Consider the following 55,887-nt stretch of genomic DNA (forward strand, 5'->3'; position numbering starts at 1 on the left):
ACGGTGCTGTTGGTCGTGGACAGGCCCGTGGACAACGAGTTGACGCCGCTCTGCGCGGTGCTGATGCCGGACGACGTGGAGGTCGACAGCGAGGTCAGCGAGCTGTTGGTGGTGCTGAGGCCGCTGGAAAGCGAAGCGACGTTGCTGTTGGTGGTCGAGAGGCCGGTGGACAACGAACCGATGCCGGTCGAAGTCGACGTGGACAGCGACGTGACAGTGCTGTTGGTCGTGGACAGGCCCGTGGACAACGAGTTGACGCCTGTCGACGCCGACGTCGACAGGCTCGCGATGCTGCTCGCCGTCGTGCTCATGCCAGTGCTCAACTGGGAGACCGTCACTGCGTCCTGCGGTGCGGAGCCATCGGCGACGTTCGTGATGCGGCGAAGGGCGGTCGAGCTGCCGACCGACACTTCGGACAGCGGCGCCGCACTGCCCGTCAGGTAGCCGGTGCCGGTGGGCGCAGCCGTGCCGGTCACGCTGCCGGCGCCGATTGCGACGCTGTTCGCGTACGCAGCCGAGCTGTTGTTGCCGATCGCGACCGAGCCGGTGCCGGCCGCCGTCGCGCCGGCGCCCGCCGCGACCGAGTTGCTGCCCGTCGCGACCGCCTGCGTGCCGAGCGCCGAGGCTGCCGAGCCGCTCGCAAGCGCGCCGTTGCCGAGCGCCGATGCATTGGTGTTCGTGGCCGACGCCAGATTGCCGATCGCGAGCGCCGGATTCGACGTCGTGTTGGTCGCGAGCGCGCCGTTACCGATCGCGATGCCGTTGATCGTCGAAACCGTCGAGCTCGTGCCCATCGCGATGCCGCCCGTCGCCGCCGCCGTCGTGTTCGCGAATCGGCCGATCGCAATCGAGTTGTTTCCGAGTGCCGCCGAGCCACCCGTGCCGCTGCTGTTGCCGCCGCCGATCGCGATGGCGCTCGTGCCGGACGCCGTCGCGTCGTTGCCGACCGCGGTCGCGCCGGTGTTGAGCGCCTTCGAGCCCGAGCCGATGCCGATCGCGCTGCTGCCGCTCGCGGTCGACGCCTGGCCGAATGCCTGCGAGTAATTGCCCGACGCTGTCGCATTCGCGCCGATCGCGATCGCGGTCGAGCCCGATGCGGTGGTCGTGCTGCCAGCGCCCCCGCCGATCGCGATCGACTGGGTGCCTGTCGCGCAGACTGCCCCGCTGCAACTGAACGTCGACGATCCGCCCACTGCGTATTGCGCCTGCGCGACGTCGATGCTGCCGCCGGTAAGCAGTGCGGCGGCGACGACCGCTTTCGCGACGGCCGACTTGTTCGGCTTGCCGCGGGCAGACGAGATTTCCGAAGCGGCGACCCACGCGCCAAGGGCTTCATTCCAGATTGAGCGGTACGAGCGGTTCATACGAAAAAGGCCTCCGGGGACTGGCGCAACACGGCAGAGTTATTTGTCTGACCAGGGAGTCCGTGCTCGCGCTTTTAAATTTGGTGTGCGGAGTCTATTTGATTGATGTTTTTTTTAACTTAAAAGAATTGCAAAATAAGAATGCATAATGTTTAAAAAGAGTTTGATGAGGATGTTATGAGGTTGGTTAATTTATGTTAATTAGAAACGTAATACGAATGAATGGGTGAAAATTTGACGGGCGCTGGTAGCGCGCCGTGTGGCAAGGGGAGGGCGGAATTGGTGGCTTGGATGAAGTTGCCCGGGCAAGCATAAAGAGACGCTGATTCATCGGAAAACGTTTGCGCGTATATTTGCCTTTCTGTTTGTAATGAATCTGTCGATTGATATCCTGCTTGTTTGTTTTGCGATTGATTAACTGATTAATAAAATTTTTATTTCGATGAAATGCATTTGGTTTTAATCAGGCTTTGTGTCCGGAAAGTCGATGGCGCATGTCTCTTCGCCAATGCGCCGGATCGTGCGGTGCCGCGCCCGGCGGACGCCGGTGGTTTATCAGGCGACACGCGATCAATTGCTCGCGTCATGTGCAAAATGTGGAACAAATTTGGAGAGACTTCCAAATCTCTTTCGCGCATTTACGCATTGCTGGTGGATGGCAGGGAATCGTTACCGGTCAGGAACGCTTTGTCATACGCTTTCAAATGTCTATCAGGTTGACGGATTGGCGATCCGCGCGCTGGGAATGCGGCCGAATCCTTCCAGACGCGCACGAAAATGTGCCCGACGTTGCACGACGGCGCAGACGTGCAGAGTCAGAGCGGCTGGCACGAAAGGTATTTTTTGCTGATCCAGGGTTGGGGGGCGCCTCTTTTTTAGCTAGGCGTCAGGCGGCCGTAATGCAGTGCTTTGCGACCATCGTCAACTGCGGCGTGCGACGGGCGCTCATACGGAAGTTCGATCATGCGCTGCGGCATGCGCGCGGTGTATCTCGAAGCAGTCGTAAAGGGATGGCGCATTGCATCGGACGGCGGCGGGCGGTTCGCCGCTGGCATCGTCGCGCGCTTGCCCGTCTTGATGCGGCGAGTCGCGACGACGCCCTGCGCCGAGGCGGACCGTCACTTCTTGATGAAGCGCAGCGCGAACCGCGCGAGCCGCGGCACGATCGTCGGTCGCAGCAGCCGTTTGTCGTAGCCGGCCATTCGACGATCGTTCTCGGAAAGGCAAAGCTCGATCAGATCGCGCGGATCGAGCGCATCGCCGACCGTCGCCGCGGTGTTGGCCGGAAAGTTCGCGTCGCGCGCGACGCCGTCGGTGTCGATCCCGCGCGCGATGCCGATTCGTTCCCAGATCAGAAACGCCCACACCGCCGCGACGCGCGCGAAGAACCACGGCCGTCGCCACCACGGCAGGTTGCGCCGGTACCAGGCGAACCAGTTCACGAAGAACAGGATGTGGCGGCCTTCTTCCTGGATCACCGGCTCGAACGTCTCGACGAGTTCCTCCGGAAAATAGCCGGAGCGCTGCGCGGAGCGGAACAGACCGAACGCGAAGAAGCTGTCGATGCATTCGCTGAAGCCCGTGACCATCCATGCCCATTCGGCGTCGCTCGGCGCCGGATAGGCGGGCTCCGGCGCGAGCCGGATTCCGTATGCGCCCACGAGCTTCGACAGCACGACCTTGTGGCGCGCCTCCTCGGCGGCGTCCATGTCGAGCGCTTCGCGCAGCAGCGGGTCGCGCACCGTCGATGCGAACGTTGCTACGCGGATCGATGCGCGACTTTCAGTCTGCACGGCGATGTCCCAGATGGGCAGCGACGTCAGGCGCCGAAGCGCTTCGGATTCGAGGGGAGGCCAGTCGATGACGGCCGGCTTGTATGGGTTGTGGGTGTCGAGCAGCATTCGGCAGAACATCTGCTTGTGCGTGTCGGAACCGATTTGCACTGGGCCGCGACTCTCATGGACCCAGTTGCGCATAGCGTGATCCGCCGCTTGCTCTCGTCGCAGCGTGTCAGACATGGCTTGATTGGTGTCGTGATGTCAGGAGCTGCCGATTTTCACATAGCTCGATGAATCACGTATTTTGGCGGCCGATGCCGGAAGCGCCGCTGGCGTGGGGCGGAGGCGACGGAAGCGCCGGCCGATGCCGGCGGCGCGCTCAACAGTGAGCGTCGACCCAGATGCGTCCCCAGCGGAACGCATACGCGAGCGCGTGCTCTTCGTCGAAAAAGAAATCGATTGCGTCGAACGAGTAGGCGTGGGCGGGCGCCGGGCCGGCCTTCTCGATCGTGAGGTTCGCGGCGAACAGGCCGTTCGGCAAGCGCGCCGCCGCGGGCGCGACCTCGTAGCCCTTGTAGCGGATCGAATGGTTCATGGCTATCGCGAAGAGATGGAACGAGCGTGCAGCGTAAGCAATCGACGCGTGCGCGTGAACCAATCTTTATGCGTAAGCAAATCATCCGGCGCACGCGAATGGTCATGACCGCGCATGTCGAGGCGATATGCGCGGCGGCGAGGGCCGTTGCGCGTCGCCGGACGCGTCAACGATCGACGTGGCGTCCGTCGATGCCGGGTGATGCGATGGCCGCGCGCTGCGACGAAGAGACGCGCCAGTCGAGCGAAGGGCGGCCGTCGTTCGCCGATCGGGCGGCTTGAAATGGGGGAGCGCGAGTGAATGATCTCGGTGATCGCGGGCAGGGCGACGGGGCGCCGATCGGAGCGAAGCGCGCGCCGCGCGTGTGCGTTCAGCTTGCCGCGACTTCCAGCACCGATGCGGGCGCGCCGCCGTTTGCGACGCGAGTCGCCGCGCGGTGCGACGCGAACGCGAGCGCAAACTCGGCGGCCTGCGCGCCGACAGTCTCGAGTTGCGCCGCGACCTTCGTGTCGGAACAACTGTCGATCGTTTCGAAGCGCGTTTCGAGCGTGTTGACCGCGGCGCCGAACGGTGTCGGCCAGCCGCGCAGCGCGTGGACGATCGCGCGCAGCGACGTCAGCACGGTGCCCGCTGCTTGCCAGCCGTATGCGGTGACGATGCAGCCGACCGCGCGTCCGTCGAGATAGGGCCGCTCGTCGGCGCGCAGCTCCTCGAGCGTGTCGAGCGCGTTTTTCACGAGGCCGGACACGCCGCCGTGGTAGCCGGGCGTTGCGATGATGATCGCGTCGGCCGCGCGCACCGCGTCGATCAGCTCGCGCTGCGCATCGGTGAGCGCGCGCCGCTCGGGTGCGTAGTGCGGCAGCGTATGCAGGAACGGGCCGTCGAACAAGCGCGTGCGGGCGCCCGCGGCTTGCGCGCCGCGCAGCGCGAAGCCGAGCGCGCGCTCGGTCGACGAAGCCGCGCGGGTCGTGCCGCCGATGCCGACGATGAACGGCCGGCGATGTTGATCGAATGCGGTCAAAGTGCGCTCCTTGAGGATGCGGAGCCTGATTTCAGCAGGCGGAAAGTTGCATGGTAGCGATCCAATCGGCGTCCGGGAAACGACTTTTCGTTCTATCGATATGCCCGGCGGACGGTTGAACGGCGTCGCGCGCGGCGCAATTGGATAGCAGAAATGCTTGGTTGGGATGCGGTGGGCGGGTCGATATGATCGCTTCCGTCTCCTCCATGAGAACTTCTCTGACATGGGTTGGCCCCGCCGGTTGGAATGTCGGCGGGGCTTTTTTTGTGGCTGCGCGAGCGCGCGGAATGAGCGGGGATCTCGGATTTCACGTGCTGGAACTCGACGGCTGGCTCGAATCGAAGCGTGCACACACGGTGGTCGATTTCGACAGACTCGACGATTTCGATCTGTATATCGCCAACGGCGAGATCATGGTGTCGTTCGACGTGCTGGAAACGCTGTTCAATCGCTACATCCTCGCGTATCCGGGGGCGCGTCTCGCCGACGTCAAAGTGAGCTACTACTCGTCGCGTCAGCTCAAGATCACCGGGCGCGCGAACTCCTTCGGCCTGCTGCCGCGGCCCAGCGTGCCGATCACGCCCGTGCCCGGCGCGACGGGCATCAAGCTCGAGTCGATCGTGCCGATTTACGCGAACGGCGTAAAACTCGACGGCAACCCCCTCTATGTCGACTATCAGGCGCTGTTTTCGCCGCCGAAAGTCGTCGGCAACGCGGTGGCCGCGCGAGTCGGCGCGCGCGGGCCGGGAGCGACGGCGCGGCGGCGTCGCGCGCTCGGTGCGCCGCACCATTGTTGCGGTGCGCCGAGCGTGTCGTATTTGCGCAAGCGTTTGTCGTAATTCGTCGGCTGCACGGGGTTTTTTCTAGCAACCATGTAGGCACGCTGTGACGGCGTATTTCCCCGCTACACGAGGAGACGTTGCAATGGATGCCCCGAAGGTCGTAGTCGAAGGTCTGTGCAAGGTGTTTGGAAGCAATCCGCGGCAAGCGCTGGACATGCTCGCCGCGGGCGCGACGAAGGACGACGTGTTCGCGCGCACGGGCCAGGTGGTCGGCGTGCACAACGTATCGTTCGACGTGCGGGAGGGCGAGATTTTCGTGCTGATGGGCCTGTCCGGCTCCGGCAAGTCGACGCTCATCCGGCTCGTCAACCGGCTCGTCGAGCCGAGCGCCGGCAAAGTGCTGATCGACGGGCGCGACGTCGCCGCGGTGCGCCGTTCCGAGCTGACCGCGCTGCGCCGCACGGACATGAGCATGGTGTTCCAGTCGTTCGCGCTGATGCCGCAGCGCTCGGTGCTGTCGAACGCCGCGTTCGGCCTCGAGGTCGGCGGCATGAGCCGCAAGGACCGCGAGCGGCGCGCGATGGGCGTGCTCGAGCAGGTCGGCCTCGCGCAGTTCGCGCACAAGCTGCCCGCCGAGCTGTCGGGCGGCATGCAGCAGCGCGTCGGCCTCGCGCGCGCGCTCGCCGTCAACCCGTCGCTGATGATCATGGACGAGGCGTTCTCCGCGCTCGATCCGCTGAAGCGCAAGGAAATGCAGAACGTGCTGCTGCAACTGCAGAAGGAGCAGCGCCGCACGATCATGTTCGTGTCGCACGATCTCGAAGAGGCGCTGCGCATCGGCAGCCGGATCGCGATCATGGAAGGCGGCCGGCTCGTGCAGGTCGGCACGCCGCAGGAGATCATCGCGAACCCCGCCGACGATTACGTGCGCGCGTTCTTCGAAGGCATCGACACGAGCCGCTATCTGACGGCGGGCGACCTGATGCTGACGGGCGCCGTGCCGCTCGTGTCGAAGCTCGACGCGACGAACGTCGCCGCGTCGCTGAACGGCAGCGCCGAGTACGCATTCGTGCTCGACGAGGCGCGCAAGATTCGCGGCTTCGTCACGCGCGACGCGCTGAACAGCGCGACGCCGAACGTCCGCCAGGTCGAGAGCATCCGGCGCGATGCGACGCTCGACCACGTCGTCGAGCGCGTCGTCGCGCATCCGCATGCGCTGCCCGTCGTCGACGACGACGGCTGTTATTGCGGCTCGGTCGATCGGGCCGTGCTTCTGAAAGCCATTACGCGTTCGCGAGGTTCCCATGTCTGAACTCATTCCGCTCGGTAGCTGGGTCGACCAGTCGGTTCACTATCTGCTCGACCACGATGCGAAGACGTTCGATGCGATCGGCCGCGCGATCGAAGGACTCGCCGCGCTCGTCGAGCACGGGCTGCAGGCCGTGCCGATGTGGGCGATGATGGCGCTCTTCATCGGCGTCGGGCTCTGGCGCGTCGGCTGGCGCTTCGCGATCTTCACCGCGCTTGCGCTGTTCCTGATCTTCGCGACGGGCTTCTGGGATCAGATGATCGTCACGCTCGGGCTCACGCTGTCGTCGACGATCGTGAGCCTCGTGCTCGGCATTCCGCTCGGCATCTGGGCCGCGAAGAGCAAGTGGGTCGCGGCGATCGTGCGTCCGGTCCTCGACCTGATGCAGACGATGCCCGCGTTCGTCTACCTGATTCCGGCCGCGATGCTGTTCGGCCTCGGCCGCGTGCCGGGCATCCTGTCGACGGTGATCTTCGCGATGCCGCCCGCGGTGCGCCTGACGAGCCTCGGCATCCGCCACGTGAACCGCGAGATCGTCGAAGCGGGCCAGGCGTTCGGCTGCACGCCGTGGCAGCTGCTCTACAAGGTGCAGTTTCCGAACGCGCTGCCGTCGATCATGCAGGGCGTGAACCAGACGATCATGATGGCGCTGTCGATGGTGATCATCGCGTCGATGGTCGGCGCGGGCGGCCTCGGCAACGACGTGCTCGCGAGCATCCAGCGTCTCGACATTGGCCTCGGCTTCGAAAGCGGCCTGTCGGTCGTGCTGCTCGCGATCATCCTCGACCGCATCACCGAAAGCTTCGGCCGCGCGCCGGGCGCCGTGAAAGCGCCGCTCTTCTCCGGCTTCAGGCAGTTGTTCGGTCCGCGCTCGCGCTCGTCGGTCGCGCAGGCCTGACGCTTTCCCTCTTCCTTCGTTTCGCCAATCGATCCATCGAGTCGTCTCCGGCGGGCGTTGCGCCGCCGGAGCGGCTTCGTGCCACCCGTTCGCCGGAGAACGATGTGACGTCCGCCGCCGCTGCCGCACCCGCCGCCTGCGCCGAGCCGGTTTCCCCGGTCGCGCATTTCGGGTTCCTGACGTTGCCGCATTTCTCGATGATCGCGTTCACGAGCGCGGTCGAGGTGCTGCGCATGGCGAACTACGTCGCGCGCGCCGAGCATTACCGCTGGTCGATCTTCTCGCTCGACGGCGCGCCCGTGCGCGCGAGCAACGGGATCGCGGTGCGGCCGACGCAGAGGCTCGACGTCGACGATCCGCCCGACGTGGTGATTGTCTGCGGCGGGATCCGGATTCGCGAGGCGGTCGACGCCCCGGTGCGCGACGCGCTCGCGGCGCTCGCCGCGCGCGACGTGCCGCTCGGTGGCATCTGCACGGGCGCATACGCGCTGATGGCGTGCGGCCTGCTCGACGGCTACCGGTGCGCGGTGCACTGGGAGAACCTGTCGGCGCTGCACGCGGAGTTTCCGCAAGTGCGCTTCGCCGACGAGCTGTTCGTCGTCGACCGCGACCGGCTGACCTGCACGGGCGGCACCGCGCCGCTCGACCTGATGCTGAACCTCGTCGGCGCGCGGCTCGGGCCGCCGCTCGCCGCGCAGGTATCCGAGCAGTTCATTCTCGAACGCATTCGCGGCGCGACCGATCCACAGCCGATTCCGGTCGACGCGCGCGTCGGCTTCTCGCGCGCGGAGCTGATCGAGGTCGTGCGGCTGATGGAGGCGAACATCGAAGAGCCGCTGTCGCTCGAGGAGCTCGCGCGGCTCGTGCGGCTGTCGCAGCGGCATCTGCAGCGCATGTTCAAGGTCTATCTGAACGTGTCGCCGACGCATTACTACCTGACGCTGCGCCTGAAACGCGCGCGCGATCTGCTGCGCACGACCGATGCGTCGATCGCGCGCGTGACGACGATCTGCGGCTTTCATTCGCCGTGCCATTTCAGCAAGGCGTACCGCGCGCAGTTCGGCCATGCGCCGAGCCACGAGCGGCGCGTGCCGGTGCGCTGAGCGCATCGAACGAAACGCGTGGCCGCCGGGATCGCGGCGCGCGTTCAAGCAACGAATCGATCCCATGTTGACGACATCTTTGTTGATGAGGAGAAGCACGATGAAGCGAAATCTGATCGCGGCGGCCTGCGGGCTCGCCATTGCGGCTGCGCCGCTCGCGAGCGCCTGGGCGGGCGATCCGTCGACCTGCAAGGCAGTGCGCTTCGCGGACGTCGGCTGGACCGACATCGCCGCGACGACGGGGCTCGCGTCCACGATGCTCGCCGGACTCGGCTACACGCCGACGAAGACGATCGCGTCGGTGCCGATCACGTTCGCCGGGATCAAGAGCAAGCAGATCGACGTGTTCCTCGGCTACTGGTCGCCGACGATGGATCCGATGATCGCGCCGTTCACGAAGGCGGGTACGATCAAGGTGCTGGCGGCGCCGAACCTGACGGGCGCGAAGTACACGCTCGCGGTGCCGGATTACGTGTACCAGGGCGGCCTGAAGTCGTTCGCCGACATCCAGAAGTTCGCGGACAAGCTGAACGGCAAGGTCTACGGGATCGAGCCCGGCAACGACGGCAACGCGCTCATCAAGAAGATGATCGACGGCAACCAGTTCGGCCTTGGCAAGTTCAAGCTCGTCGAGTCGAGCGAGGCGGGGATGCTGGTCGAGGTGAACCGCGCGATCCGCGACAAGCAGTGGATCGTGTTCCTCGGCTGGGAGCCGCATCCGATGAACGTGCAGATGAAGATCGATTACCTGAGCGGCGGCGACGACGTGTTCGGCCCGAACTACGGCGAAGCGAAGGTGCTGACCGCGACGCCGCCCGATTATGCGGCGCGCTGCCCGAACGTCGCGAAGTTCGTGTCGAACCTGCAGTTCACGACGTCGATCGAGAACCACGTGATGCTGCCGATCATGAACAAGGAAGATCCGAACAAGGCGGCGAGCGAGTGGCTGAAGGCGAATCCGCAGGCGCTCGACAAGTGGCTCGCCGGCGTGACGACGTTCGACGGCAAGCCGGGCCTGCCGGCCGTCAGGCATTATCTTGGCATTCAGTAAGCGCGGCAGGCGCTGCGCAGGCGTGCGGCCCGCGCGGCGCGCGCTCGTCGGCCGGGTTTTTCATCGAGCCGGCCGTCGAGCGGGCTGTCGTTCGTTTCGCCGGTCGATCCCTCCCGTCGGCGCCAATCGCGCGCCCGCTCCCTGTTCGCGGGGGGGAAAGCAGAAAACTGAACGTTTTTCTTGGATGCGCCCGCATGCGCCGGTATACGCGGTAACGGGGCGCTGCAAACCGATGCGTTGGGCGCCATTCCATTCATCTTCATCGCACGTGCGGTATGCGCGATATTTACGCATCGGCGCGGCAAGATGCGTCACGGGTGCTTCAGGCAGTTGTCCGGCGGGATTCTCGTTGCGATTCCGTAGCGGCGAACGGCGTGCATTCGACCCGGCGCGCGAGCGAGCTAGACCGGAATCGCGCCGCCGCGCAACCGGATCGCGACGCGCACGAGCCGGATCAGCGCGCCCGACAGCAGCGCGAGCGCGGGCGGCAGGTCGCGGCGGCGGATGTCGAGCAGCAGCACGATCCGCACTGCGTCGCTCTCGTTCCAGACCTCGTGCTCGAACGTGTCGTCCCATAGCAGGAACTGGCCGTCGTGGAGCCGGTAGTCACGGCCGTCGATCTTCAGGACGGCGGCGGGCGCGCCGTCCGCGCGTGTCGGCATCGACAGCACCAGATAGCCGCGCAGGATGCCGCGAAACGGACCGCGATGCGGCGGGATGTGCTTGCCCGGCGCGAGAAACGAAAACGATGCGGACAGCACGTCGGGCGACGCCGCGACAATCGACGCGAGCGTTGGGCAGCGCCCCAGGTTCTGCGGGAAGCGCACGCCGTATGCCTGCATGATGAACATCCGCCAGTCGCGCGCGTCGTTCGCGGAGATCGCCGCCTGCTCGCGCATGATTTCGTGGAAGCGCGGAATCCGGCTCAGGTCGCGCGCCGCCGCGAGCGCCTCGTCGCGGATCGCGTGCCACGCGGCCGTGAAGCGCGCGGCGTCCGGAAACAGCGCGGCCGTGTCCAGCACCGCGCCGCAGCGGAGCCGTCGATCGTAGAGGTCGCGCAGCTTGCGCGCGCTGAAATCGTAGATGGCAGCCATATCCTAGCGTTCGTCGAGCCGGCGCGTCGCGCGCGGCTCGTCCGGTCGTCCGGTGGCACACCGGCGCGAAATCAAGGACCGGATTCTTATAACGATAGTCCGAAACGCGGCTTGCTGCGCGGATGCTGGCGGTGTCGCAGGCGCGGGGCTTGACGCGGCGCGGCGGGTGGGCCGTGCGCCGCTGTCGCGTTGGCCTTCGAAGCGTAACGCCGGGCGCGTGCGCCGCGTGTGCGTTTGCCGCATGGAAGCGAGCGATGGGTGAAACGTAAGCTCGCGGGCGCGGGCGCGTCGTGGCGTGGCATGAAGTGACGTGACGCAGCGCAATGCAGCGCAGCGCGGTGCGGTGTAATTCAGCGTAGCGTAAAGACGGGGAGCGCCGAGCGTCGATCCCGGCCGGTTCGGTTCGGGATGAGTCGAACGGGCCGGATGTGAGCGCGGCGGTGAGGGACGGGCCGAGCAAGGTGTCGGCGGGCTGACCGCGAAAGCGCCGATGCCGGCGGGTCGTGCGCGACATGCGACATGGAAAGCGTCGTCGGCGAGCGTCATCGGCGCGCTGCGCGAGGATCGCCCGCCGCCGCATCGCTCATGCCGGACGAGGGCGCGCGATTGGAACCGATTCGATACGCCCGCCCGCGGCACGACTCGGACGGGCGGGCGCAGGACTCAACGCCGATCGTCGTCGATGTAGCCGCGGATCACGTCGACGAAACTCGCATCGCCCTTCAGGCCGAGCGCCTCGGCGCGCGACGTGTCCCACCGTCCCGGCCAGCTTCCGACGATCTTGACGACGCGCTCGTCCTCGGCGCGGCGGATCCGCTTCACCGCGTCGGCACCGGCGACTTCGCGCAGCGCGTCGATCATTTCGTCGACCGTCACCGAGATCCCCGGCAGATTGATCACGCGCCGGTTGCCGAGCTTCGCGCCGTCCAGCTCGCAGCCGGCGACGAGCGCCTCGATCGCGCGGCGCGGCGACAGCAGCCAGAGCCGCGTGTCGCCCGGCACCGGGCATACGGCTTCCTCGCCGTTCAGCGGCTCGCGGATGATCCCGCTCGCGAACGACGAAGCCGCCGCGTTCGGCCGGCCCGGCCGCACGCTGATCGTCGGCAGCCGCAGCACGCGGCCGTCGACGAAGCCGCGCCGCGCGTAGTCGGACAGCAGCAACTCGGCGATCGCCTTCTGCACGCCGTATGACGACTGCGGATCGAGCGCCGTGTCGTCCAGCACGACGTCGGGCAGCGCGCCGCCGTAGACCGCGACCGAGCTCGTGAACACGACGCGCGGCCGGTGTCCGCGCGCGCGGCACACGTCGAGCAGCAGGCGCGACGCATCGAGATTGATCCGCATCCCGAGATCGAAGTCGGCTTCCGCCTGGCCGCTGACGATCGCGGCGAGATGGAAGATCGCGTGCGTGTGCGCGTCGATCGCGCTGTCGAGCACGACGCGTTCGGCGATGTCGCCGACGATCGTCGTCACGCGCGGATCGCCGAAGTCGTTGCCCTTGACGACGTCGAGCAGCACGAGCGCGTCGATCCGTTCCGGCGCGCCGTTCGGGCCGGCCAGCTCGCCGCGCGCGAGCAGCTGTTTCGCGAGACGCTGGCCGAGGAAGCCGGCGCCGCCAGTGATCAGAACTTTCATCGAAGTGTGCCTCGTGAGAATGCGGGATTACAGGTAGGGCGCGAGCCAGCCGAGGCCCTCGGACGTGCCGGCCTTCGGCCGATACTCGCAGCCGATCCAGCCGTCGTAGCCGAGCGCGTCGATCAGCTCGAACAGATACGGATAGTTGATTTCGCCGATGTCCGGCTCGTGGCGCTCCGGCACGCCGGCGATCTGGATGTGGCCGATGCCCGCGATGTCGCGCTTGAGCTTCGTTGCGAGATCGCCTTCGACGATCTGGCAGTGATAGCAGTCGAACTGGACCTTCAGGTTCGGCGCGCCGACCTCGCGGCAGATCGCCTGCGCGTCGCCCTGGCGGTTCAGGAAGAAGCCCGGCATGTCGCGCGGATTGATCGGCTCGATGACGATCGTGACGTTTTCCGCGCGCGCCGCGTCGGCTGCGTGCGCGAGGTTGCGCAGATATGTGTCGCGATGCTTCGCGCGATCCTGCGTCGGCGCGATCAGGCCTGCCATCACGTGGATCTTGTCGTTGCCGATCACGCGCGCGTAGTCGAGCGCGGTGTCGATCGCGCGCCTGAACGCGTCCTCGCGGCCCGGCAGCGACGCGGTTCCGCGCTCGCCCGCCGCCCAGTCGCCGGGCGGCGCGTTGAAGAGCGCCTGCACGAGGCCGTGCGCGTCGAGGCGCGCTTTCAGCTCGGCGGCGGGGAAATCGTACGGGAACAGGTACTCGACCGCCTTGAAGCCGTCGCGTGCCGCGGCGGCGAAGCGATCGAGGAACGCGTGCTCGTTATACATCATCGTGAGGTTGGCGGCGAAGCGTGGCATGGCGTCGGTTCCAGGTCCGGAGGTTGAGTGGGCGGCGGGGCGGCGTATCGCAACGCGTGCGCCGCCCCGCCGACGATCGATTATCGGTTGACGAGCTTCGCCGGCGTGAGCCACACGGCGATCGAGCCGATCACGAGCATCGCGGCGAGCACGTACATGCCCGATGCGGTGCTGCTCGTCGCGTCCTTCAGATAGCCGATCAGATAGGGGCTCGCGAAGCCGGCGAGGTTGCCGATCGAATTGATGATCGCGATGCCGGCCGCGGCGCCGCTGCCCGCGAGGAACGCAGTCGGCAGCGACCAGAAGAGCGGGGCGCAGGTCAGCACGCCGCCGGCGGCGATCGACAGGAACAGGATCGACACGGCGGTATTGTGCGAGTACGACGCGGCGACCGCGAAGCCGACGGTGCCCATCAGCGCGGGCACGATCAGGTGCCAGCGGCGCTCGCGGCGCTTGTCGGCGCTGTGGCCGAACAGGTTCATCACGACGATGGCCACCGCGAACGGGATCGCGCTCAGGAGGCCGATCTGCAGCGTGTCGGTGATGCCCGTCGACTTGACGAGCGTCGGCATCCAGAACGTGAGTCCGTACTGGCCGGTGACGAACGTGAAGTAGATCAGCGACATCCACCACATCCGCGGATCGCGCAGCACCGTCGAAAGCGAGTGCGCGTGCTTGTTGCGCTCGTGCGGCTGCGCTTCGATCTCGTCGATCAGCAGCTTCTTCTCGCGCTCGGTCAGCCACTTCGCGCCGCGGATGCTGTTGTCGAGATAGAGGATCGTCGCGATGCCGATCGCGATCGCGGGCACCGCCTCGATCACGAACATCCATTGCCAGCCGTGGAAGCCGACGCCGCCGTGAAACCGTTCCATGATCCAGCCGGACAGCGGATTGCCGAAGATGCCCGACACCGGAATCGCCGACATGAACACCGCGATGATCTTCGCGCGGCGGTGCGTCGGGAACCAGTACGTGAGATACAGGATCACGCCCGGATAGAAGCCCGCTTCCGCGAGGCCGAGCAAAAAGCGCAGCGCGTAGAACTGCGTCGGCGTCTTCACGAACGCGAAGAGCGCGGACAGCAGGCCCCACGTGATCATGATCCGCGCGATCCAGATGCGTGCGCCGATCCGGTGCATCAGCATGTTGCTCGGCAGCTCGAACAGGAAGTAGCCGAGGAAGAAGATCCCCGCGCCGAGGCCGAACACGGTTTCGCTGAACGCGAGATCCTGCGACATCTGCAGCTTCGCGAACCCGACGTTGACGCGGTCGAGATACGCGACCACGTAGCAGAGCATCAGGAACGGCACGATGCGCCAGAACACTTTCTTGTAGGTCAGGTCGAGCTCGGCCTGTCCGGCCGTGTCGAGCGGCCGTGCCGCGGCTGCTGGGCTGGGAATCATTTCCGGTGTCTCCATGAGTTATCGACGCCGGCCGCGCGCGCGGCCGGTGCGTTTCGTTGTGTGCTGGCGGGTTGGCCCGCGCACACGGCGGGCGGGACTGCGTTACCAGCGCGCGCCGAACGCATCGCGCAGCTCGTTCAGCGCGGCGTCGTCGAGCGGCTCGGGTTTGGGATTCGTCATCAGCCACAGGCGCGCGGTCTCCTCGAGCTCTTCGAGCGCGTACGACGCGTGCGCGACCGACGGGCCCCAGACGACCGGGCCGAGCCGTTCGAGCAGCACGCCGCGCACGCGATCGGCGAGCGCCGCGACCTCGGCGGCGACGGCGGGATCGCCCGGACGGCGATAGCGAATGAGCGGAACGTGGCCGACCTTCATCACGTAGTACGGCGTGATCGGCGGCAGCACGTCGGCTTCGCTCCAGACGCCCGCGAGCGTGAGGGCGACGAGGTGCGTCGAATGCGTGTGGACGATCCCGCGCGCGTCGGCGTTGCGCGCGTAGATGCTGCGATGCAGCGCGAGCGTCTTCGACGGCTTGCCGCCGGACACGGCGTTGCCGTTCAGGTCGACCTTCGCGATGCCGGCCGGGTCGAGCCGGCCGAGGCACGCGTCGGTCGGCGTGATGAGCCAGCCGTCGTCGAGCTTCGCGCTGATGTTGCCCGCGCTGCCGAGCGCATGGCCGCGCGCATGGAGGCTCGCGCCGATCTCGCAGATCTGTTCGCGCAGTGTCGCTTCGGCGGTGCTCATGCCGCGCCCTCCAGCGCGCGCAGCGCCTTGTCGAAGAAATCGGTCGCGCCGAAGTTGCCGGATTTGAGCGCGAGACCGAGCGGCTCGGCGTCGAGCGTCCCGCGGGAGCTTCCTCCGGTCGTGGCGGTGGCGGGCACGCCGGGGTCGATCTGCTCGCCGATCCGCAGCAACTTCACGTCGAGCGCCTGCACGACCGCGCCGGACGTCTCGCCGCCTGCGACGACGAACTTGCGCACGCCGAGTGCGCGCAGCCCGCGCGCGATCGCGGCGAGCGTCGTTTCGACGAGATGGCCGGCGGCCTCGACGCCGAGCGCCTGCTGAACCTGCTTCACTTCGTCAGGCGCGGCGGTCGCGTAGATCAGCACCGGCTGCGGCAGATGCGCGCGTGCGAACGCGAGCGCCTGCTCGACGACGGGCTCGCCGCGCGCGGCCGCGAGCGGATCGATCCGGAACGCGGGGCGCTCGACGCGCCACGCGGCGACTTGCGCGTTGGTCGCCTTCGACGCGCTGCCGGCGAGCACCGCCGACGCGCCGTCGATCTTCGGCAGCGCGGCCGCGTCGCCGCGCTCGGGCAGCAGCTCGCCGAGCCGGAAGTTCGACGGCAGGCCGAGCGCGACGCCCGAGCCGCCCGTGATGAGGGGCAGGTCCGCGCACGCTTCGCCGAGCACGTACAGATCGTGGTCGGTCAGCGCGTCGGCGATCGCAAACCGCACGCCTTCGCGGCGCAGCGTGTCGATCGTCTCGCGCACGGCGGACGTGCCGAGCGCGATCACGTCGTAGCGGATCAGGCCGACCTTCGACGGCGTCTGCCGCTGTAACACGCGCACGAGGTTCGCATCCTTCATCGGCGTGAGCGGATGGTTCTCCATGCCCGATTCGTTCAGCAGCGCATCGCCGACGAACAGGTGGCCGCGATAGACAGTGCGGCCGTTCTCGGGGAACGCGGGGCACGCGATCGTGAACGCGTCTTCGCCGCCGAGCGCGTCGAGCAGCGCATCGGCGACGGGGCCGATGTTGCCCGCGTCGGTCGAATCGAACGTCGAGCAGTATTTGAAGAAGAACTGGCGGCAGCCCTGCGCGCGCAGCCATTCGAGCGCGGCGAGCGATTGCGCGACCGCGTCGGCGGCGGGGATCGTGCGCGACTTCAGCGCGACGACGATCGCATCGGCTTCGACCGACGCGCCGGCAGCCGGCACGCCGATCGTCTGCACGGTGCGCATGCCGTTCTTGACGAGCATGTTCGCGAGATCGGTCGCGCCGGTGAAATCGTCGGCGATGCAGCCGAGCAGGGGACGAGAGACTTGATCGGTGTTCATGGCGACAGAAACCTCCGGAGAATCAGGGGCGCGCCGGCAGCGTGATGCCGGGGAAGGTCTTGATGACGGCCGAGTCGTCCTCGCCGCCATGGCCCGCGCTCGACGCGCTCATGAACATCTGGTGCGCGGCCGCGGAAAGCGGCAGCGGGAATTTGCTGCGGCGCGCCGTGTCGAGCACGAGGCCGAGATCCTTCACGAAGATGTCGACCGCCGACAGCGGCGTGAAGTCGCCGTTCAGGATGTGCGGCACGCGGTTCTCGAACATCCACGAGTTGCCGGCGCTGTGCGTGATCACGTCGTAGAGCGCGTCGGGATCGACGCCTTCGCGCAGGCCGAGCGCCATCGCCTCGGCCGCCGCCGCGATGTGCACGCCCGCGAGCAACTGATTGATGATCTTCACCTTCGCGCCCGCGCCGTGCGCGTCGCCGAGCCGGTAGACCTTGCCCGCGATCGCGGCGAGCACGTCGTCGCACGCTTCGTACGCGGCGGCGGGACCCGACGTCATCATCGTCATCTCGCCCGACGCCGCGCGCGCCGCGCCGCCCGACACGGGCGCGTCGAGCATCAGCATGCCGGCCGCCGCGAGCCGCGCGCCGAGTTGCACGGCGAACTCCGGCGCGACCGTCGCGCTCGAGATCACGACGCCGCCGGGCTTCATCGCGGTCACCGCGCCGTGCTCGCCGAACAGCACCGCGTCCGTCTGCTCCGCGTTGACGACGAGCGTGATCACGACATCGCACCGCGCGCCGAGCTCGGCGGGCGTCGCACAGCGCGCGCCGCCTTCGGCGGCGAACGCGGCGAGCACGTTCTCGCGCACGTCGCACGCATGCACGCGAAAGCCCGCGCGCAACAGCGAACGGGCGACGCCCAGGCCCATCGCGCCCAGTCCGATGACTCCAACATTCCGTGACATGGTCAACCTTCTTCTCGATTCGTTCGGGATGCGATCCTCGCGCGGCGTGTGGCCGTTCGCGGACCGCGGATCAGCAAATGCCGGCTTCCGCGAGACGGCGGGCCGCGTTGTACATGTGCGCGCGGGCCGCGTTGCGGGCCGCAGACGGATCGTGCGCGCGGATCGCGTCGGCGATCGCCGCGTGCTCCTCGCGCACCTGCCGCGAGAAGTCCTCGCGGGTCGCCTCGTTGCGACGCGTGACCGTGACGCCCGCCTCGAGATACTGGTTCAGGAAGCTGAGGGTCTTCAGGAAGTACGGATTGCCCGTGACGCTCGCGATCGTCCGATGGAACGCGACGTCCTCCGCGACGCCATCGCGGCCTTCGGCGACCGCGTCGTCGATCTTCGCGAGTGCGGCGTCGATGTCTTCCATGTCCTCGTCGGTGCGGCAGAGCGCGGCTTCGGCGGCGACTTCGGCCTCGATCGCGCGGCGCACCGCGAGCAGATGCGGCAGCGAAGTCGCTTCGACGGCCTCCGCATAATCGATTCGCAGCGGCCGGATCGCCGCGTGCTGCGCGATGTAGACGCCGCTGCCCTGACGCGGCTCGACGACGCCTTCGTTCTTGAGACGCGAGATCGCCTCGCGGATCACGGTGCGGCTCACGCCGAACTCCTGCGCGAGCACGGCTTCGGTCGGCAGCTTGCCGGTGCCGGCGAAGCTGCCGATCTCGATCTGCTTCAGAAGCTGCTGGGCGACCGTGTCGCTCATCGCCCGGGTCGGGATTTTCTCGAACATCGCGCTTATTTTGTAAGGTGATGTGGTCATCATACAACTTTGATTTTGGGTGAGCATTCGGGATAACCCTCGGGAAGCGGGTTTTGGCGAAACGGCGCCGGGCTAGCAGAATAGAGACTGTCCGCCGTCCGGAACCCGCCGCCCGCTGGCGGATCGGCGCTTCCGGGCGCTCTACGGGAGGCCGACCGCATGACGCAGCCGATCAAGCTGGTCCTGTTCGATATGGAGGGCGTGCTGTCGATCTACGATCGCGCCGCGCGCACCGTGCGCCTTGCCGACCTGACGGGGCGGCCGCCCGACGTGGTGCGCCACGCGATCTGGGGCTCGGGCCTCGAGGCGCGCGCCGACGCGGGGCTCATCGGCGTCGACCAATATTTGACCGAGCTGGGCGAACTGCTCGGCGCGCCGGTGAGCCGCGACGATTGGCTGATCGCGCGCAGGGCGTCGATCACGCCAAACCTGGATGCGATCGCGCTTGCCGAGCGGGTCGCGCAACGCAGCCGGATTGCGGTGTTGACGAACAACTGCCGGCTCGTCACCGATTACATCGATTATCTGAATCCTCCTGTCGCGCGGGTCTTCGGGGCGGACGTCTATCCGTCGGCGACGTTCGGCGCGGCGAAGCCGGATGCGCGGGCTTATCTGGGATGCGTCGGGTGGCTCGGCGCGTCGGCGGACGAGACGCTCTTCATCGATGACGCCGATGCCAACGTCGAAGGCGCGGTGAACGCGGGGCTGCTGGGATGCAAGTTCGTGAGTACGGATGCGCTGGCGGAAGAGCTGGAGAAGCGGCAACTGGTTTAGATGTGCGGTGGTGGTCGGCGGGCGCGCGTGCTTGCGTGGCCCTGGGCGGCGTTTGTGCGTGTGCTTGCGCTGCGTTGAGTTGCGTCGGCTTGCGTTGGTTTGCGTTTTATGGCGCGGCTTGTCGAGCGCGATTGTTTCATTCAGATCAATCTTATCCCCATTCGAGCGAGATAAATCATGTCGAACAACCCTCCGGAATTGCTGAAAGCGGCCGATATCGATGCAATGGATGCGGTGCGCTCAGTTCATTCGCTGAACGAAAACGCGGTCCGTTTGAAGAAGCCGTTGAGCGACAAGACCGGAATCACGCAGTTCGGGTTTCTCATCATCACGATCATGCCGGGGCATGAATCGTCCGAGTATCACCGGCATCTTTACGAAGAGGAGTGCGTGTACGTCTTGTCCGGATATGGGGAGGCGACGATCGATGAACGGGTGTATCCGGTCGGGCCGGGGGATTTTCTGGGATTTGCACGATGCGGGCCCGCGCATGTGCTGAAGAATTCGGGGGACGTGCCGCTTGTGTTCATCGCCGCCGGGCAGCGGTTGGAGCATGATGTCTGTGATTATCCGCGGGTCGGGAAGCGGCTTTTTGTGGCGGGGGAAGTGGAGGGGTATGTCGAGTTGGAGGGTGGTGGGGCGGTGTGAAATGTCAGGAGGGCATCGCGCGGCAATGGGCTGGTTTTCGGACTTGACGGGTGTTCGTGTGCCTTTGCCGCATGAATGACGAATGACTGCTCTCCGGGTTCTCGAACATATGACCGCGGGGGTGTCAGAGTTTCCGTGTTCAAGGCGAGCGGGATGTCGCTTTCGGGGCGAATCCGGGCGCTGACCCCACGCGTAAAATGGAAAAATGCCTCATGGAGGGCAGCATGCGCTACGAGCTTTACTACTGGCCAGAAATCCAGGGCCGCGGCGAATTCGTGCGGCTGGCGCTCGAAGCGGCCGAAGCCGAATACGTGGATGTGGCGCGCGAATCGTCGCGAGGTGTGTCGGCGATGATGCGCCTGATGGAGAGCACATCGGCTGAATGCCTGCCGTTTGCGCCGCCGTTTCTCAAGGCCGGCGACCAGATCGTCGGACAGACCGCCAACATCCTGTTGTTCCTCGGCGCCCGGCATCGCCTCGCGCCGCGGGACGAGGCCGGGCGGCAGTGGGTGCACCAGTTGCAGTTGACGGTGTCCGATTTCGTCGTCGAGATCCACGACACCCATCATCCGATCGCGAGCGGCCTGTATTACGAGGATCAAAAGGCGGCAGCGGCGATGCGGGCGGAGGATTTCATCGAGCATCGCCTGCCCAAGTTCCTCGGCTATTTCGGCAAGGTGCTCGCCCACAACCCGCACAAGAGCGGTTACATGGCCGGCAGCGATCTGACCTACGCGGATCTGTCGATATTCCAGTTGATCGAGGGCCTGCGCTACGCGTTCCCGAACGCGATGGCCCGCATCGAACGAAAGCACGCCGGGCTGATCGAACTGCACCGCAGGGTGGCGGAGCATGCGCCGATCGCGCGCTATCTGGCGTCCGATCGGCGCATTCCGTTCAACGAAGAAGGGATATTCCGGCACTACGCCGAACTGGATCGATGAGCGATGCCGAAAAGGCCGCGCCTCGGCCGGCACGCTTCCTACGTTGATAATCCGCCCATTCCCGACTGGCCGGCGCGAGCCATCGCGAATCCCGCATCGCTGTTTCTCCCGCAATCCGATGCCGCCGATTCGGTCGCGATGGCGCGACACGCGATCGCGTGCATCGATACCTCACCGTGGCTTTCAACCAGCGCGATCCGCTTGAGTGGCCGGCCGCTGTCCGCCGGCACGAAACCTTGCTACCGGCGGCCCGCTGCGACCGGACCTTCAGTCGCCCTTGTCTTTGCTGCGCAACGCCCAGACGGTTGCCGTATTCGTGTTGTCGTCGACCGCCGCGAACTGTGGCTGCCCGCTGCTGCTCATGCCGAACGCGAGACCGAACGCAGCCCCCGGCACCGAATCGACCTGCATCTGTGCGATGAATCGTCCCTCCGGCGTGAACTCGACGATTTCGCTCGGTTGATTCGGATCGGGATTGACGGCATCGCCGTTCGATACGACCAGATGGCCGTTCGGCGCGAGCGCCAGTGCGAGCGGTCCGTGCAAATGCACGTTGTCGAAATAGATCATCCGTCCGACGCCGTTGTTGCGCGTCGTCGACGCGGCGCCGTGAATCGCGAACACCGCGTTGTCGCCCGTCGACGCGATGTACAGCACGTCGCGGGTCGAATCGTATGCCAAGCCCGTCGGGCCGACGACGAGCGCCGCGGGATCGGTTCGATGCAGATAACCCGACGCGATGACGAGCGAGCTCGGCATCACCATGACGCCGTTGTCGCCGATCGTCATGTCGAGCCGCGTCACCGTGCCGTTCAGCACGTTCGACACGAACGCGGTGATCCGTTGCCCCCGGTCGATCACCGCGAGATCCCACGGCCCGTCCAGCAGCGTGGGATTCGTCAGCGCCTTGATGAGCCTGCCTTGCGGATTGATGACGAGGAGCGAGCCGGTTGACGCGATCGTCGAGCCGTCCGTCGTCGGCAGGTTGCCGACGAGCACGAAGCCGCTCCTCACCACCGCGAGCGCGGTAGTGAGGCCCAGGTTGCTGCCCTGGAAGAAGGTCACCGGATCGGCGTTGGGAACGAGTTTCACGATCGTCGTGCCGGTGCCTTGCAGATTCGATTTGTTGTTGAAGTTCGAGACGACGACGTCGCCCGGCTTCAGCGTGCTCCACGACGGCACGCCGCTCGGCACGAAGGCGATGCCGTATGGATTGACGTCGCCGTTCGCGGGGACGGTCGATGTCGTCATCGAAGACGGCGGGAGAATCGTTTCGTTGCCGCCCGCCCATGCGAGAGCGGACGATAGCGCGACGATGCCGGCCCCGCATGCGGCATTGCGCAGGCCGCGTGCGACGGCGCGATACGCGCGCGCGAACGTCGGCGGGCCTGCGATGCGGGAGGGCGGGTCGGGGGAGGAAACATGACGCAGAGCTTTCATGGCGTGACTCCATTTTTCGAGACGTGGAGAGATCAGCCCGATTGCCTGACAGCGCAATTGACGGGAGCAACGACTGCCTGCGGCGAAACGCCGCGCGCATGGTCGCTCGGCATAAACGAACAGCGCCTCTTTCTTATTCCATCCCGATGTGCCAATCGATGCGTGCGTGCAGTCGCTGCGCCGCTGCTTCGCGGCCGGAGAAGCCGCGCATCTGGTCGACGCGTTCGCCGAAGGGCGCCGCCCGCTTGCGTCGACCGCACGCGGTATTATCCGTTGCGCCGAGCCCGGCTATCATTTGATTCGCCCGCCGGTTTTCCGGCTGGTTCACGAGCCGATTTCAACACAAGAGCAGCACGTAGCGACGTCACCTATGAACTCCACTCCCGACGCTTTCCAACGCCCGGCCATTCGCGCGCTGACGCCCCTCGAGGCGCGCGTGCTCGGCGTATTGATCGAGAAGCAGCACACGGTTCCGGACACGTATCCGTTGTCGCTCAATGCATTGACGGCCGGATGCAACCAGAAAACCGCTCGATCGCCGGTGATGAGCGTCACGGAAGCCGAGGTGCTCACGGCCATCGACGGCTTGAAGCGTCTCAGTCTGGCGTCGGAAGGAAGCAGCAGCCGCGTGCCGCGCTTCGAGCACAACATGAATCGCGTGCTCGGCATTCCGAGCCAGGCGGCCGCGTTGCTGACGATGCTGCTGTTGCGCGGCCCGCAGACGGGCGCGGAGCTGCGCCTGAACAGCGCGCGCTTGCATGGCTTCGCCGACATCTCGTCGGTCGAGGCGTTCCTGGACGAACTCGCGGCGCGCACGCCGCGGCTCGTGGTGAAGCTGCACCGCGCGCCGGGCGAGCGGGAAAGCCGGTGGATGCATCTGTTGTGCGGCGACGTGATTCCGGATGAGGTGCCCGAGCGCGGCGCTCACGACGATGCGGTTCCGCCGTCGGAGTTCGAAGCGCTGAAAGCCGAGCAGAAGCAATTGGCGGCGGAGCTGGCCCGTCTCAGGGCGTTCGTCGAGCACATGGCCGCCGAACTGGGCATCGACGCCGACAAGTTCACGCGCGAGTCGTAAGCGGCGAAGGGCGCGGCGAGGGCCGCCGCGCGCGATGATCCGTCTCGCCGCGGTCCGGCGGCGAGACGGCCGGCGAGCCTGAATGTCTCGACACGCATCCGTCGCTTCCGAACGCCGCAGGACGCTTCAATTCGCCCGCCGCGCCGACGCGTCGTGACGATCGACGTCAAGCCAAACGCCAAACGCCAAACGCCAGGCGTCAGGCGTCACTGGCATTCAAGACGCACCGCGCGCCGCTTCCGATACTGGGGGCCTCATCCCAAGGAGGCGCTATGCTGCAAGGTTATTCCACCCCCCTGACACCGGCCGGACGCTCGTCCCTTGCGCCTCGGCCGCCTTGGCACTATGCGGGCGAATGTCTCGCGATCGAATTCGAGGCGGACGCCGAGGCCGTCGCGGCCTACCTGCCCGACGGCCTCGCGCCCGCGAGCGGCGAGCGCGCCGGCCGTTGCGCGATCTATTTTTGCGACTGGCAGTTCGCCACCGACGAAGGTTTCGAATACCTCGACCCGGTCGTGAGTCAGTACAAGGAAACCATCCTGTTGATGGCTTGCGAGCGTGACGGCGAGTGCGTGTCGTACTGTCCGTACATCTGGGTCGATCAGGATCTCGCGATGATGCGTGGCCTGATTCAGGGCTGGCCCAAGCAATTCGGGCGCACAGGGATGACGCGCAGCTACGGCGCGCGCTCGCCGGCGTCGCCGGCCCTGTCTGCGGGCGGGCGTTTCGGCGCGACGCTCACGTTTCGCGATCGTCGCGTCGCGGACGCGCGGATCACGCTGCAGGGGCAAAGCCACCGGCTGCCCGATCCGGGTTTCGCGTCGACCTTCAACGTGCGCCACTTCCCGCGCCTGAGCGCCGGCCGGCACGATCAGCCTTCCGTTCACGAACTCGCGCGATTGCGCGCCCGCAACGTGTCGATCGAAAATCCGATGGTGGGCGACGCGTCGCTGACCTTCTTCGATCATCCCGGCCTCGAGCTTGCCGCTTTCCGGCCCTTGACCGTCGGACGGGGCTTTCGCATGACGGTCTCGCTGACCGTGGACGACGTTCACGTGGCCGACGACTACACGAGGCCGGCGCGATGAGCCGGCTGCAAAATGCGATGATCTCGCTCGCGCGCAACGCGGTCGTCTCGCGCATCATGCGCGCCGCCGCCGCGCGGAGCGCGCTCGCGACGCGTTTCGTCGGCGGCGCGAATGCCGACGCGGCGGTCGCGACGGCCGCGCGCCTGTTCGACCGGCACGGCATCCGTGCGTCGCTGTTTTACCTGGGCGAATACGTGGTCGAGCGCTCGGCGATCGAGATCAACGTGAGCGAGGCGCTCGCCGCGATCGATGCGCTCGCAAGCGCGGGGCTCGACGTGCACGTATCGATCGATCCGACCGCGATCGGCTTCATGGAAAGCGATGCGTACGGCGCCGCGAACGCGCGACGGATCGCGCGGCGCGCCGCGCGGCATGCGGCGCGGCCCGGCGGCAGAAATCTGGTCATGCTCGACATGGAGGATCTGTCGATCCTCGACCGGACCTGCGAACTCCATCGGTTGCTGTGCGCGGACGGCCTACCAGTCGCCGTCACACTGCAGGGACGCCGCCTGCGCACGTACGACGATTTGACGCGCCTCGTCAGGCAGCCCACGGCGGTACGGCTCGTGAAGGGCGCGTTCCCCGAGTCCGCGTCGCACGATCATCGAGGGAGCGAGGCCATCGACCGGGGCTATGACGACGCGGCGCGCCTGATGCTGTCGCGCGACGCGCGCGACGCCGGGTTCTATCCGATTTTCGGCACGCACGACGACAGGCTCGCGTCGCGGATCATCGAATGCGCGGCGCGCGGTGGCTGGGCGCCGGAACAATTCGAGTTCGAGATGCTGTACGGCGTGCGAACCGACTGGCAGCTTAAACTACGCCGGATGGGCTACCAGGTGCGTGTCTATTTGCCGTTCGGAAACGATTGGTGGCCCTACGCGGTTCGCCGGGTCGGCGAGAATCCGCGCAATGCGTGGCTGCTGGTCCGCTCGCTTGCCGACGGCGGCTACGGCATCGATTAACCGGCTTGGTGGGGAGTGGTCGTGAGAATTTCGAGTTTCACCTGGTATTGCGGAACGGAACTGCCGGGCGAAGTCATGGCCGCCGCGCTCGAGGATTACCATTTCGAGCCGCATTTTCACGACGTCTGGTCGGTCGGCGCGATCGCGGAAGGGCATTGCACGTTCGTCTGCCGAGGCGTCCGCCACGTCGCCCGGCAGGGCGACCTCGTCGTCATCCCGCCGCGCGCCGTGCATACCGGCGGAACGTCCGACGGTCTGCTCGTGTACGGCATGGCGTACATCCAGACGAATTGGTTCGATGCTCACGCGGCGGTGTCTTGCGGGGGCCCCGTGCGGTTTGCCGACGTCGTGATTTCCGACGCGTCGTCATGCCGTCGATGGGCGGCCGTGCTGACGCGCGATGGACTCACGGATGCCGAGCGCAAGGCCGATCTGTCCGCCGCGCTGTTCGATCTGCTGATGGCGCACGGTGTGGCCGAATGCGCACCGACGCCCGTCGCGGCCGATGCCGACGCGTGCGCCGAGTTGCAGGCGTCGATGAGCCGCCAGGATCTGCCGAAAGCCGACGTGGATGCACTCGCCCGACGCTGGGGCATGCATCGGACCACGTTGAGCAAGCAGTTCGCGCGGCGCTATGGGCTGCCGCCCGACGCGTGGCTGCGCAATTGGCGCGTCGCGAAGGCAAAGGCCCTGATGAGGGACGGCATGTCGCTCGCGGAAGTCGCGGCCGCAACGGGTTTTGCGGATCAGGCGCACCTTACGCGCGTGTTCAAGCGCATTCATGGGGCGCCGCCGGGCGCGTTGCGAAAATCGGCGGTGGGGCCGGGCGGCGACTGACGTCCGGTCGAGCGGCCGTGCGAATCTATCCGCTGGTTTCCTCGCTCGAACGAGAGCAGGGCGACCGGTGGGCCGAAGCCGTGCACCCGCACCCGCACTCGCACTTGCCTGCACGCGCATTTGCCTCGCACTTGCAATTGCGATCGACCGGCCCTATGACGCGTGCCAGTGCCGGCGCGTGACGCGCACGTCGCCGCTGCGAAGCTGGGCAGCGTGCAGCATCGGACCGTCGGCCGATTGGCTGAGCGCGGCGGCACAAGGGGCCGCACAAGGGGCGGAACAGGAGGCGTCGACGAACGCATGGCGTGGAAACCGTATCGATTGGCCTTTATACCGCAGTTGCGCCACACAGGACGATCTACAGTGGGCTTCTTCACCACCCCTCTGGCGTTCACGATGAAAGCAGAAGCAATCCTTCCCGATCACGTCGACCGGATCGAAATCGGCGGCGTGTCGGCTCGCAAAGGGACCGTTGCAGCGTTCCTTGCCAACGCGCGCGTCTGGACCGACGCGCGCGCATCGACGGAAGCGCGCGCGGAGGCCGAGCGCGACATGCTCGACGCGCTGCCGTCGCTGCGTGCGCTCGGGTTCTTCGACATGCTGGAAATTCGGGATGCGCGGCTCAGGGCGTTCGTCGACGCGCATTGAGCGGCGTGCGGGGAACTGACGCGCCTGCGCGCGGCGGTGCTTGCCGGGCGCTCGGCGCCGCACGACGGCGCCGCTGACCGCCGCGCGCTCAGGCGGCGCCCACGCCGTCCCGACGCGTATCCGCATCGGCATCCGCATCGGCATCCGCATCGGCACCCGCACCCGCACCCGAATCCGAATCCGCATCCGCATCCGCATCCGCATCCGCATCCGTACCCGCATCCGTACCCGCATCGACGTCCGCATCCACATTGTCGAGCGCGCACGCCATTGCCGACGCGTCCCCGTCGCCGCCCGCGCCGCCTTTCTCCCGGTATGCCGCGGGCGGCGCGCCGAACTGCTTGCGGAATTCGCGCCCGAGGTGCGACGCATCGGCGAACCCGCAGCTCGACGCGATGTCGGCGACGGTCCGGTCCGAGCTCGTCAGCAGCCACGCGGCGGTGCGCAGCCGCACCTGCTTCGCGAACGCCTGCGGGCTCTTGCCCGTCTCCGCCTTGAAGAGCCGCTCGAGCTGGCGCGTCGACAGATCGAGCTTGCACGCGAGCTCGTCGAGCGGCAGCGCGCGCCCGACGTGCTGTTCCATCAGCAGAATCGCGCGCTTGACCTTCGGATGCGTCGCCGGCTCCAGGCCGGGCGGATGCGGCTGCGGCGCGTTGCCTTTCTGCATCTCGCCGACGAGCAGGATCCGCAGCGCCTTCTGCACGGTCGCGTGATCGAAGTGGCGCAACAGGATCGCCGCGGCGACGTCGATCGACGCGCGCCCGCCCGAGCAGGTGATCCGCCGCCGGTCGATCACGAACAGGCGATCGGCGATCAGGAGATCCGGATCGACACTCGGAAAGCGTTCGATGAAGTCCCAATAATGGAACCAGCTGACGCAGACGCGGTGCCCGTCGAGCACGCCCGCGCGCATCAGCGCGAACGCGCCTGTGCAGATCCCGACGAGGTTCGCGTCCGCCGCTGCCGCGCGGCGGACGAACTGCAGCGTCTCCGGCCCCGCTTGCGGCCCCGAATGCAGCAGCCCGCCCACGACGACGACGTAGTCGAACGCGTCGGCATCGGCATCGTCGAACGTCCGCCACGGCGTCACCTGGATTCCGCAGCTCGCGCGCACGGGCGCGAGCGTGTCGCCGATCACGGTCCACGAGCAGCGCACCGGCTTGCTGTAGTCGCCGTCGTCGGCGGACAGCCGCAGCATGTCGGCGAACCCCGAGAACGCGGTCAGCGTGAAGTTCGGCAGCAGCACGATTCCGAAGCGCAGGCGCGGCTGCGAGGAATCGGCGGCGAGGGGGGAAGCGGATACGTCGGCGGTCATGGCTGCAATCGTCGGTTGGCCGGGCTCGGCCCGGCGTGTCTCCAGTCTGCGGGGCGCCCGAAGGCCGGCCGCCGCGCAGTCTGTACTGCGAGCGTCGCCGATCGGGCTGCGCGGGACTTGTGTTTTTTCGCCGCGAATCATCGCCGAAACGCATGAAGCGCCCGTCGCGCGCGGCGGTTGGCGGCGGCGTCCCACGCCAATGCCGTTTTTGTTCTATCGGCGGATTTTACGCTTTGATGTACTGACGTCCAATGTCAACCAAGCTTCGCTACGCAAGGGCAGCCAGATGAACGTCAGCGTTTTCGATCTGTTCAAGATCGGCATCGGGCCGTCGAGCTCGCACACGGTGGGGCCGATGATCGCCGCGCGCCGGTTCGCGTCGCATGTCGAGGATGCGAACCTGCTCGGCTTCGTGCGCCGCGTGCGGGTCGAGCTGTACGGCTCGCTCGGCGCGACGGGCAAGGGCCACGGCACCGACAAGGCGGTGCTGCTCGGTCTCGAAGGCCATCTGCCGGATCTGATCGATCCGGATCTGATCGAGCCCCGGCTGAAGGCGATCCGCGCCGAGAAGTCGCTTTCGGTGCTCGGCAAGCGCGGCATCCGCTTTGACGAGAAGGACGATCTCGGCTTCTACCGGAAGCTGATGGGGGGCACGAGCATCGTCCATCCAAACGGGATGCGCTTCCAGGCGTTCGACGAGCACGGCCAGTTGCTCGTCGAGAAGGAGTATTACTCGGTCGGCGGCGGCTTCGTCGTCAATCGCGATGGCGATCGCGTGAACGGCGTGCGCGCGGCGGCCGAGGTGCCGCATCCGTTCCGCACCGGCGACGACCTGATGCGTGCGTGCCGCGACAGCGGCCTGTCGATCGCCGGGCTCACGTTCCGCAACGAATGCGCGCTGCGCCCGGCCGAAGAGGTGCGCGCGGGCCTGCTCGCGATCTGGCGGACGATGGCCGCCTGCGTCGAGCGCGGCTGCAAGGTCGACGGCGAGCTGCCGGGCCCGATGCGCGTGAAGCGCCGCGCGGCCGAGCTCAATGCGCGGTTGCGTAACCGCTCGGAGGAGTCGCTGCGCGATCCGCTGTCGATGCTCGACTGGGTGAACCTGTACGCGATGGCGGTCAATGAGGAGAACGCGGCGGGCGGGCGCGTCGTCACCGCGCCGACGAACGGCGCGGCGGGCGTGATTCCGGCCATCCTCCATTACTACGTGAAGTTCGTGCCCGGCTCGAACGAGCAGGGGATCGTCGATTTCCTGCTGACGGCCGCCGCGATCGGGATCATCTACAAGGAAACCGCGTCGATCTCCGGCGCGGAAGTCGGCTGTCAGGGCGAGGTCGGCGTCGCGTGCTCGATGGCCGCGGCCGCGCTCGCGGCGGTGATGGGCGGCACGCCCGGCCAGGTCGAGAACGCAGCCGAGATCGGCATGGAGCACAACCTCGGGATGACGTGCGATCCCGTCGGCGGCCTCGTGCAGATTCCGTGCATCGAGCGCAACGCGATGGGCGCGATCAAGGCGCTCAACGCGTCGCGGATCGCGTTGAAGGGCGACGGCCAGCACTACGTGTCGCTCGATTCCGTCATCAAGACGATGCGCGAAACGGGCGCCGACATGAAGACGAAATACAAGGAAACGTCGCGCGGCGGACTCGCCGTGAACGTCATCGAATGCTAACGAAGGGTCCATCAACATGAGCCGCTACTCGATATTCAGCCTGTTCCGCAACGGCCTGTCGTATCACGAGCACTGGGAAAAGCAGTGGAAGAGCCCGGAGCCGAAGCGCGAGTACGACGTCGTGATCGTCGGCGGCGGCGGGCACGGCCTCGCGACCGCGTATTACCTCGCGAAGGAGCACGGCGTGACGAACGTCGCGGTGCTCGAGAAGGGCTGGATCGGCGGCGGCAACACCGCGCGCAACACGACGATCGTCCGCTCGAACTACCTGTGGGACGAATCCGCCGCGCTCTACGAAAAGGCGATGAAGCTGTGGGAAGGCCTGTCTCAGGACCTGAACTACAACGTGATGTTCAGCCAGCGCGGCGTGATGAACCTTGCGCATACGCTGCAGGACGTGCGCGACACCGAGCGGCGCGTGAACGCGAACCGCCTGAACGGCGTCGACGCCGAGTTCCTGACGCCTGCGCAGATCAAGGAGATCGAGCCGACGATCAACCTGAACAGCCGCTACCCGGTGCTGGGCGCGTCGATTCAGCGGCGCGGCGGCGTCGCGCGCCACGATGCGGTGGCCTGGGGCTTCGCGCGCGGCGCGGACCGCGCGGGCGTGGACATCATCCAGAACTGCCAGGTGACGGGCATTCGCCGCGAAGGCGGGGCGGTGGTCGGCGTCGACACGGTGAAGGGCTTCATCAAGGCGAAGAAGGTCGCGGTCGCCGCCGCGGGCAACACGACGACGCTCGCCGACATGGCGGGCGTGCGGCTGCCGCTCGAAAGCCATCCGCTGCAGGCGCTCGTGTCGGAGCCGATCAAGCCCGTCGTCAACACGGTCGTGATGTCGAACGCGGTGCACGCGTACATCAGCCAGTCCGACAAGGGCGACCTCGTGATCGGCGCGGGCATCGATCAGTACACGGGCTTCGGCCAGCGCGGCAGCTTCCAGATCATCGAAGGCACGCTCGAGGCGATCGTCGAGATGTTCCCGGTGTTCTCGCGCGTGCGGATGAACCGCCAGTGGGGCGGGATCGTCGACGTGTCGCCGGACGCGTGCCCGATCATCAGCAAGACTGACGTGAAGGGCCTGTATTTCAACTGCGGCTGGGGCACGGGCGGTTTCAAGGCGACGCCGGGCTCGGGCTGGGTGTTCGCGCACACGATCGCGCGCGACGAGCCGCATCCGCTCAATGCGCCGTTCGCGCTCGAGCGCTTCTACAGCGGTCATCTGATCGACGAGCACGGCGCGGCCGCCGTCGCGCACTGACCGAACCACCACGCACTGACGTGCATGGGACCAGAGTAAAGCGCTAACGCGCTAACGCTGGTCGACCGCAAAGCATGGGACCAGAGTAAGCGCTAAAGCGCTAACTCTGGTCGACCGCGAAGCATGGGACCAGAGTAAGCGCTAAAGCGCTAACGCTGGTCGACCGCAAAGCATGGGACCAGAGTAAGCGCTAAAGCGCTAACTCTGGTCGACCGCGAAGCATGGGACCAGAGTAAGCGCTAAAGCGCCAACTCTGGTCGACCGCGAAGCATGGGACCAGAGTAAGCGCTAAAGCGCTAACTCTGGTCGACCGCGAAGCATGGGACCAGAGTAAGCGCTAAAGCGCTAACTCTGGTCGACAGAGGAGAACGAACATGTTGCTGATCGAATGTCCGTGGTGCGGTCCGCGCGCCGAATCCGAATTCAGCTGCGGCGGCGAAGCCGACATCGCGCGCCCGCTCGATACGGACACGCTGTCCGACCGCGAATGGGGCGATTACCTGTTCATGCGCAAGAACCCGCGCGGCGCGCATCGCGAGCAATGGCTGCACACGCAGGGCTGCCGCCGCTGGTTCATGGCGCAGCGCGATACCATCACTTACGAAATCCAGGGCTACGACACGTTCGGCGGTGCCGCCGACGGCAAGCCGGCCGCCACCGCAGCAGAGGACACGAGCAAATGAGCCAGAAAGACCGACTCGGCGCAGGCGGGCGCATCAACCGCGCACAGCCGCTGACCTTCACGTTCAACGGCCGCACGTATCAGGGCTTCCAGGGCGACACGCTGGCGTCCGCGCTGCTCGCGAACGGCGTGCACTTCGTCGCGCGCAGCTTCAAGTATCACCGGCCACGCGGGATCGTGACGGCGGGCGTCGACGAGCCGAACGCCGTCGTGCAGCTCGAAACCGGCGCGTACACGGTGCCGAACGCGCGCGCGACGGAGATCGAGCTGTATCAGGGACTCGTCGCGACGAGCGTGAACGCGCAGCCGTCGCTCGAGCACGACCGGATGGCCGTCATGCAGAAGTTCTCACGCTTCCTGCCGGCGGGCTTCTACTACAAGACGTTCATGTGGCCGCGCAAGATGTGGCCGACATACGAAGAGAAGATTCGTGACGCGGCAGGCCTCGGCAAGGCGCCCGACACGCTCGACGCCGACCGCTACGACAAGTGCTACGCGCACTGCGACGTGCTCGTCGTCGGCGGCGGCCCGACGGGGCTCGCGGCCGCGCATGCGGCGGCCGTGAACGGCGCGCGCGTGACCCTCGTCGACGATCAGCGCGAACTCGGCGGCAGCCTGCTCGCGTGCCGCGCAGAGATCGACGGCAAGCCCGCGCTGCAATGGGTCGAGAAGATCGAAGCCGAGCTCGCGAAGCTGCCCGACGTGAAGATTCTCACGCGCAGCACCGCATTCGGCTATCAGGATCACAATCTCGTGACCGTCGTGCAGCGGCTGACCGACCATCTTCCGGTATCGATGCGCAAGGGCACGCGCGAGCTGATGTGGAAGGTCCGCGCGAAGCGCGTGATCCTCGCGACAGGCGCGCACGAGCGTCCGCTCGTATTCGGCAACAACGACCTGCCCGGCGTGATGACCGCGTCGGCCGTGTCAACCTACATCCATCGCTATGGCGTGCTGCCGGGGCGCGTCACGGTCGTCGCGACGAACAACGATCGCGGCTATCAATGCGCGCTCGATCTGAAGGCTTGCGGCGCAAAGGTGACGGTCGTCGACGCGCGCGCGTCGACGCGCGGCGCGTTGCCCGCGGTCGCGAAGCGCAACGGCATCGCGGTGATGAGCGGCGCGGTCGTGTCGGCCGCGACGGGCAAGCTGCGCGTCGCATCGATCGACGTCGCGTCGTATGCAAATGGCAAGACGGGCGGCAAGATCGCGACGCTGCCGTGCGATCTCGTCGCGATGTCGGGCGGCTTCAGCCCGGTGCTGCATCTGTTCGCGCAATCGGGCGGCAAGGCGCACTGGAACGACGACAAGGTGTGTTTCGTGCCGGGCAAGCCGGTGCAGCCGGAAGCGAGCGTCGGCGCGGCGGCCGGCGAGTTCGAGCTGTCGCGCGCGCTGCGGCTCGCCGTCGACGCGGGCGTCGCCGCCGCGAAGTCGTCGGGCCACGCGGCCGAACGGCCGCCGGTGCCGAAGGTCGCCGAGGCGGTCGAGGACGCGTTGCTGCCGTTGTGGCTCGCGAGCGGCGCCGACGCGGCGGTTCGCGGTCCGAAGCAGTTCGTCGATTTCCAGAACGACGTCGGCGCGGCCGACATCCTGCTCGCCGCGCGCGAGGGCTTCGAATCGGTCGAGCACGTGAAGCGCTATACGGCGATGGGGTTCGGCACCGACCAGGGCAAGCTCGGCAACATCAACGGGATGGCGATCCTCGCGCAGGCGCTCGGCAAGACGATTCCCGAGACGGGCACGACGACGTTCCGCCCGAACTACACGCCCGTATCGTTCGGCGCGTTCGCGGGCCGCGAGCTCGGCGACTTTCTCGATCCGGTCCGCAAGACCTGCGTCCACGAATGGCACGTCGAGCACGGCGCGATGTTCGAGGACGTCGGCAACTGGAAGCGGCCGTGGTATTTCCCGAAGAAGGGCGAGGACCTGCACGCTGCCGTTGCGCGCGAGTGCCTCGCGGTGCGCAGCGCCGTCGGCATGCTCGATGCGTCGACGCTCGGCAAGATCGACATCCAGGGCCCGGACGCGGTGAAGCTGCTGAACTGGGTCTACACGAATCCGTGGAGCAAGCTCGAAGTCGGCAAATGCCGCTATGGGCTGATGCTCGACGAGAACGGGATGGTGTTCGACGATGGCGTGACCGTGCGCCTCGGCGACCAGCACTTCATGATGACGACGACGACGGGCGGCGCCGCGCGCGTGCTGACGTGGCTCGAGCGCTGGCTGCAGACCGAGTGGCCCGACATGAAGGTGCGCCTTGCGTCCGTCACCGATCACTGGGCGACGTTCGCGGTGGTCGGCCCGAAGAGCCGCAAGGTCGTGCAGAAGGTATGCAAGGACATCGACTTCGCGAACGACGCGTTCCCGTTCATGAGCTATCGCGACGGAACGGTCGCGGGCGTGAAGGCGCGCGTGATGCGGATCAGCTTCTCGGGCGAGCTCGCGTATGAAGTGAACGTGCCGGCAAACGCGGGCCGCGCGGTATGGGAAGCGCTGATGGAGGCGGGCGCGGAGTTCGACATCACGCCTTACGGCACCGAGACGATGCACGTACTGCGCGCGGAGAAAGGCTACATCATCGTCGGTCAGGACACCGACGGATCGATCACGCCGTTCGATCTCGGGATGGGCGGGCTCGTCGCGAAGTCGAAAGACTTCCTAGGCCGCCGGTCGCTCACGCGCGCCGATACCGCGAAGAGCGGGCGCAAGCAGTTCGTCGGCTTGCTGACCGAAGACGCGCAATACGTGCTGCCCGAAGGCGGCCAGATCGTCGAGGCCGATGCGGCAGCGTGCACGGACGGCACGACCGCGATGCTCGGCCACGTGACGTCGAGCTATTACAGCCCGATCCTGAAACGCTCGATCGCACTCGCGGTCGTGAAAGGCGGATTGACCCGGATGGGCGAGCGCGTCGCGATCTCGCTCGCAAACGGCCGGCGCGTGGTCGCGACGATTTCGAGCCCGGTTTTCTACGACACCGAAGGGGTACGTCAGCATGTGGAATGAAACGAGAAATGAAGCTTCGGTGGCGGCGCGCGCGCAGGACGGCGCACGGCTCGAATCGCCGCTCGTCGGCGCGGGCGACGCGTTGAAGGCGCACGACGCGCGCGCATCGAAGAAATTCCGGTTCCGCGAGCGGCCGTTCCTCGATCTCGTGAACGTGCGCGGCGAGCCGAACGATCCCGCGTTCGTGCGCGCATTCGAGCAGGTGGTCGGCTGCCGGCCGCCCATGAAGCCGAATACGGTCGCGCGCAGCGCGGACTACGACGTGCTGTGGCTCGGCCCCGACGAATGGCTCGTGCGCTCGAACGGCGCGGTCGCGGCGGGCGCGCTCGAAGCGAAGCTTGCGGAGGCGGTGCAGGGGATGTATGCGGCGGCCGTCGACGTCGGCAGCGGCTACACGGTCGTCGAAGTGAGCGGCGAACGCGCGCGCGACGTGCTCGCGCGCGGCTGCCCGCTCGATCTGCATCCGCGCATGTTCGGCGTCGGACAGTGTGCGCAGAGTCATTACTTCAAGGCGTCGATCGCGCTCGTGCCGATGGGCGGCGATACGTTCGACATCGTCGTGCGCCGCAGCTTCGCCGATTACTTCAGCCGCATCATGCTCGACGCGGCGGCGCCGCTCGTCTGATGAAGCCCGTCGACGAGCCGTTCGTCTCGCTCGATGCGCCGCGCCTGAGCGGGCGCGGCTGGAGCATTTTCGTCGACGGATTGGAGGTGCCGGCGCGCATCGGCATTCATCCGCACGAGCATGACGCGCCGCAGCCGATCGTGATCGATGCGCGGCTCGGCTATCGATGCGCGCCGAGCGAGGAAGGCGGCTGGATCGATTACGACGGATACTGCGCGAAAATCGCGGCGTACCTCGCGGCGAAGCCGCATACGAGGCTGTTGGAAACCCTCGTCGCGGAAATTGCGGTGCTGTCGTTTCGGGAATGGCCGGCGCTGGAGACGCTGACGATCGCCGCGCACAAGCCGAAGATTCGACCGGGAACGAAGCGGGTGGGCGTCGAGCTGGATTGGACGCGGGCGGATTATCTGACGTGGAGCGGCACGGTCGCGCGACACCACGGAGTGCGGGCGGCTTGACGCATTGTCTCGCAAGCTGGAATTTCTTCAGGCATCCGACGGATATCCCGTTTGAAGGAACGCGCGGCTCACGGCTTGTAGCGCCATTTTTCCGCCGATGGATCGATCAGGCGATACTCTTTGTCCCGTTGCAGCGCGCGTGCTTCGTCTGCAAGTTTCAGCGTGCGCAAGCGATCTTGTTGCAACGTTTCGAAGCGGCTGGGCGTACGTCCGAACGTTTTATCGAGTCGATTCTTCATGATGGCGGTCGGGTTGTCGGCGTTTGTCGGAGGCGCCCGGCCGGCGATCCGGTTCGGGATCGCCGGCTTGACGCGGCGTGGTTTTCAATTGGCCTCGATCCCGGAAGCGGTTTCGAGCACAATGTCGATCGCGTCGGCACATGGCGCGCGAGCCGTGGGTTCCGGGGAACGCGCATGCGGTCATCTGAGTTGGTACATTACATCGCTCGCCATCTCGTCCGCCTCGAATTCCGAGTACCCGTTCGCACGCAACAGCTCGCGAAGCGCAGCGAACATCAGAAATTCGCGCTGATTGCATTCCAGGTTGATGTCGGTTTCGTTCAGGCGCTTGCTGTCGGCCTGAACGATTTCATTCTGGTACACCAGATTCAGTACGTCATCTCGATTCATCACAACTGCCGAGACATCGCTCGGCCCTCTTTGAGTCGGTCGTTCGAGCGGCTGGGCGTGAACGCAACGTCGTCTGCGGTTGATGCGCTGCGCATCGCCGTCTATCGTAAAGGGGGACTCACCGGTCAGCTCGAAGGCTTGGATCGGGTGAGCGCGGTGTCGGTGCCGCTTGGGCAATCCGGATTGTCGCGCCGAAGCGTTCATGATGCGCAGGGGTGGATGCGCACCCTATACGATTCAACCATGATCCGCTCTCTGGCGGAAATGTCGACCGATTATTTGCAACAGTCGCGCGCGGTCCTGTTCGAGCCCGATCCGGGCACGATCTCCTCGAATGGCCGCCCGTGCGAGTAGATTCGACTGACCACAGGACGGCGTCGTCGGAATGCGGAGACGCATGATGAGTGGCGCCGCTCGGAATTGACGGCATTCACGCGGTTGTGCGGCGGGATGATGCGAGCGAGGCTAATGGCCAATGCCGATGTCAGCGCATGGCTTTGGCCGATATTGGGCAGCGGCGCCGACATGTGCATGCGTCGAGCATCGAGGACGGCGGACGCGCATTGCGCGTGCACGTCGAATGCGGCATGCGATGGATGCGCGCCGTCGTGCGTGGCCGATGAGTGGTGAATGAGCGGTCGACAGTTTGTTCATCGACCATCTGAGCGCCTGAGCGCCTGAGCGCCTGAGCGCTTGAGCACTTGAGCACTTGAGCACTTGAGCACGTGCGGAGCGTGGCGGAAGTCATTCCGCGCCGCCCGTCCGTTGCAGTAATGATGCGGCATCGCCAGCGGCGATCGAACCGTCGTATCGAACAACGCATGAGTGGCGTGACGAGATCGCAGGTATGCGAACGACATCGCCGAGGGCCGAGGCCGTTGCGAGGTGGCGTCGCGGTGACGTCGGTAGCCCGGCCCGCGCGCGAAATGGACGCTCTTCGAGCGTGACGCGCCTGGCGGCGCGCCCGCGCCGGCCTGGCCCGGACGCCGATGTTCAATACATCTTCTTCGGCGGCATCGATCGGCGAATTTGCTTGCGCAGTCTCGCGACGGCGGAAGCCTTCTTCCGCTTGCGCTCGGTGGTGGGCTTCTCATAGCTCGTCCGCGCGCGAAGCTCCTTGATCAGGCCGGTTCTTTCGATCGTGCGACGGAAGCGCCGCAGTGCGACTTCTACCGGTTCGTTTGGATTGAGGATGATCGTGGTCAAATTGGTCCTTGGTTGGGGCCTGGGCGATGGGGCGTCGGCGCGATCACGCGCATTCGCGGCTCGCCAGTAGCGCGTAGGCCTTGGGGAGGGCGACGACGGATGCGCTTGCTTCCTTCCGTCGGCGAACGTCGGCTGGTTGACGCGTGGAACGCAGCGTGGCGGAAATGTCGGCCGACACGGGTTGCTGCATGTCGAGTGCAGCGTGTGCATTGGCACGCGTCGCGGAGCGACGCGGCGACCGCGGGCGCGCGATGGCCTCGAAGCCGAACGCACGCGATGCAGTCAGTTGTGGCGCATCTGGAGCACGGAAGCCCGAAGATACGACGGTGCCACTATACACGTGAATCAACGTGAAGCACGATTCATTTTTGGCGACGGGCCGAATCGCGCGGCGATGCACATGATGCGCTCGATGCGAGCACCACGCGTTAGCGAGCGGCGCGGGGATGCATCGAAAGCGCGCGTTCCGATTATTTTCAGAAATGGCTTGACCGAGTGCTTCGTGCCGCGTATGGCCGCGGCAGAAGCCCTCAAGAAGTCCGATTGCTGTTCATCACTTTGCCGCCACTCGCGCGGAATTCGTTGTCCTCTCGCTCCTTGATGCTTCCCCATACCTGCAGCGGGGCAGGAGCGTATCAACTTTTTTAGGGATTCTTATGGATACCGGTACCGTCAAGTGGTTCAACGACAGCAAGGGCTTTGGCTTCATTTCGCCGGATTCGGGGGGCGACGACCTGTTCGCGCACTTCTCCGAAATCAGGGGCGAAGGGTTCAAGACGCTGGCCGAGAATCAGAAGGTGAGCTTCCAGACGAAGCGAGGCCCGAAGGGCCTTCAGGCAGCCAACATCAAGGGCTGTAAGCTGTAACGCTTTATACGCCCGATGCCGCAAACGCGCATTGGGGCTATGGGCCGGATTTCATGAAACCGGCCGCGCATCGATCTCCCCTCCCAAGGCGACGCTCGCCCACTTGCCTGCGTCCGCACCGTCCCGCGAACGAAATCGTGCCGCCAGAGATCGGCGGAATTCACGTTCGACTACTAAAATTACAATGCAAATGACTTCTATGACTTACCGCGGTTACGCGGTTCAATCTTTCGCGCACCGTCTGTCCGACGGCTATTTTTCATCCAACCTGTTGCTCGAAAAATCGCCGGCACACGCTGAAGAGGCGCTTTATCGCTTCTATGGGCTCGACTATTTTTCCACCGAGGAAGAGGCGGTTCACTACTCGAGCTGCTGGGCGCGCAACTGGATCGATACGTGCGGCTGAGTATCGACGCGTCGCGCAAGGGTGCGCGACGCGCGGGCGAGCGAACCGGCAGAATGCGATACGGTTCGCATTGCGATGTTGCGTGGCGACGCACATCGACTTGCGCGTTCTGCGCCGATTTACAATGCGTCGAATCCGACGCCGCGCGCCGGGCGCTCGCGGAAAGGCTTCCGCTGACGCCCGGGCGGGCGCATGAGGCCACCCCGGATTTCGTCGCGCGATGATGCCGCGCGACGTTACGAGCAGGTCCTGCCGTGCGACGGGCGGAAGCCCTTCGCCTTCGCTTCGGATTCCGACATGTATGCTCCTTGCTTGGTCTTGCCGTATTGCTTGTCGCTCGGGCAGTGATAGACCTTCGTGCCGGTATTTGCCCACACTTGGCCCGGAGCGCCGGCCGGTGCCGAACTTTTCGCTGCCGCCATACCCGACGGGGCAAGCGCGCCCGATGCCGCCGCGACGGGCGCGGCAGCCATCGGCGTGCCGCTCGCTGCTGCGGCCTTCGATGCGCCGTACCAGGTCTTCAAGCCCTTGTGGCCCGAGCATGCTCCTTTCTTCGATGCGCCGGAATAGAACGAGCCGTCTTTGCAAAGACCGGTCGTGCCGGCGGGCGCGCTTGCCGGCGCTTGTGCAAAACTGCTGATCGAGATGCACAAGCCGGCGGCGAGTGCCGAGAGAATGGCGGTCTTTTTCATTTCAACTCCTGATTATCCGGGTTGGCGCATATGCGCTTGCGTGACCTTGCGCGCTCGTGTTGCAACACGCGTGAAGTACTGACGCGGAAGCATGCGTCAGTACTGTCAATAACTCCCGGGCCGCGCAACCGGTTGACCAGCGAATCGCGGATAGCCTCGTATCGTTGCAACGATGCGTGACAATGTGTAACGGGCCTGGCGCGGCGGAGCGGGTGGCGCGGTCGTGAGATACTCGCCACCCTGCCGCGTTGCGGCGTACATCGACGGGAGTCGCCGTGTTTGCGAGTTTTGAACCGACCGCCACCGGGTTTGTCGCGGAAATCGATGGATGCCGTTGCAGCATCGAAGGTGCGCCGTCGCCGATCGCCGACCGGATCGACTGGCGCTGGACGATTTCGCAGCCGGAGCCGGACAACTTCGACGGCTCCGATCCTTACAAATATGAAGTGCTCGCGGTGGGCGAAACCGTGACGCCGCTGCAAGCCGAGCAGCAAATCGTCGCGTGGCTCGAAGCGCATCCGCCCGAGGACGCGTGACGCAGCGGCCGCCCGTGGACCGAGGCGGTCACGCCATCACGACGTAGACCTTGCGCAGCGTCTCGCGTATTTGCCATACGCCGACGGTATCGGCGGGGAAGAACAGCGTGTCGCCCGCGCGGATCTCGACCGGCTCGCCGCCCGCAGGCGTGAACGTGCACGCGCCCGACAGGATGTGCATCACCTCGGCGTTCGCGAGTTGCCGCTCGAAGCGGCCCGGCGAGCATTCCCACAGCCCGGCCTGGTTGTCTCCCGCGCCTTCGAGCGGAACGTCGAGACAGCGGGTATGCACGACGGTCGCGCCGAGCGGGCGGGCGACCGCGCCGGCGTCCTCGAGGCCGGCGGCGTCGACGGATTGAGAAATGACGGTGATGGACATCGGACTTGTTCCGTACTGTTCGTGCTGATTGGACATTGAAAGGAACGCTGCGCGCGGCGCGCCGGTCAACGGCCGGCGTCGACCGCGTCCGCGAGTTCCGCAAGCGAACGGAAGTGATGGTCGGGGCGGGAGATCTCGGATTCGATCGTGCCGCCCGAGCCTTGCTGCGCATGGCGGCGCTCGATCCAGCAAGTCGCGATGCCGAGCCCCATCGATACGCCGATGTCGTGATACTGGCTCTGCGCGACGTGCAGGTTGTCTTCCTGCCGGTAGCCCCACGCGCCTTCGAAACGGCCGCGCGCATACGCGAAGTAGCGCGGATCGGGTTTTTCGCATAGCGCGTCGTCGCAGCTCAGTTCGAGGTCGAACGGGTGATCGAGCGTCGCGGAGAAATGCTCGAGCGCCCACTGCTGCGCATTCGTCATCGTCACCAGCTTGAAATGCTTGCGCAGGCGCTTCAGCGCATCGACCGAATCGTCGAAGGCGGGCCAGCGCGCGACCGAGTCGCGAAAACCTCGGGCGATCGCATCGTCGTCGGGCAGGCCGAGCGCGGGCGCGACCGCATGCCAGCATCGGACGAGGTCGTCGGGATACCAGGTCGCGTTCGCGTCCTTGCGGGCGATGCGGTAGGCACGCAGGAAATCCTCGTCGGTGATTCGCGCGTCGGGCGCGGCGTCGTGAACGTAGTCGAGCATGCCGCGCTCGAAGTCGATCAACGTGCCGACGACGTCGAAGGTCAGAACTTTGAATCGGGTGAGGCTCATGGTGGGTCGGGCTCGATGGGTTGGGCGATGTGACGCGTGATTCGGCCGGCCGACACGATGAATGTCGACGCGCCGGCATTCGATGCCGATGACGACGGCGGCAGTGCGGCCAGCGTCAAGCGTCGCGGATTCGCGCGCGCTGCCGGGGGGCCGGCCGCGTGTCGCGCCGGACATCGTTCGGCGTGCGATCAGCTTAAGCGCAGACCGCGTCGCAGCGATGCTGAATTGACCGGGGCGGACCGCAGCGTATGCCGAATTGCGGAGCTCGACTGGGGAAATGTGCCGAATCGCGAGATTCGGGCGGGGCGAGGGCGAATTCGGCTGCTGAAAGATGCGGTTCCCGCTGCCGCGTGTCCGACGACGGCGTCGTGCCAAGCTGCGCCACGCTGTGCGCCGCCGGCGCATTCATCCGATCCCGCCGAGCCCTCTCTCCGAACAGGGCTTCCTGCCGGCATCGCGCGTTCCATTGTTACACTTACGTCAACTGTCCCTCCGCCGAAGCCCGCCATGAAGCCCCAGCTTCTCGTGCTGATCCCGCTGCGCGATCATGCGTACGCGCAACTTGCCGACGTATTCGACGTCATCTACGCGCCCGACCCCGGCGAGCGCCGCCACGCGATGACGGAACGCGGCGCCGCCGTGCGCGCCGTGCTGACGAACGGCACTACCGGTCTGCTCGCCGACGAGATTGCACGCCTGCCGAACCTCGAGTTCGTCGGTGCGCTCGGCGCCGGCTATGAGAACGTCGCGGTTGCCGGCGCGCGCTCGCGCGGGATCGTCGTCGTCAACGGCGCCGGCACCAACGACGACTGCGTCGCCGATCACGCGTTCGCGCTGCTGCTCGCGGCGGTGCGCGGCGTCGTGAAGCTCGATGCGGCATGCCGTGCGGGCGTGTGGCGCGACGCGCTGCCGATGCAGCCGAACGTTTCCGGCAAGAAGCTCGGGATCGTCGGCCTCGGCAACATCGGCCAGAAAGTCGCGCGCCGCGCGGCGGGCTTCGACCTCGAGATCGGTTATCACAACCGCACGCCGCGAGAAGGCGTCGCGTACCGCTATTTCGCCGACCTCGAAGCGCTCGCGCGCTGGGCGGATTTTCTCGTCATCGCGACGCCGGGCGGCGCGGCGACGCAGCATCTGATCGACGCGCGCATTCTCGGTGCGCTCGGTGAGCACGGTTTTCTCGTCAACGTGTCGCGCGGCAGCGTCGTCGACACGGCGGCGCTTGCCGACGCACTGCGTGCGGGCCGCATTGCCGGCGCAGGGCTCGACGTCTATGAAGGCGAGCCTGAGCCGCCGAGCGCGCTGATCGGTCTCGACAACGTCGTGCTGACGCCGCACTTGGGCGGCTGGTCGCCGGAGGCGCTCGACCGTTCGGTGCGGCAGTTCCTCGACAACGCGGCGCGTCACTTCGCGGGGCAGCCGGTGCTGACGCCGATCTGACGAACAGGAATCCCAACGCTGACTGAAGGAGAAGCGATGTCGACCTATACGGCCGAAGTGGCGTGGCAGAAGCAGGAAGGCGAGGCGTTCACGGACAATCGCTACAGCAGGAAGCACGAGTGGCGTTTCGACGGCGGTGTCCGCGTGCCGGCGTCGAGTTCGCCGCATGTGGTGCGCGTGCCGTTTTCCGATCCGGCGGCGATCGATCCGGAAGAGGCGTTCGTCGCGGCATTGTCGAGCTGCCACATGCTGTGGTTCCTGTCGCTCGCCGCGCAGAAGAAGTTCGTGGTGACGGGCTATCGCGACGTGGCTGAAGGCACGATGGAAAAGAACGCCGAGGGCAAGGAAGTGATGACGCGCGTCGTGCTGAAGCCGCACGTGACGTTCGGCGGCGAACGCGGACCCACGCGCGAGGACGTCGACAGGCTGCATCACGCGGCACACGAGGCGTGCTATCTTGCGAACTCGGTCAAGACCGAGATCGGCGTCGAAGGGAACTGGGCGCACGAGCGCGCGCCCGACTGACGAAAGCCGCGAACGAACGACGCACGGCAGGCGCATGTCAAGCGAAGCGCGCCGTGCACGTCGGTCATGCAAGTTGGCATGCCGACGTTTTCCGACGGCAGCCGGCTCGCCGTGCAATGAGCGAGAGTCGAGTCGCGATTGCCGGGGCGAATGGACGCGGCGCTGCTAGCGCGCCTCCCGCGCGATCTTGCCGAGCATCTGCCGACGGAACGCGAGATTGAGACGTATCCCATGAGCCGCGGTCCGGCTGAACGCCGAAGCGTAGCGCTCCGCCGTCCGTGTTGCTGGCGGGTGTCGCTGCGAACCGAATCTCGCTGCGACGCGCATTCGCCTAGCACGTGGGCGTCGCGCCGGCCGAATATCGGAAGCGATACGTGCATGGAACCGGGTCGGAGCGCGCCACGTCGTAGCGGTCTGCGGCCACGTTCGTGCCGTTCGCCGCGACTGCGGCCGCCGATCAGTTTGCAGCCGCGCCGGCGGGATCACGCGCGGTGTCGCTCGCGTCATCCGGCGATGCGAGCGCCTCGAGCGCCATGCCTTTCGTCTCGATACCCAGCACGCCGACCGTAAGCGCAGCGACGACGAACGACAGCGCACCGAGCGTGAATACGCCGCCTTGCCCGAAGATCGGCAGCACGACGCCGATCGCATACGGGCCGATCAGCGAGCCGACCCGCCCGATTGCCGATGCGAAACCCGAGCCCGTCGCGCGCGCGCCCGTGCCGTACAGCTCCGGCGTGTACGTATAGAGCACCGCCCACATCCCGAACAGGAAGAACTGCATTGCAAGCCCTGTGCAGACGAGCAGCGTCACGCTGCCGCCGAACAGCGCGCTTTGGCCGTATGCGTAAGCCATCGCGCCTCCGCCGACGAGCGAAGCGATGCACGTCGGCTTGCGTCCCCAGCACTCGACGAGCCAAGCGGCGCACAAGAAGCCGGGGATGCCGCCGAGCGAGATCAGCACCGTATAGAACACCGATTGCGTGACGGCGAAGCCGGCTTGCTGCAGCAGTGCGCCGAGCCACGACGTGAGGCCGTAGAATCCGAGCAGCGCGAAGAACCACAGCAGCCATACCATCGTCGTGCGGCGACGGTAAGCGGCGCTCCAGATTTCGCGGAATGCGCCTCGGCCGCGCACGGCGACGGGCTCCGCGAGTCGCGATGGCGCCGGCAGGCTCGAGACGCGCGCGGACTGCATCACTTTCGTCTCGACGTGCGCGAGCACGCGCTCGGCCTCGGCGAACCGGCCGTGATGCTCGAGCCAGCGCGGCGATTCCGGCACGAGTCGGCGCACGACGAGCACGAACACGGCGGGAAGCGCGAGCAGCGCAAGCACGGTGCGCCAGCCGAACAGCGGCAATACGAAGTACGAAACGATCCCGGCGGTGATGAAGCCGAGCGGCCAGAAGCCGTCCATCAGCGCGATCAAACGGCCGCGCTTCGCGGCGGGGACGAACTCGGATAGCAGCGTCTGCGCGACCGGAAACTCCATCCCCATGCCGATGCCGAGCAGCACGCGGTAGACGATCAGTGCGTCGACGCTCTGTGCGGTCGAGCACAGGTACGACGCCGCGCCCCACAACACCATGCTCCACTGGAGCACGGGGCGCCGGCCGAACCGGTCGGCGAGGAGGCCCGCGACTGCGGCGCCGAGCACCATCCCGAAGAAGCTCGCACTGGCGACGAGGCCGGCTGTCGCGGTCGACAGGCCGAACTCCCTCTTGATCGAGCCGAGCACGAAGGTCATCGTGCCGAGGTCGACCGAATCGAAGAAGAACGCGATCGCGATGATCACGAAGATGAGCTTGTGATAGCCGGAAAACGGCAATCGTTCGAGGCGGGCGGCGGCGCTGGCGCGCGCGGCGTTCGAAGGGGCGGCGGGGGCGGCTGGCATGGCGGTCTCTGGTCGGAAGGCGGCCCGGCGCGGGATGCGCGGGGCGTGCGGCTCCTTCAGTAGACTTGACCATTATTCGCCGCCATAGAAGGAAAGCGGCATGCGGCTGGAACGGGTGCGCCATTGGCAGGGCGCCCATGCGCGCCTGCCGATGCGGCGTGGTAGCGAAGAAACCAGGGTGACGGGCGTTGCAGATGGGGCGCGACGCCCGTCGCGCACCCGTTCGATGCGCGAGGCGGATCGTCGCCGTCGCGCTTCGTCATTCGGACGTCGTCGCGCCTCGCTGGCAATTGCGTTCGTCCCGCAACGATGAGATCGGACATCGCCTTGCGTCAGCGGGAACCGGCATGTCGGCGCGCTCGGAGCCGACACGCCGACCCGCTTACGCGAGCGCTCGCCGCGTCGTCTGATTCGCGCTCGCCCGGTAGTCGATCATCGACGACTGCAGTTCGACCAAGATCGCATGCGCGCCGGTGTCGGCGGGCGCGTCGTGGAATCGCGCGATCCACTGACGAAGCCACAACGGGCTCGCGGCCAGGTAGCGGCGAATCGAGTGGCCGTCGTCGAGTCGCGCGTGGTCGTCGAGCAGGAACACGCCCGTTAGCCGTGCGACGATCTTGCCCTGCTGGCCTTCCTGCCAGATCGGCGTCGCGTGATCGTAGCGATAGTCGGCGGGCTGCGTGTGCACGAGGCAATGCTGCAGCACGTCCGCATGTTCGCCCGGCTGAATCACGTAATGACGGCTCGTGGTGCCGGCGAGGCTGCGCACGTCGTTGAAGGCGGTCACGTCGACGACCGACGTGCCGAGCCAGTCCAGGTGGATGTCCGCAGCGGAGCCGAACGACACGAAGAGCGCACGATCGAAGAACGTCCGGAGTTCGTCGCTCGTGAGGCCGAGACGCTCGCCGTCGCGGCACGCCTGCACGTCCAGTTGCTGCGCGGTCGCGATCCCGGAGCTGTGCGCGAAGCACTTGAGGAACGGCAGCCGTGCGATCTGCTCGGGCTTGATGCGTCGTGCGCGCGAGCCGTCCAGATACAGCGGGAATCCTGCCGCGTCGCGGCGCACGAGCTGCCGGTCCGTGTAGGCGAGCTTGGCCGGCTTGTCGACGAGGCGCGGCAGCATCAGGCGCTCGTAGATCAGCTGCGATTCCTGGCTGAAGTAGCTGCCGGCCGGATCCGCGTTCAGCGCGAAGCGGTTGTGCAGCATGCTGGCTTCGATCACTGTTTCGCCGTCGTCGCGGCGTCCCGAATGCGTGATCGCGAGCAGGCGCAGCGGCGTGTCGCGTGGCGCCTGCTTGGGCGGGCGCAGCGTCGGATCGGCGGCGATCTGCGCGACGAAGCCGTGGAATAGCTGAGCCATTCCGTTCGACAGCTTGAGGCCGAGCGGATAGTTCGTGGTCGGCGTGCTGGGCAGCACGACCCAGTCGGCGCTGTCGATCGCGGCCGGCAGATCGTCCGGCGCGATGTCGCGGCGTACGGGCGGCTCGCCCGCTGCCGCCGACGTCTCGAGCACGGTCCAGACAGGGCCGCACGCCTTGTGCGACGCGTTCGAGCGGTCGCGCAACTCGAGCGTGAGCTCGCGCAGCGCGTGATAGAGCAGCGCCATCGTCGCGCTGTAGCGCGGGCTCTGGCGCAGGCCGAGATTGACGACGTTGCTGTAGTCGCTGTTGTATCGGCAAGGAATCCCGACCAGATATTCGAGGCAGCGCAGCGGCAGCGGCTTGAACTGGTCGACGCGCACGCTGTAGCTCGCGTTGTCGCGCGTCACGGTCTTGCCGGGGCGCGCATAGTCTTCGAGCGCGCGGTCGTACGCATCGATCGAATGGCCGCGCGGCACGAGCAGTTCACGCGCGAAATTCAACGCCTGCGGGATCTGGATGTAGCGGGCGACCAGATATTCGTGGTCTTCATAGCGATCGAGTTCTTCGACGAACGAACGAATCGTAACGCCGAAGCTGCGCGCGGCCGTGAATACGTGCTCCGCGAGCGCGGCGGGATCGGTCGGCAGCGACGCCGGGCGCGCGAGGTGGGTCGCGAGCCGGTCCTCGATCTTGCGATACGTGTCGACGATCGGCCGCAGCGCATCGAGGATCGTGTCCGCCGATACGAGACGCTCGTCGGCCGGATAGTGCGCGAGCGCCGCCTCCGCTTGCCGGAACAGCGCGACGTCGGGACGCGACATGCCTAGCTCGTCGCGCAGCGTTTCGGCATCGACGATGCCGATGCCGCGGCGCTCGAGCTCGAGCCGCAGCCAACGAACCTGATCACCCGTTCCGCACGCCTTGCGCACGCCGCCCGGCACGCGCGTGTCGAACACGTTCAGCGCGTCTTCGAGGCCGACGCGGATGCCGTCGAGGTCGAGCGCGATCGCCACGTCGACGAGCATCGCCTGGAACGGACCTGGCAGCAGCAGAGAAATCTTGCACGACGGGAAGTTGTCGCGCAGTTTGTCGACGGTCGGGCGCAGTTGCGTGGCGGCGAGTTCGACGGCCTTCTCGTGCGCATCGTCGGTGCCCGCTTGCAGCAGCTTCGCGATCGCCTTGCGCGTGGGCACGTCGATCAGCGAGTCGTCGCTCGTGTCGCCGCTGACGGGGTCGCGATGGTGCTGATCGACCGCGGCGACGAGCATGAACAGCACTGGCACACCGGCTTTGACGAGCGGTGATTGATAGAGCGTGATCGAATTTTCGACGATCGTGTGGTTGAACACTTCGATCTCGGGCCGCACGCCGACGTCCGCGAAATGGGCGAGCTGATCGGCGAGGAACGCGTTCGGGTTGTCGTAGCCGCCGCCCGCCTGGAATACGACGGGGCCGGGGCTGAACGACGCAACGTCGGGCGCGAGCTGCGCATGGCCGTAGCGCTTCAGGTGCGCACGTCGCAGCGGGCTTTGCGACGCGCGCCGGTCGCCGCGCGCGCTCGTCGACAGATTCAGGATCGCGGACGGCTCCAGGTCGAGCAGCGCGGGCATGATGTGGTCATAGTCTTCGAGCACGATGTGGTTGCGCTGTGAGCCGATGCTGATCGGAGCGTTCAGCCCGGGAATGGCGAGTGTCGCCTGATCGTCGGTTGCGCGCGTGTGCAAGTGGACTGCCGCCGCGCCTTCGCGGAGGGCTTCGCGCGAAGCCTCGACGATGCCGTCCGCCGTGATCGGCAGATAAGGCGAACGCGCCTTGCCCGGTTGCCAATAGCCGGCGCCGCACGTCTGCCAGCCGTTTTCGAACAGCGAATCGAGCACGGCCGCGTTGTCGGCGCGAATTCGCTCGACGAAATCCGGCGACAGATAAGTGTGGATTCGATCGTGGGTCCAGGTTAGATGCCCGTCGTCGGTCGCGGTCCAGCCGAATGTCGTGAGCTGCAGGACGATCTGCCGGACCAGCTCGATCGACGACAGGCGTTCGAGCGTGGTGCGCGTGATCAGCGGCGGTTGAGCGAGGGAATGTGAAATCGACGTGCGGTGCCATACGGCGCCGTTCGGCGCCCAGCCGCTCTGGCGCAGCGCATCCGGCACGGACGCCGCTTCGCGTGCGCCGTCATATCCGGCCAGGTCGATCGGTGCGTCGAAGCCGTATTCGCGCACGATACCGCCTGCGGGTATGGCCTCCCATCCGTTTGCCGCGAGCGCGTTGGTCGTCGCTTCGCGCATGTCGGCGGGCAGCAGCCCGAGCAGGACATCCGGGATGAACTTCGGCTCCAGCGGATCGAGGAACTTCGGGACAGCGCCGACGGGGGCTGCGGTGATGTAGAAGGTCTTGACCATGATCGTCCTGAATTACGTTGGAAAGTGATCCTAAATAACTGAGATCGGATACGGCATTTCATGGCGCCGTCGAGTCACCGGGCCGAGGGAGGGTGTATTCCGTCGGAACCAGATCGAAAAACGGCTCGTCCGCCTAAATGCGGGAGGCATCTTGTTGGGCTTTCTGTAAGGTGCCTTGCGCTTATCTTACAATAAAATTACGGAGATTTATAAAAATAATTCCATGTTGAATATGTCGAAATTAAAATAGATGTAATTTCAATGATTGTTAATTTGTTCGGGTCATTTGTTTCGGTGGGGTCGAATTCCGATGGCGCAGTTGGGGCAGATGTTTGCCATGAGTTGCGGCGCGTGGCCTGGCGTGCAGTTGGTTAGGGCTTGTGCCTTATCTTGATTTCGATATTGCGATAAGCGGGGTGCGATCTTTTTGCGAAAAAATCGGGTTAAGAATGATGTGATTGGAATATTTAATTGATTCGATGCCTGACGTTGCATTTGCTTTATCGGAGTGGGTTCGAGCGGTGCTTGTTTTCTGAAATTGATGTTCCGTTGGGTTGCTTTCCCATTGCGTCAATGTTGCGTCGAATGCATTGCATGCGTAAATGCCGAGTTCGATAATTGGGGCAAGCGAAAAATGGGTGGATTCGAGCGCGGCGCGCGAGAGGGCGGGCGTGGAATCGCGGTTCGAACGGAGTTTGGGGGATGCTCGGTGATCACGGTGGAGCTCACGACGATCATCCGGTAGCTGCGCTGCACGAAGGCGTGCGTCATTGTTCTTGCCAGCAGTACGAGCCATCCCGTGTCGTTTGGCGATCTTGAAGGGATGAGCCGAAAGCAAACGGTCCGCAGAACGGGTGGTGCGCAATCGATTTGCCGCGAGTGGCGGCCCGCGGTTGACGCGGTTGAGAGCGCCGTGTCACGAGGGCCTTTGGTGTATTTCGCTCGCGATGACTGAAATTGCGCGACGTGGTGCACGTAGTGTTCGCGGAGTGGCGCGCCGTCGTTCTTGTTGTCGTTGTCGACACCGAATCTCTGCAGAGGATGGAGGGATTGCCCGGAACGCGTGCGGTTCCGGTTGCGAGATCAATTGCGCGCGTCGAGCGCGCTTGCATCGGCCGGCAGAACGCGTGGCCAGCTGCGTGTGGCGCGCCGACGGTCTTATCGGATGCTCTCGGGCATCGACGACCGCCGGCGCGGTTTCCGCCGACGTTTATACGGTGGCGGGCGCTCCGGCGGGCTTGTTGCCGCGCGCGGGCGCGCCATTCGCGACGTAGTACCGCGCGTTCGAGCGTTCGAGCGGCTTGCGCTTGCGGATCTTGTCGGCGATCTTCTCGGCGATCATGATCGTCGGCGCGTTCAGGTTGCCGGTCGTGATGATCGGCATGATCGACGCGTCGACGACCCGCAGTCCCTCGAGCCCGTGCACCCGCCCTTCGTTGTCGACGACGGCCATGTTATCGAAGCCCATCTTGCACGAGCACGACGGATGGAACGCCGTTTCCGCGCGTGCGCGCACGAACGTGTCGAGATCGTCATCGCTCTTCAGGTCGACGCCCGGATTCAACTCGCGGCCGCGATAGCGGTCGAGCGCCGGCTGACACATGATCTCGCGCGTCGCGCGGATCGCATCGCGGAACTCGCGCCAGTCGAGCGCTTCCGACATGTAGTTGAACAGAATGCTCGGATGCGCATTCGGATCGCGCGAGCGCAGCTTCACGCGACCGCGGCTCGGCGAGCGCATCGAGCCGACGTGTGCCTGGAAACCGTGCATCTCGATCGCGTTCGAGCCGTTGTAATTGATCGCGACGGGCAGGAAGTGGTACTGAATGTTCGGCCAGAGATCGTCGTCGCGCGTGCGGATGAATCCGCCCGCCTCGAAATGATTGCTCGCGCCGAGACCTGTGCCGTTGATCATCCATTCGAGGCCGATCTTCGGCTGGTTCCAATACTTGAGCGCCGGATACAGCGATACGGGCTCCTTGCATTCGTACTGGATGTACATCTCCAGGTGATCCTGCAGATTGCGGCCGACGCCGGGCAGATCGAGCACGACCGGAATGTCGAGTTCGCGCAGCCATTCGCCGGGGCCGACGCCCGAGCGTTGAAGCAGTTGCGGCGACGCGATCGCGCCGCTGCAGACGAGCACTTCGCGGCGCGCATGCACGGTGACGCGCTCGCTGCCGTGCAGGAACGTGACGCCTGTCGCGCGCTTGCCGGAGAACAGGATGCGATCGGCGAGCGCATGCGTGACGATCTCGAGATTCGGCCGCGGGCGCGCCTGGTCGAGATAGCCGCGCGCGGTCGACGCACGGCGGCCACGCGGCGTAACCGTGCGGTCCATCGGCCCGAAGCCTTCCTGCTGATAGCCGTTGAGGTCGTCGGTGCGCGGATAGCCGGCCTGCACGCCGGCCTCGACCATCGCTTCGAAGAGCGGATTCACGCCGGGCTTGCTCGTCGTCACTGACACCGGGCCGTCGCCGCCGTGATAGTCGTTCGCGCCGACGTCGCGCGTCTCGGCTTTCCTGAAGTACGGCAGGCAGTCGAGGTACGTCCAGTCGTCGAGGCCCTTGTGGGTCGACCAGTTGTCGTAGTCGAGCGCGTTGCCGCGGATGTAGCACATCCCGTTGATCAGCGACGAGCCGCCGAGGCCCTTGCCGCGTCCGCACTCCATCCGGCGATGGTCCATGTGCGGCTCGGGATCGGTTTCGTATGCCCAGTTGTAGCGCCGGCCCTGCAGCGGGTACGCGAGCGCCGCCGGCATCTGCGTGCGGAAGTCGAACCGGTAGTCGGGGCCGCCCGCCTCGAGGAGCAGCACGGTGACGTCCGGATCCTCGGTGAGGCGCGTCGCGAGCACGTTGCCCGCGGAGCCTGCGCCGCAGATGATGTAATCGAATTCGCGTGTCGTCATCGTTGCGGTTCTCCTGGATGCTTAGAACACCGGTTGATAGCGGCCGAGTTCGACCTGCACCGATTTGATTCGAGTGTAGTGCTCGAGCGTCGTGATGCCGTTCTCGCGTCCGACGCCGGATTGCTTATAGCCGCCAACCGGCATCTCGGCAGGCGATTCGCCCCACGTGTTGATCCAGCAGATGCCGGCTTCGAGACGATGGGTTGCACGGTGCGCGCGCGACAGGTTCTCGGTGACGACGCCTGCCGCGAGGCCGTATTCGGTCGCGTTCGCGCGTGCGATCGCTTCGTCTTCCGTTTCGAACGACAGAATGCTCATCACCGGGCCGAAGATTTCTTCGCGGACGATCTTCATGTCGTCGCGGCAATCGCCGAACACGGTCGGCGCGACATACTGGCCGTTCGCGAAGTGATCGTGCGAGAGGCGTTCGCCGCCCGCGAGCAGCTTCGCGCCTTCGGCCTTGCCGCTGTCGATGTAGCCGAGCACCTTGTCGAGCTGTGCCGCGCTCGCGAGCGGGCCGAAATTCGTGTCGGAATCCGAAGGTTTTCCGATGCGGATCCGCGCGACGCGTTCGAGCACGCGCTGAACGAATGCATCCTTCACCGCCTGCTGGACGAACACGCGCGTGCCGTTCGTGCACACCTGGCCGGCGCTGAAGAAGTTCGCGGTGACGGCGATGTCGGCCGCGCGGTCGAGATCGGCGTCGTCGAAAACGATGAGGGGCGACTTGCCGCCCAACTCCATCGTCACCTCCTTCAGCGATGACGCACCCGCGAGCGACATCACCTTCTTGCCGGTCTCGACGCCGCCCGTAAACGACACCTTTGCAATTCCCGGATGCGCGGTCAGGAACGCGCCGACCGAGCCGTCGCCCTGCACGACGTTGAACACGCCGGCGGGCACGCCCGCTTCGGTGTAGATCTCGGCGAGCTTGAGCGCGGACAGTGGCGTGACTTCGCTCGGCTTGAAGATCATCGCGTTGCCGGCGGCGAGCGCGGGTGCGCTCTTCCAGCATGCGATCTGGATCGGATAGTTCCATGCGCCGATGCCCGCGCACACGCCGAGCGGCTCGCGGCGCGTGTAGACGAACGAGTCCGGACGCAGCGGCACTTGCAGGCCTTCGATCGCGGTCGCGAGGCCCGCGTAGTACTCGATCACGTCGGCGCCCGTGACGATGTCGACGGCGCGTGTCTCCGCGATCGGCTTGCCCGTGTCGCGCATCTCGAGCTCGGCGAGTTCGTCGTTGCGCTCGCGCAATAGCTCGACCGCACGGCGCAGGATGCGCGAGCGCTGCATCGCAGTCATCGCGGCCCATTCGCGCTGACCTTCGTGTGCGGACGCGACCGCGCGCTCGACGTCGTCGGCGCTCGCTTGCTGGACGCTCGCGAGCCGTTCGCCCGTCGCCGGATCGAACGTGTCGAACGTCTTGCCGCTCGTGGCTTCGGCGTAGGCGCCGGCGATGTAAAGGCGTTGCAGACCGTATACGGACATAAGGATCTCCTTGGGTGGGCGAGGGCGCGTTGCGCGTCAGGCGCGCGGCGCGAGCAGCAGGTCGATGTAATCGTTGGCGAGCTTCAGGGCCGCCTTCGTGTCGAGCGGTTCGCCCGCGAGCGCGCCGCGCAGCCACAGGCCGTCGATCAGCGCGGCGAGGCCGCTTGCGGCCTCGCGGGCTCGTGCGCGCGGCAGCGTTTTTGCAAATTCCGCACACAGATTCGAATAGAGTCGGCGCGTGTTGACGCGCTGCAGGCGTCTCAACGTCGGCTCGTGCATGCTCTGCGACCAGAACGCGAGCCAGGTCTTCATCACGGGAGCGCTGATCTGCGTGTCGTCGAAATTGGCGGCGACAACGGCGCGCAGGCGCGTGCGCGGCTTGGCGGTCGCGGCGGCGCGATGGCGCGCGGTCGCGGCCCACAGGTCGCGCAGCACGTGGCGCATCGTCGCTTCGAGCAGGCCGTCCTTGTCGCCGAAGTAATGGCTGACGATGCCCGTCGAAATGTTCGCGCGCTGCGCGACGGACGCGAGCGTCGTGCCGGGCAAGCCGGCCTCGTCGATGGTGCGGAGCGTCGCGTCGATCAATTGAGCGCGACGGATCTCGCGCATTCCGAGTTTGGGCATCGCGGGGCCTTTGTATACGCGGCGGGTGGCGAAGTCCGAAGGATAGCGGTTTTTTATTGATCGTTCAATTAATAAAAATATATGGGGATCGATCGCCGGATGGCGATGGTGTGGGCGAGGTGGTTGGTCCGCTGTGCCGTTCGGCGTCGGTGGTCATCCAGCGCACCGACGCCGATGCATGGTTAAGCCGCGCGGCGGTGAAAGTTAATGGAAAGTAAGTTGAGAATGTTTAAAACGTTTTAATCGGTAATTCCTGTATTGTGAATTCGTGTTATGGGCGGTCGGTAATGATGGCGATATGGATTGGGGTGTCTGTTTTGGTGCACGACTGCCCTAGATTGGGTATGGCGAGATGATGAATGAATGATGTGCTTGAGATATTGGGATCGAGCTGGATTGTGGATTTTTCGTTTTGCGATGTAATTGGGTCGATGGATGCGATGTCCGCCTTTGTCGGCCTGCGTTGGGTCGGGTGGGGGTTGTGCGACGGACGTCTCAAGCGATACCCGCACGATGCGTTCTATATCACAAAAAATATTTCGCTGCGATGAAGGGGTTGATCGGGGAGATGTTTTAGAGTGATTTGTTAAATGTGCGAAAGGACACACTGATGATTTTTTTGAGGCGAAACATTAAAAATAGTTGAGGAGATTGTATTCAGCGTATTAGTATTAATACCGCAAAAACGCAAATCACCGCGCGACAGCAATGAAAGCGGGAAGGCAACGGAAAGCGGTAATTTCCTGGAGAGGCGTCATGCGAGATAGAGGCGCTGGAGACCACGGGCCGAGAGAAGCGGGGTGACCGCGACGGGCTCGGGGGAGCGTATTGCCTGTGGAATATGAGGCGATGCGCGGCTCCGGCGAGTGGGTAGCCGTCACGGCGCGCGCGAGGCAGGGCGGGCGGATCGCGCGGGAGGGCGTGCGGCTACGTGGAGGCGTCCTTCAAGGGGAGGGGCGCGGGATCAGCTCATTTGCCGAGCGGATGCGGGAGATTACGCCATGCCTATCGAGAAACAGGTCGTAGCGCTGCCGAACGGACTGAAGGTCCACGTCGAGCGTCACGTGTTCGATCCGGCCTTCGAGACGGTCATCCTCGTCAACGGCGCGCTGGCGACGACCGCGTCGTTCGGCCAGACGATTCGTTACCTGGGCGAGCGCCTGAACGCGGTGTGCTTCGACTTGCCGTACGCGGGGCAGTCGCGGCAGCACAATCCGGGCGAGTACATTCTGACGAAGGACGACGAGGTCGAGATTCTGCTGCACCTGGCCGAGCGGTTCGAGCCGAGTTTTTTGCTGTCGGTGTCGTGGGGAGGGGTGGCGTCGCTGTTCGCGCTGGCGCGGGGGTGCGCGAGCGTGCGCCGGGCGGTGATCGCGTCGTTCTCGCCGTTTTTGAACGACGCGATGACGGACTACGTGACGCGCGCACGCGACCACATTGCGGCGGGCGAGAACCTGAAGGCGGCGCAGCTCCTGAACGACACGGTGGGGCGCTACCTGCCGCGGATCATGAAGCTGTACAACTACCGCTACCTGACGAAGCTGCCGCGCAAGGAGCAGGACCAGGTGGCGTTCCACGTCGACCAGATCCTGTCGATGCAGCCGGAGCAGTACCTGCCGGAATTCCGCAACATCGGCTGCGACGTGAAGTTCGTCAACGGCGAGCTGGACGAGTACACGACGGCGTCGGACGTGCGCCGGCTCGGCGCGTACGT

General features: G+C 65.9%; 50 protein-coding genes and 1 pseudogene. 26 read left to right on the plus strand and 25 right to left on the minus strand.

The genetic code is table 11. From position 1 onward, the window contains the following. The 4 genes from WS69_RS13700 to WS69_RS13725 all read right to left on the minus strand — a co-directional run. Positions 1 to 1,364: YadA family autotransporter adhesin (locus WS69_RS13700; protein WP_269434744.1), on the minus strand; the 1,364-nt coding region annotated here is incomplete at its 3' end. 1,118 nt (positions 1,365 to 2,482) lie between these two features. Further along, positions 2,483 to 3,382 (minus strand): hypothetical protein, encoded by a 900-nt coding sequence (locus WS69_RS13710; RefSeq protein WP_059471302.1) that lies wholly within the window; start codon positions 3,380 to 3,382, stop codon positions 2,483 to 2,485. Between the two features lie 139 nt (positions 3,383 to 3,521). Beyond that, positions 3,522 to 3,737 carry a hypothetical protein gene (locus WS69_RS13715; RefSeq protein WP_059471346.1) on the minus strand — a complete coding sequence of 72 codons (216 nt, stop codon included), beginning with the start codon at positions 3,735 to 3,737 and terminating at the stop codon, positions 3,522 to 3,524. Between the two features lie 370 nt (positions 3,738 to 4,107). Further along, the gene (locus WS69_RS13725; protein WP_059471304.1) at positions 4,108 to 4,758 is read right to left on the minus strand and encodes an NADPH-dependent FMN reductase; all 651 of its coding nucleotides are present in this window, start codon (positions 4,756 to 4,758) and stop codon (positions 4,108 to 4,110) included. 714 nt (positions 4,759 to 5,472) lie between these two features. Between WS69_RS13725 and WS69_RS13735 the strand changes: the two are divergent. The 4 genes and pseudogenes from WS69_RS13735 to WS69_RS13750 form a co-directional block, all read left to right on the plus strand. Next, positions 5,473 to 6,852, plus strand: a pseudogene (locus WS69_RS13735) (quaternary amine ABC transporter ATP-binding protein); the annotation flags it as partial. Beyond that, on the plus strand, positions 6,845 to 7,747 hold the full coding sequence (gene choW, locus WS69_RS13740; protein ID WP_059471307.1) for a choline ABC transporter permease subunit: 903 nt from the start codon (positions 6,845 to 6,847) through the stop codon (positions 7,745 to 7,747). The pseudogene WS69_RS13735 and the gene choW, both read left to right, overlap by 8 nt. A gap of 104 nt (positions 7,748 to 7,851) precedes the next feature. Beyond that, on the plus strand, positions 7,852 to 8,850 hold the full coding sequence (locus WS69_RS13745) for a GlxA family transcriptional regulator (protein ID WP_059471308.1): 999 nt from the start codon (positions 7,852 to 7,854) through the stop codon (positions 8,848 to 8,850). 100 nt (positions 8,851 to 8,950) lie between these two features. After that, on the plus strand, positions 8,951 to 9,901 hold the full coding sequence (locus WS69_RS13750) for a choline ABC transporter substrate-binding protein (RefSeq protein ID WP_059471309.1): 951 nt from the start codon (positions 8,951 to 8,953) through the stop codon (positions 9,899 to 9,901). 401 nt (positions 9,902 to 10,302) lie between these two features. Here the strand turns inward: WS69_RS13750 and WS69_RS13755 are convergent, their stop codons facing one another. The 8 genes from WS69_RS13755 to WS69_RS13790 form a co-directional block, all read right to left on the minus strand. Beyond that, a complete protein-coding gene (locus WS69_RS13755; RefSeq protein ID WP_059471310.1) occupies positions 10,303 to 10,995 on the minus strand; it encodes an aspartyl/asparaginyl beta-hydroxylase domain-containing protein in 693 nt (230 codons plus the stop codon). 663 nt (positions 10,996 to 11,658) lie between these two features. Further along, entirely contained in the window at positions 11,659 to 12,630 is a 972-nt protein-coding gene (gene denD / locus WS69_RS13760) for a D-erythronate dehydrogenase (protein ID WP_059471311.1), read from the minus strand. Positions 12,631 to 12,657: 27 nt separating this feature from the next. Next, positions 12,658 to 13,434, minus strand: a complete 777-nt coding sequence (gene otnI / locus WS69_RS13765) for a 2-oxo-tetronate isomerase (RefSeq protein WP_059471312.1) — start codon at positions 13,432 to 13,434, stop codon at positions 12,658 to 12,660. A gap of 80 nt (positions 13,435 to 13,514) precedes the next feature. After that, entirely contained in the window at positions 13,515 to 14,837 is a 1,323-nt protein-coding gene (locus tag WS69_RS13770; protein WP_059471313.1) for an MFS transporter, read from the minus strand. Between the two features lie 102 nt (positions 14,838 to 14,939). Continuing rightward, positions 14,940 to 15,581, minus strand: a complete 642-nt coding sequence (gene otnC / locus WS69_RS13775) for a 3-oxo-tetronate 4-phosphate decarboxylase (protein WP_059471314.1) — start codon at positions 15,579 to 15,581, stop codon at positions 14,940 to 14,942. Next, entirely contained in the window at positions 15,578 to 16,897 is a 1,320-nt protein-coding gene (gene otnK, locus WS69_RS13780) for a 3-oxo-tetronate kinase (protein WP_059471315.1), read from the minus strand. The genes otnC and otnK overlap by 4 nt, the downstream gene beginning before the upstream one ends. 22 nt (positions 16,898 to 16,919) lie before the next feature. Next, a complete protein-coding gene (gene ltnD, locus WS69_RS13785; RefSeq protein ID WP_331457980.1) occupies positions 16,920 to 17,840 on the minus strand; it encodes an L-threonate dehydrogenase in 921 nt (306 codons plus the stop codon). Positions 17,841 to 17,880: 40 nt separating this feature from the next. Further along, positions 17,881 to 18,585: a FadR/GntR family transcriptional regulator gene (locus tag WS69_RS13790; protein WP_059471317.1), complete on the minus strand. Its 705-nt coding sequence runs from the start codon at positions 18,583 to 18,585 to the stop codon at positions 17,881 to 17,883. A 189-nt stretch (positions 18,586 to 18,774) separates the two neighbouring features. Here WS69_RS13790 and WS69_RS13795 point away from each other — a divergent pair, with 189 nt between their 5' ends. From WS69_RS13795 to WS69_RS13805, 3 genes are all read left to right on the plus strand, one after another. Continuing rightward, positions 18,775 to 19,389, plus strand: coding sequence for an HAD-IA family hydrolase (locus tag WS69_RS13795; protein WP_059471318.1), 615 nt, complete (start codon positions 18,775 to 18,777; stop codon positions 19,387 to 19,389). A 177-nt stretch (positions 19,390 to 19,566) separates the two neighbouring features. Then, positions 19,567 to 20,037, plus strand: coding sequence for a cupin domain-containing protein (locus WS69_RS13800; RefSeq protein ID WP_059471319.1), 471 nt, complete (start codon positions 19,567 to 19,569; stop codon positions 20,035 to 20,037). A 224-nt stretch (positions 20,038 to 20,261) separates the two neighbouring features. Beyond that, the gene (locus WS69_RS13805) at positions 20,262 to 20,981 is read left to right on the plus strand and encodes a glutathione S-transferase (protein WP_059471347.1); all 720 of its coding nucleotides are present in this window, start codon (positions 20,262 to 20,264) and stop codon (positions 20,979 to 20,981) included. A gap of 267 nt (positions 20,982 to 21,248) precedes the next feature. Here the strand turns inward: WS69_RS13805 and WS69_RS13810 are convergent, their stop codons facing one another. Together WS69_RS13810 and WS69_RS33300 are read right to left on the minus strand one after the other, a co-directional pair. Next, a complete protein-coding gene (locus tag WS69_RS13810; RefSeq protein WP_082716188.1) occupies positions 21,249 to 22,421 on the minus strand; it encodes a hypothetical protein in 1,173 nt (390 codons plus the stop codon). 133 nt (positions 22,422 to 22,554) lie between these two features. After that, entirely contained in the window at positions 22,555 to 22,749 is a 195-nt protein-coding gene (locus WS69_RS33300) for a hypothetical protein (RefSeq protein WP_156438122.1), read from the minus strand. A gap of 42 nt (positions 22,750 to 22,791) precedes the next feature. On the opposite strand from WS69_RS33300, the gene WS69_RS13815 reads away from it, so the two are divergent. From WS69_RS13815 to WS69_RS13835, 5 genes are all read left to right on the plus strand, one after another. Further along, the gene (locus tag WS69_RS13815; RefSeq protein ID WP_059471320.1) at positions 22,792 to 23,496 is read left to right on the plus strand and encodes a YceH family protein; all 705 of its coding nucleotides are present in this window, start codon (positions 22,792 to 22,794) and stop codon (positions 23,494 to 23,496) included. Between the two features lie 272 nt (positions 23,497 to 23,768). Next, complete coding sequence (locus WS69_RS13820; protein WP_059471321.1) at positions 23,769 to 24,584, plus strand: acetoacetate decarboxylase family protein; 816 nt, start codon at positions 23,769 to 23,771, stop codon at positions 24,582 to 24,584. Next, positions 24,581 to 25,549 carry a proline dehydrogenase family protein gene (locus WS69_RS13825; RefSeq protein ID WP_059471322.1) on the plus strand — a complete coding sequence of 323 codons (969 nt, stop codon included), beginning with the start codon at positions 24,581 to 24,583 and terminating at the stop codon, positions 25,547 to 25,549. The genes WS69_RS13820 and WS69_RS13825 overlap by 4 nt, the downstream gene beginning before the upstream one ends. Before the next feature lie 21 nt (positions 25,550 to 25,570). Beyond that, positions 25,571 to 26,386, plus strand: coding sequence for a helix-turn-helix domain-containing protein (locus WS69_RS13830; RefSeq protein WP_059471349.1), 816 nt, complete (start codon positions 25,571 to 25,573; stop codon positions 26,384 to 26,386). Positions 26,387 to 26,782: 396 nt separating this feature from the next. After that, the gene (locus tag WS69_RS13835) at positions 26,783 to 27,034 is read left to right on the plus strand and encodes a hypothetical protein (RefSeq protein ID WP_059471323.1); all 252 of its coding nucleotides are present in this window, start codon (positions 26,783 to 26,785) and stop codon (positions 27,032 to 27,034) included. Positions 27,035 to 27,122: 88 nt separating this feature from the next. Here the strand turns inward: WS69_RS13835 and WS69_RS13840 are convergent, their stop codons facing one another. Continuing rightward, on the minus strand, positions 27,123 to 28,349 hold the full coding sequence (locus WS69_RS13840) for a GlxA family transcriptional regulator (RefSeq protein WP_059471324.1): 1,227 nt from the start codon (positions 28,347 to 28,349) through the stop codon (positions 27,123 to 27,125). Positions 28,350 to 28,635: 286 nt separating this feature from the next. Between WS69_RS13840 and WS69_RS13845 the strand changes: the two genes are divergently transcribed. The 7 genes from WS69_RS13845 to WS69_RS33310 all read left to right on the plus strand — a co-directional run bounded on the left by WS69_RS13845 (position 28,636) and on the right by WS69_RS33310 (position 37,036). Next, the gene (locus WS69_RS13845; protein WP_059471325.1) at positions 28,636 to 30,021 is read left to right on the plus strand and encodes an L-serine ammonia-lyase; all 1,386 of its coding nucleotides are present in this window, start codon (positions 28,636 to 28,638) and stop codon (positions 30,019 to 30,021) included. Between the two features lie 16 nt (positions 30,022 to 30,037). Continuing rightward, positions 30,038 to 31,282 carry a sarcosine oxidase subunit beta family protein gene (locus WS69_RS13850; RefSeq protein ID WP_059471326.1) on the plus strand — a complete coding sequence of 415 codons (1,245 nt, stop codon included), beginning with the start codon at positions 30,038 to 30,040 and terminating at the stop codon, positions 31,280 to 31,282. A gap of 374 nt (positions 31,283 to 31,656) precedes the next feature. Then, positions 31,657 to 31,965, plus strand: coding sequence for a sarcosine oxidase subunit delta (locus WS69_RS13855; protein ID WP_059471327.1), 309 nt, complete (start codon positions 31,657 to 31,659; stop codon positions 31,963 to 31,965). After that, positions 31,962 to 34,970: a sarcosine oxidase subunit alpha family protein gene (locus tag WS69_RS13860; RefSeq protein ID WP_059471328.1), complete on the plus strand. Its 3,009-nt coding sequence runs from the start codon at positions 31,962 to 31,964 to the stop codon at positions 34,968 to 34,970. Before WS69_RS13855 ends, WS69_RS13860 begins: the two co-directional genes overlap by 4 nt. Then, positions 34,960 to 35,595 carry a sarcosine oxidase subunit gamma gene (locus WS69_RS13865; protein ID WP_059471329.1) on the plus strand — a complete coding sequence of 212 codons (636 nt, stop codon included), beginning with the start codon at positions 34,960 to 34,962 and terminating at the stop codon, positions 35,593 to 35,595. The genes WS69_RS13860 and WS69_RS13865 overlap by 11 nt, the downstream gene beginning before the upstream one ends. After that, on the plus strand, positions 35,595 to 36,053 hold the full coding sequence (locus tag WS69_RS13870) for a dihydroneopterin aldolase (protein WP_059471330.1): 459 nt from the start codon (positions 35,595 to 35,597) through the stop codon (positions 36,051 to 36,053). Before WS69_RS13865 ends, WS69_RS13870 begins: the two co-directional genes overlap by 1 nt. Then, positions 36,050 to 37,036, plus strand: a complete 987-nt coding sequence (locus WS69_RS33310) for a hypothetical protein (protein ID WP_156438124.1) — start codon at positions 36,050 to 36,052, stop codon at positions 37,034 to 37,036. The genes WS69_RS13870 and WS69_RS33310 overlap by 4 nt, the downstream gene beginning before the upstream one ends. Positions 37,037 to 37,675: 639 nt before the next feature. On the opposite strand, the gene rpsU is transcribed toward WS69_RS33310, so the two are convergent. After that, positions 37,676 to 37,888: a 30S ribosomal protein S21 gene (gene rpsU, locus WS69_RS13880; protein WP_010109316.1), complete on the minus strand. Its 213-nt coding sequence runs from the start codon at positions 37,886 to 37,888 to the stop codon at positions 37,676 to 37,678. Between the two features lie 656 nt (positions 37,889 to 38,544). On the opposite strand from rpsU, the gene WS69_RS13885 reads away from it, so the two are divergent. Further along, entirely contained in the window at positions 38,545 to 38,754 is a 210-nt protein-coding gene (locus WS69_RS13885; RefSeq protein WP_059471332.1) for a cold-shock protein, read from the plus strand. Between the two features lie 190 nt (positions 38,755 to 38,944). After that, positions 38,945 to 39,160, plus strand: a complete 216-nt coding sequence (locus WS69_RS13890) for a hypothetical protein (protein WP_082716189.1) — start codon at positions 38,945 to 38,947, stop codon at positions 39,158 to 39,160. Between the two features lie 236 nt (positions 39,161 to 39,396). On the opposite strand, the gene WS69_RS13895 is transcribed toward WS69_RS13890, so the two are convergent. Continuing rightward, positions 39,397 to 39,852: a DUF3761 domain-containing protein gene (locus tag WS69_RS13895; RefSeq protein WP_059471334.1), complete on the minus strand. Its 456-nt coding sequence runs from the start codon at positions 39,850 to 39,852 to the stop codon at positions 39,397 to 39,399. Positions 39,853 to 40,127: 275 nt separating this feature from the next. On the opposite strand from WS69_RS13895, the gene WS69_RS13900 reads away from it, so the two are divergent. After that, complete coding sequence (locus WS69_RS13900; RefSeq protein WP_059471335.1) at positions 40,128 to 40,388, plus strand: hypothetical protein; 261 nt, start codon at positions 40,128 to 40,130, stop codon at positions 40,386 to 40,388. A 28-nt stretch (positions 40,389 to 40,416) separates the two neighbouring features. Here WS69_RS13900 and WS69_RS13905 read toward each other — a convergent pair whose 3' ends face one another. Further along, complete coding sequence (locus WS69_RS13905) at positions 40,417 to 40,767, minus strand: cupin domain-containing protein (RefSeq protein WP_059471336.1); 351 nt, start codon at positions 40,765 to 40,767, stop codon at positions 40,417 to 40,419. Between the two features lie 65 nt (positions 40,768 to 40,832). Further along, positions 40,833 to 41,531: an HAD-IA family hydrolase gene (locus tag WS69_RS13910; protein WP_059471337.1), complete on the minus strand. Its 699-nt coding sequence runs from the start codon at positions 41,529 to 41,531 to the stop codon at positions 40,833 to 40,835. A gap of 507 nt (positions 41,532 to 42,038) precedes the next feature. Here WS69_RS13910 and WS69_RS13915 point away from each other — a divergent pair. After that, complete coding sequence (locus WS69_RS13915) at positions 42,039 to 42,971, plus strand: 2-hydroxyacid dehydrogenase (RefSeq protein ID WP_059471338.1); 933 nt, start codon at positions 42,039 to 42,041, stop codon at positions 42,969 to 42,971. A 36-nt stretch (positions 42,972 to 43,007) separates the two neighbouring features. After that, positions 43,008 to 43,496: an OsmC family protein gene (locus tag WS69_RS13920; RefSeq protein WP_059471339.1), complete on the plus strand. Its 489-nt coding sequence runs from the start codon at positions 43,008 to 43,010 to the stop codon at positions 43,494 to 43,496. Positions 43,497 to 43,953: 457 nt separating this feature from the next. Here WS69_RS13920 and WS69_RS13925 read toward each other — a convergent pair whose 3' ends face one another. The 6 genes from WS69_RS13925 to betI all read right to left on the minus strand — a co-directional run bounded on the left by WS69_RS13925 (position 43,954) and on the right by betI (position 54,173). After that, positions 43,954 to 45,390 (minus strand): MFS transporter, encoded by a 1,437-nt coding sequence (locus tag WS69_RS13925; RefSeq protein ID WP_059471340.1) that lies wholly within the window; start codon positions 45,388 to 45,390, stop codon positions 43,954 to 43,956. Between the two features lie 382 nt (positions 45,391 to 45,772). Further along, on the minus strand, positions 45,773 to 49,150 hold the full coding sequence (locus WS69_RS13930; protein WP_059471341.1) for a 3-keto-5-aminohexanoate cleavage protein: 3,378 nt from the start codon (positions 49,148 to 49,150) through the stop codon (positions 45,773 to 45,775). A gap of 385 nt (positions 49,151 to 49,535) precedes the next feature. Then, a complete protein-coding gene (locus WS69_RS33320; protein ID WP_156438128.1) occupies positions 49,536 to 50,015 on the minus strand; it encodes a hypothetical protein in 480 nt (159 codons plus the stop codon). A 345-nt stretch (positions 50,016 to 50,360) separates the two neighbouring features. Further along, positions 50,361 to 52,058 carry a choline dehydrogenase gene (gene betA, locus WS69_RS13935; protein WP_059471342.1) on the minus strand — a complete coding sequence of 566 codons (1,698 nt, stop codon included), beginning with the start codon at positions 52,056 to 52,058 and terminating at the stop codon, positions 50,361 to 50,363. 21 nt (positions 52,059 to 52,079) lie between these two features. Continuing rightward, complete coding sequence (gene betB, locus WS69_RS13940; protein ID WP_059471343.1) at positions 52,080 to 53,549, minus strand: betaine-aldehyde dehydrogenase; 1,470 nt, start codon at positions 53,547 to 53,549, stop codon at positions 52,080 to 52,082. A 36-nt stretch (positions 53,550 to 53,585) separates the two neighbouring features. Then, positions 53,586 to 54,173, minus strand: coding sequence for a transcriptional regulator BetI (betI, locus tag WS69_RS13945; RefSeq protein WP_059471344.1), 588 nt, complete (start codon positions 54,171 to 54,173; stop codon positions 53,586 to 53,588). A 359-nt stretch (positions 54,174 to 54,532) separates the two neighbouring features. Between betI and WS69_RS33325 the strand changes: the two genes are divergently transcribed. Beyond that, complete coding sequence (locus WS69_RS33325) at positions 54,533 to 54,724, plus strand: hypothetical protein (protein WP_156438130.1); 192 nt, start codon at positions 54,533 to 54,535, stop codon at positions 54,722 to 54,724. 450 nt (positions 54,725 to 55,174) lie between these two features. Further along, positions 55,175 to 55,887, plus strand: a 713-nt coding sequence (locus tag WS69_RS13950) for an alpha/beta fold hydrolase (protein WP_059471345.1), incomplete at its 3' end; no start/stop codon positions are given.

Source organism: Burkholderia sp. BDU5, from assembly GCF_001522845.1.
Taxonomy (GTDB): Bacteria; Pseudomonadota; Gammaproteobacteria; order Burkholderiales; family Burkholderiaceae; genus Burkholderia; species Burkholderia mayonis.

Excerpts from the sequence above, each read along its gene's own strand:
- WS69_RS13710 (WP_059471302.1), bottom strand. The coding sequence starts at position 3,382 with ATGTCTGACACGCTGCGACGAGAGCAAGCGGCGGATCACGCTATGCGC.
- WS69_RS13715 (WP_059471346.1), bottom strand. The coding sequence starts at position 3,737 with ATGAACCATTCGATCCGCTACAAGGGCTACGAGGTCGCGCCCGCGGCG.
- choW (WP_059471307.1), top strand. The coding sequence starts at position 6,845 with ATGTCTGAACTCATTCCGCTCGGTAGCTGGGTCGACCAGTCGGTTCAC.
- WS69_RS13750 (WP_059471309.1), top strand. The coding sequence starts at position 8,951 with ATGAAGCGAAATCTGATCGCGGCGGCCTGCGGGCTCGCCATTGCGGCT.
- WS69_RS13755 (WP_059471310.1), bottom strand. The coding sequence starts at position 10,995 with ATGGCTGCCATCTACGATTTCAGCGCGCGCAAGCTGCGCGACCTCTAC.
- denD (WP_059471311.1), bottom strand. The coding sequence starts at position 12,630 with ATGAAAGTTCTGATCACTGGCGGCGCCGGCTTCCTCGGCCAGCGTCTC.
- otnI (WP_059471312.1), bottom strand. The coding sequence starts at position 13,434 with ATGCCACGCTTCGCCGCCAACCTCACGATGATGTATAACGAGCACGCG.
- WS69_RS13770 (WP_059471313.1), bottom strand. The coding sequence starts at position 14,837 with ATGATTCCCAGCCCAGCAGCCGCGGCACGGCCGCTCGACACGGCCGGA.
- otnC (WP_059471314.1), bottom strand. The coding sequence starts at position 15,581 with ATGAGCACCGCCGAAGCGACACTGCGCGAACAGATCTGCGAGATCGGC.
- otnK (WP_059471315.1), bottom strand. The coding sequence starts at position 16,897 with ATGAACACCGATCAAGTCTCTCGTCCCCTGCTCGGCTGCATCGCCGAC.
- WS69_RS13790 (WP_059471317.1), bottom strand. The coding sequence starts at position 18,585 with ATGTTCGAGAAAATCCCGACCCGGGCGATGAGCGACACGGTCGCCCAG.
- WS69_RS13795 (WP_059471318.1), top strand. The coding sequence starts at position 18,775 with ATGACGCAGCCGATCAAGCTGGTCCTGTTCGATATGGAGGGCGTGCTG.
- WS69_RS13800 (WP_059471319.1), top strand. The coding sequence starts at position 19,567 with ATGTCGAACAACCCTCCGGAATTGCTGAAAGCGGCCGATATCGATGCA.
- WS69_RS13805 (WP_059471347.1), top strand. The coding sequence starts at position 20,262 with ATGCGCTACGAGCTTTACTACTGGCCAGAAATCCAGGGCCGCGGCGAA.
- WS69_RS13810 (WP_082716188.1), bottom strand. The coding sequence starts at position 22,421 with ATGAAAGCTCTGCGTCATGTTTCCTCCCCCGACCCGCCCTCCCGCATC.
- WS69_RS13815 (WP_059471320.1), top strand. The coding sequence starts at position 22,792 with ATGAACTCCACTCCCGACGCTTTCCAACGCCCGGCCATTCGCGCGCTG.
- WS69_RS13820 (WP_059471321.1), top strand. The coding sequence starts at position 23,769 with ATGCTGCAAGGTTATTCCACCCCCCTGACACCGGCCGGACGCTCGTCC.
- WS69_RS13825 (WP_059471322.1), top strand. The coding sequence starts at position 24,581 with ATGAGCCGGCTGCAAAATGCGATGATCTCGCTCGCGCGCAACGCGGTC.
- WS69_RS13835 (WP_059471323.1), top strand. The coding sequence starts at position 26,783 with ATGAAAGCAGAAGCAATCCTTCCCGATCACGTCGACCGGATCGAAATC.
- WS69_RS13840 (WP_059471324.1), bottom strand. The coding sequence starts at position 28,349 with ATGACCGCCGACGTATCCGCTTCCCCCCTCGCCGCCGATTCCTCGCAG.
- WS69_RS13845 (WP_059471325.1), top strand. The coding sequence starts at position 28,636 with ATGAACGTCAGCGTTTTCGATCTGTTCAAGATCGGCATCGGGCCGTCG.
- WS69_RS13850 (WP_059471326.1), top strand. The coding sequence starts at position 30,038 with ATGAGCCGCTACTCGATATTCAGCCTGTTCCGCAACGGCCTGTCGTAT.
- WS69_RS13855 (WP_059471327.1), top strand. The coding sequence starts at position 31,657 with ATGTTGCTGATCGAATGTCCGTGGTGCGGTCCGCGCGCCGAATCCGAA.
- WS69_RS13860 (WP_059471328.1), top strand. The coding sequence starts at position 31,962 with ATGAGCCAGAAAGACCGACTCGGCGCAGGCGGGCGCATCAACCGCGCA.
- WS69_RS13865 (WP_059471329.1), top strand. The coding sequence starts at position 34,960 with ATGTGGAATGAAACGAGAAATGAAGCTTCGGTGGCGGCGCGCGCGCAG.
- WS69_RS13870 (WP_059471330.1), top strand. The coding sequence starts at position 35,595 with ATGAAGCCCGTCGACGAGCCGTTCGTCTCGCTCGATGCGCCGCGCCTG.
- WS69_RS13885 (WP_059471332.1), top strand. The coding sequence starts at position 38,545 with ATGGATACCGGTACCGTCAAGTGGTTCAACGACAGCAAGGGCTTTGGC.
- WS69_RS13890 (WP_082716189.1), top strand. The coding sequence starts at position 38,945 with ATGACTTCTATGACTTACCGCGGTTACGCGGTTCAATCTTTCGCGCAC.
- WS69_RS13895 (WP_059471334.1), bottom strand. The coding sequence starts at position 39,852 with ATGAAAAAGACCGCCATTCTCTCGGCACTCGCCGCCGGCTTGTGCATC.
- WS69_RS13905 (WP_059471336.1), bottom strand. The coding sequence starts at position 40,767 with ATGTCCATCACCGTCATTTCTCAATCCGTCGACGCCGCCGGCCTCGAG.
- WS69_RS13910 (WP_059471337.1), bottom strand. The coding sequence starts at position 41,531 with ATGAGCCTCACCCGATTCAAAGTTCTGACCTTCGACGTCGTCGGCACG.
- WS69_RS13915 (WP_059471338.1), top strand. The coding sequence starts at position 42,039 with ATGAAGCCCCAGCTTCTCGTGCTGATCCCGCTGCGCGATCATGCGTAC.
- WS69_RS13920 (WP_059471339.1), top strand. The coding sequence starts at position 43,008 with ATGTCGACCTATACGGCCGAAGTGGCGTGGCAGAAGCAGGAAGGCGAG.
- WS69_RS13925 (WP_059471340.1), bottom strand. The coding sequence starts at position 45,390 with ATGCCAGCCGCCCCCGCCGCCCCTTCGAACGCCGCGCGCGCCAGCGCC.
- WS69_RS13930 (WP_059471341.1), bottom strand. The coding sequence starts at position 49,150 with ATGGTCAAGACCTTCTACATCACCGCAGCCCCCGTCGGCGCTGTCCCG.
- betA (WP_059471342.1), bottom strand. The coding sequence starts at position 52,058 with ATGACGACACGCGAATTCGATTACATCATCTGCGGCGCAGGCTCCGCG.
- betB (WP_059471343.1), bottom strand. The coding sequence starts at position 53,549 with ATGTCCGTATACGGTCTGCAACGCCTTTACATCGCCGGCGCCTACGCC.
- betI (WP_059471344.1), bottom strand. The coding sequence starts at position 54,173 with ATGCCCAAACTCGGAATGCGCGAGATCCGTCGCGCTCAATTGATCGAC.
- WS69_RS33325 (WP_156438130.1), top strand. The coding sequence starts at position 54,533 with ATGAATGATGTGCTTGAGATATTGGGATCGAGCTGGATTGTGGATTTT.